This is a genomic window from Kitasatospora sp. NPDC058115 (assembly GCF_042884635.1).
GTDB lineage: Bacteria > Actinomycetota > Actinomycetes > Streptomycetales > Streptomycetaceae > Kitasatospora.
The window spans coordinates 227,966-276,211 of the sequence record NZ_JBHVTL010000007.1 but is presented as its reverse complement, the minus strand read 5'-3'; the positions used below and the strand labels follow the sequence as shown (position 1 = coordinate 276,211).

Here is a 48,246-nt window from a genome sequence, read left to right as displayed (position 1 = left end):
GGCTCCCAGTAGACGACTGGGTTGATAGGCCGGATATGGAAGCCCTGTGAGGGGTGGAGTTGACCGGTACTAATAGGCCGAGGGCTTGTCCTCAGTTGCTCGCGTCCACTGTGTTGTTCTGAAACAACGACCCCCACCTGAAAATGGTGGGCGGCCGACAGTTTCATAGTGTTTCGGTGGTCATAGCGTGAGGGAAACGCCCGGTTACATTCCGAACCCGGAAGCTAAGCCTCACAGCGCCGATGGTACTGCAGGGGGGACCCTGTGGGAGAGTAGGACGCCGCCGAACAAATTTTGAGAAGAACCCCCGCCGGTATTCCGGCGGGGGTTCTTTGCGTTGTCCGTTGACGTATCGTCGGGGCATGGACGATGGAACGGCAACAACGGGCGACGCGACCACGGTTCTCGCCTCCGACGTACTGCGGCCGGCACAGCGGGACGCGGCCCTGCGGATCCTGGCGGACGCCCAGGGCGTGGACGGCCGGGAGGCCGTGTCCGAGCAGGGGCGCCTGCGCCTGCGCTCCTCGGAGACGGCGCGGACCGGGGTGACCCACCTCCTCGAAACCATCGGCACGGACGCCGGTGCCGACGCCGTCGGCTACGGCCAGCTGGAGGTCCCCGAGAGCGGCAGCGCCCATCCGTCCGCCGAGCTCGTCGTGGCGCCGGCCGCCCGCGGCCGGGGCCACGGACGGCCGCTGGTGGACGCCGTGCTCACCGAGGCGGGGAGGGCGGGGCGGGGACACGTCGACTTCTGGGTGCACGGCGGACACCCGGCGGCCCGGCACCTGGCCGAGCGGTATGGCGCCGAGCTGGTCCGTGAGCTGCGGCAGATGCGCCGCACCGGGTCGCAGACCGAGGCCGTCCCGCTTCCGGAGGGGATCGAGCTGCGGACGTTCCGGCCCGGTGCGGACGACGCCGAGTGGCTCCGGCTGAACGCCCTCGCCTTCGCCCACCACCCGGAGCAGGGCGCCTGGACCGAGCGCGACCTGGCCGACAGGCTGGCCGAGCCCTGGTTCGACCCGGCCGGCTTCTTCCTCGCGACCCGGGACGGCAAGCCGGTCGGCTTCCACTGGACGAAGGTCCACCCGGCGACCGCGACCGGGCCCGCGCTCGGCGAGGTCTACGTGGTCGGCGTCGATCCGGCCGAGCAGGGCAGCGGTCTGGGCCGGGCGCTGACCGCGGCCGGCCTGCGCCACCTGACGGGCGGTGACGCCGCAGCCGGCGAACGCGGTCTGGAGACCGTGCTGCTCTATGTCGACGCGGACAATCCGGCGGCGGTGCGGGTGTACGAAAGGCTCGGATTCACCGTCCACGAAGTCGATTTGATGTATCGCGCCGCGGTCGAGCAGCCGAATTCCCGGTGACCGCCCTCCGGTGACCGAGGGTGACCGCGCGGATCGGGCGCCCCGGCGCCGCCTAGCGGAGAAAACGGGGCCGGGGCAACGGGCGTGCGCCTGTCGCCCCGGCCCTGACCGCCTCAGCTTTCCTCCTGGCCATGCGGTGTTTACCGTGGATTCAATTAATGCCGCGAAGATCACAGGATGAAGTCCGTAGTGTCTCGCTCGTGCAGCATCGGCCGGCACGTGTCGACCGGTTCTGTGACGACCGCGCCGGGTGGTTGGGCGTCGGTGATGGGCGAGGGCGACGGCCCGAAAAGCATTTCGCGTCCGGACGCCGTCCTGCTGGAGGAGCTGGAGCCCATGAGCATCCCCCGCCCCGTCCCTGCCCCGCTGTCCCCACCCGCGCGGATGTCCAGCGCGCTCGGGATACCGCCGGAACTGACGGTCACCGACGAGCAGGACCTGGAGGAACTGCCGCAGGGCCGTTTCCTGGACCGTGAGCGCAGCTGGCTCGCGTTCAACGAACGCGTGCTGGAGCTGGCGGAGGATCCGGGGATCCCCCTGCTGGAGCGCGCCAAGTTCCTGGCGATCTTCGCCAGCAACCTCGACGAGTTCTTCATGGTGCGCGTGGCCGGCCTGAAGCGCCGGATCGCCACCGGCGTCGCCCAGCGCAGCGCGTCCGGGCTCCAGCCGCGCGAGGTGCTGGACCTCATCTGGACCCGCTCGCGCGAGCTGATGGCCCGCCACGCCGCCGCGTTCCAGCAGGAGGTGCTGCCGGACCTCGCCGCCGAGGGGATCGAGGTGGTGCGCTGGTCCGAGCTGGCGGAGAAGGAGCAGGCGCGGCTGCACACCCTGTTCCGGCAGAAGATCTTCCCGGTGCTCACCCCGCTGGCGGTGGACCCGGCGCACCCCTTCCCCTACATATCGGGGCTCTCGCTGAACCTGGCGGTCGTCGTGCGCAACCCGGTCTCCGGGCACAAGCACTTCGCCCGGGTGAAGGTGCCGCAGTCGCTCGCGCGCTTCCTGGAGGCCTCCCCGCAGCGGTACGTGCCGCTGGAGGACGTCATGGGCGCCCACCTGGAGGAGCTCTTCCCGGGGATGGAGGTGCTCGCCCACCACGCCTTCCGGGTCACCCGCAACGAGGACCTGGAGGTGGAGGAGGACGACACCGAGAACATCCTCAAGGCCCTGGAGAAGGAGCTGATGCGGCGGCGCTTCGGCCCGCCGGTGCGGCTGGAGGTCGAGGAGTCGATCGACCCCTACATCCTGGACCTGCTGGTGCGGGAGCTGAACATCACCGAGGCGGAGGTCTTCCCGCTGCCCGGCCCGCTGGACCTCACCGGACTGTTCGGCATCGCCGGGCTGGACCGGCCGGAGCTGAAGTACCCGAAGTTCGTGGCGGGCACCGCGCGCGGCCTGACCGACGTGGAGTCGGCGTCGCAGCCCGACATCTTCGCCGCGATGCGCGAGCGGGACGTGCTGCTGCACCACCCGTACGACAGCTTCTCCACCTCGGTGCAGGCCTTCCTGGAACAGGCCGCGGCCGACCCGGACGTGCTGGCGATCAAGCAGACGCTCTACCGGACCTCCGGTGACTCGCCGATCGTCGACGCGCTGATCGACGCGGCGGAGTCCGGCAAGCAGGTGCTGGTGCTGGTCGAGATCAAGGCCCGCTTCGACGAGCAGGCCAACATCAAGTGGGCCCGCAAGCTGGAGGAGGCCGGCTGCCACGTGGTCTACGGCCTGGTCGGGCTGAAGACGCACTGCAAGCTGTCGCTGGTGGTCCGCCAGGAGGGCGACACCCTGCGCCGGTACTCGCACGTCGGCACCGGCAACTACCACCCCAAGACGGCCCGGCTGTACGAGGACCTCGGTCTGCTGACCTCGGACCCGCAGGTCGGCGCGGACCTCTCGGACCTCTTCAACCGGCTCTCCGGCTACTCGCGCCGCGAGTCCTACCGCCGGCTGCTGACCGCCCCGCGCGGACTGCGCGACGGCCTGGTGGCGCGGATCCACAACGAGATCGCCAACCACCGCGCCGGCCGCCCGGCGCACGTGAAGCTCAAGGTCAACTCGATCGTCGACGAGGCCGTGATCGACGCGCTGTACCGGGCCTCGCAGGCCGGGGTGCCGGTGGACGTGTGGGTGCGCGGCATCTGCGCGATCCGGCCGGGGGTGCCGGGGCTGAGCGAGAACGTCCGGGTGCGCAGCATCCTGGGGCGCTTCCTGGAGCATTCGCGGATCTTCGTCTTCGGCAACAACGGCGATCCGGAGGTGTGGATCGGCAGCGCCGACATGATGCACCGCAACCTGGACCGCCGGATCGAGGCGCTGCTGCGGATCACCGACCCGGCGCACCGGGCCGAGCTGTCCGGACTGCTCGACCTCGGCATGTCGGACGAGACGGAGTCCTGGCACCTCGGGGCGGACGGGTCCTGGACCCGGCACGCCCAGGACGCCGACGGCAAGCAGCTGCGGCACGTCCAGGACCTGCTCATCGACTCGCGTCAGCGTCGCCGGGCCGTCACCGCCCGATGACCGCAGGTCGCCGCCACGACCCCGCTGACGCCAGACGTGACGACGTGCGCCGCGACGCCGCGCGGCGGGCCCGCACCGGACCGACCGGTGCGGGCCACGCCGCCGGGGGACACGACGGAACGAGACTCGACGACGCGCCCGCGCGACCCACCGACGCGAGCCGCTGAGCGGCAGGGACCCGCTGAGCGGTCGGCCACCAGCCCCGGGGACGGCCCCGGGGGAACGGGGATCTACCTAGCCATGACCGATGCGCCGATGACGGACCGGGCGGCCTCCACCGCGACCGCCGGGGACATCCTCTCCAGCCATCTCACCGCCCTGGCGGGCGCGTTCCTGCGTGCTCTGCCGCTGGCGGTGGGCGAGGTCGGTGCGAGACCGGGTGCGGCGTCCGTCGTCCCCTCGGAGGGCACCGCCGACCTGCTGCGGGCGGTACGGCGGATCAACGGGCTGCTGACCACCTTCTCCGCCTCCTTCGAGCCGGTCTGGGGGCAGGAGTCGCGGACCGAGCTGGCCTGGCTGCTGAACCTGCTGGCGCTGGAGCCGGGGTACGTACGGCGCTCGGCCCGGCTGCTGGGCGCGCTGGACGGGCTGAGCGGCAGCGAGGCGGAGGGGCCGGGCATGCTGGCCGGCCACGCGGGGGCGCCGAAGGCGCGGGCACTGCTGGACCGGCAGCTGACCCTGGCCCGGACCAGGGCGCACTCCTCGGTGCTGCAGGAGCTGCGCTCGGCGCGGCTGCACGCGCTGGCGGACCGGATGACCCTGCTGGTGGCGGACGCGCCGCTGGCCCCGTCGGCGGACGGCCGGGCGGGGGCGGTGCTGGTGCCGCAGGCGGCGGCCGCGTTCGGGGCGCTGGCGGTGAGCGTCCAGCAGCTGCCGCTGCAGCGGGCGTCGACGCCGTACGGCGGGGACGGTCTGCGCCGGCTGGGGGCGGTGCCGAGCGCGCGGGGCGCCCTGGACGCGGACGCGGCGCTGGCGGCGGACGACGCCCCGTGGCACCGGACCCGGGTGCTGGTGAAGCGGGCCCGGTACGCGCTGGAGGTGTGCGGGCGGCCGTCGGCGGTGCTGGACGAGCTGGACCGGGTGCTGCTGCGGCACCAGGAGGCCTCGGAGGCGGCGGTGACGGCGGCGACGGCGGCCCGCACGCCCCGGATCACCCCGGCCACGGCGTACGTGCTGGGCGTGGTGCACGCGGACCAGCGGCTGGAGGTGGAGGCGGCGCGGTACGCCTTCGGGCGGCGGTGGCCGGAGCTGCCGCCGGGGGCGGAGGCCTGGCTGGAGCTGCCGCCGGCCGAGGGCTGGGGGTCGGCGGCGGAATCGCGGACGGTCTGAGGTGGGCGGGCGGCCGGTGCCGGAGGACGGCCGGCGTACGGGGGCGCGGCCCGTCCGGACGACGGCCGGCCGGGCGGTGTCCGGCGGGCCGGTGGTGCTGGCGGCGGGAGCGGTGCTCTGGCTGCCGGGCCGTCCGAAGAAGAGCGGACGGCTGGGGCGGCCGCGGATCGCGGTGATCCACCGGCCGAAGTACGACGACTGGAGCCTGCCGAAGGGGAAGCTGCACCAGGGCGAGGGCGTCGTCGAGGCGGCGCTGCGCGAGGTGCGGGAGGAGACGGGGTTCGGCTGCGTGCTGGGGGCGGAGCTGCCGACCCAGCACTACCTGGCGCAGGGCCGGCCGAAGGAGGTCCGGTACTGGGCGGCGGTGCCGACGGAAGGGGAGTTCCGGCCGAACCGCGAGGTGGACCGTCTGGAGTGGCTGCCGGCGGGGAAGGCGCGGGCGCGGTTGACCCGGGAGCAGGACCGGGGGCTGGTCGACGCGCTGCTGGAGCTGCTGGGTGCCCGGCCGGTGCGGTTGCGGGGCCGGGAGACGTGAAGGAACGGTGGAAGTGATCTCCCTGCGCTCTTGCCGTGACGCAACCGTTACTACCTGACGTAGTTTCCTGTCATCCGTTCGAGGTTCACTCCCCGTTCACTTCCGACCGGCTGACGCGTCACCTACCCGGCCTAACTTCGGTGTCACCGGCGGGCCGAACGGGCCCCGGACCTCAGCAAAACCCGCGCTTCGCCCTGCCCGGCAGGGCTCGTGCGCCGGGCAATGCCACAGAAAGGGACACCCTGTGAAGCTCCAGCGGAACGGCCGCTCCAAGGCCCTCGCGATCGGTGCCATGGCGCTCGTCAGCTCGCTGTCGCTCGCCGCCTGCGGCTCGGACGATAACGGCAACAACGCCACGGCCCCCAGCGGTTCCGGCTCCGCGGCGGCCGCCGCGATCAACTGTGGCTCCAAGCCGACCGCGCTGGTCGCCGCGGGTTCCACCGCGCAGGGCAACGCGATCGACATCCTGAAGAACAACTTCGAGGCGGCCTGCAAGGGCGCCACCATCAACTACGGTGGCGGCGGCTCCGGCGCCGGTATCCAGCAGTTCAACCAGGGCAAGATCCAGTTCGCCGGTTCGGACTCGGCGCTGAAGCCGGCCGAGGTCGACGCCAGCAAGGCCGTCTGCACCGGTGGCCAGGGCATCAACCTGCCGCTCGTCGCGGGCCTGATCTCGATCGTCTACAACGTGGACGGCGTCGACAACCTGGTCCTGGACGGCCCGACGATCGCGAAGATCTTCGACTCGCAGATCACCAAGTGGAACGACCCGGCGATCGTCGCGCTGAACCCGAGCGCCAAGCTGCCGGACGCCGACATCCAGACCTTCCACCGCACCGACGACTCGGGCACCAACGAGAACCTGACCAAGTACCTCGCCAAGACCTCGGGCGGCGCCTGGGCCTACCCGCCCAGCAAGGCCTGGGCGGGCAAGAACGGCCAGGGCGCCAACGGTTCGGCCGGTGTCTCGGCCCAGGTGAAGCAGGTCAAGAACTCGATCAGCTACGCCGAGCTCTCCTACGCGCAGACCAACAACCTGAAGAGCGCCGCGATCAGCACCGGCGCCTCCAAGCCGGTCGAGGCCACCGCCGCCAACGCCGCCAACACCTTCGCCAAGGCGCAGATCGCCGGCACCGGCAGCGACCTGGCGCTGACCCTCGACTACGCGACCAAGGACGAGGGCTCCTACCCGCTGGTCCTGGTCACCTACGAGATCGCCTGCGACAAGGGCAACAAGGCCGACACCCTCGACACCCTGAAGGCCTTCCTGGCCTACTCCGCCAGTGACGCGGGCCAGAAGGCGATCGGCGACGGCGGCTACGTGCCGCTGCCGAAGTCGCTGACCGACAAGGTCAACACGGCCATCGGCTCGCTCGCCTGACGCAGTAGGACCTCCGCTGGGGCGGCCCCGTGAACGAGGGGGGCCGGGGCCGCCCCCGCGGTCAGTACCGACCAACGCAACACGTCCGGGGCACCGCCGCCAGGGTGCCGCCCCCTCGGGGCCGCACCACCAGACCGGAGTAGACCAATGACTTCATCCACCCCTGCCGCCCCGCGAGGCAGGGAACGCCGCCAGCGCGACAGCCGGGTCGGCGACAAGATCTTCATGAACCTGTCCCGCGGGTCGGGCATCCTGCTGCTGGTGGTCATGGCCGCCATCGCGGGCTTCCTGACCTGGCGCTCGGTCATCGCACTGAGCAAGAACGAGGGCAACTTCCTCACCACCTTCGAGTGGACGCCGGACGCCCCGACGCCGGTCTTCGGCATCGCCGTCCTCGCGTTCGGCACCATCGTCAGCGCGCTGATCGCGATGCTGATCGCCGTCCCGGTCGCCATCGGGATCGCCCTGTTCATCTCCCACTACGCGCCGCGCCGGATCGCCCAGCCGTTCGCCTACCTGGTGGACCTGCTGGCGGCCGTGCCCAGCATCATCTACGGCCTGTGGGGCGCGCTCTTCCTGGTGCCGCACCTGGGCGGCCTGAACAGCTGGCTGGACGAGTACCTCGGCTGGACGTACATCTTCGACCAGTCCCGGGCCGGCACCACCCCGCGGAACCTGTTCACCGTCGGCATCCTGCTGGCGATCATGATCCTGCCGATCATCACGGCGGTCAGCCGTGAGGTCTTCCGGCAGGCCCCGCGGATGCACGAGGAGGCGGCGCTCGCCCTCGGCGCGACCCGCTGGGAGATGATCCGCACCGCGGTGCTGCCGTTCGGCCGCCCCGGGATCATCTCGGCCTCGATGCTCGGCCTCGGCCGCGCGCTCGGCGAGACCATCGCGGTCGCCGTCGTGCTCTCCTCCAGCAACGTGCTCTCGCTGCACCTGCTCGACCCGGGCGGCGGCACCTTCGCGCAGAACATCGCGCTGAAGTTCAACGAGGCCCAGCCCTTCGGCCGGGACGCGCTGATGGCCTCCGGCCTCGTCCTGTTCGTGATCACCCTGCTGGTGAACGGTGCCGCGCGGCTGATCGTCGCCCGCCGCAAGGAGTACTCCGCATGAGCGCCGCGACCACTTCCGTTCCGGCGGACGCCCGTCCGGTGAGCCGCCTGCTGACGGCCAACCGGCTGCCCACGTGGGCCCCGGGCGCCGTCGCCGCCGGCTCGATCGTCCTCGGCTGCGGCATCGGCCTGGTCGGAGACCTGAAGAGCAAGCTCCAGTGGGGCCTGATCGCCGCGATCCTCTTCGTGGTCATCAGCTACGTGCTCTCGGCCCAGGTCGAGGGCCGGCGCCAGGCCAAGGACCGCCTCGCCACCTCGCTGGTCTGGGTGGCCTTCATCCTGGCGGTCGTCCCGCTGCTCTCGCTGACCGTCTACACCATCCAGCAGGGTGCCAGTGTGGTGGACGGCAACTTCCTGACCCACTCCATGATGGGCGTGCGTTCAGCGGGCCCCGGCGGCGGCATCTACCACGCGCTGATCGGCACCCTGGAGCAGGTCGGCCTGGCCACCCTGATGGCTGCCCCGATCGGTCTGCTGACCGCCGTCTACCTGGTCGAGTACGGCCGCGGCACGCTCGCCAAGGCGGTCACCTTCTTCGTCGACGTCATGACGGGTGTCCCGTCGATCGTCGCCGGTCTGTTCATCCTGTCCTTGTGGAACATCGCCCTCGGCTTCAACTACTCCGGCTTCTCGGGCAGCCTCGCGCTGGCGATCCTGATGATGCCGGTCGTGGTCCGCTCCACCGAGGAGATGCTCAAGCTCGTCCCGAACGAGCTGCGCGAGGCGTCGTACGCGCTCGGCGTGCCGAAGTGGAAGACCATCCTGCGGATCGTCCTCCCCACCGCCATCGGCGGCATCACCACCGGTGTAATGCTCGCGGTCGCCCGCATCACGGGTGAGACCGCCCCGGTGATGATGCTGGTCTTCGGTGCCGCCTACATCAACACCAACCCGTTCGACGGACCGCAGCAGTCCCTGCCGATGTACATCTGGCAGCAGTACGCCGTGGTGAACAACGACTACGGCTACGCCCGTGCCTGGGGTGCCGCGCTGGTGCTGATCGCCTTCGTGATGGGGCTCAACCTCATCGCCCGGGGCATCGCCCGGTGGCGCTCGCCCAAGGCCGGACACTGAGCGACCGACTGACGTACGACGAAGACTGAGAGAAGACGAACGATCATGGCCAAGCGCATCGACGTCAGCGGACTGTCCGCCTACTACGGCTCCACCAAGGCCATCGAGGACATCTCGATGTCCGTCGAACCCCGCTCGGTGACGGCCTTCATCGGCCCCTCCGGCTGCGGCAAGTCCACCTTCCTGCGGACCCTCAACCGGATGCACGAGGTGATTCCCGGCGCCCGCGTCGAGGGCAAGGTGCTCCTGGACGACGAGAACCTGTACGGCGCCAGCGTCGACCCGGTCGCCGTCCGCCGCTCGGTCGGCATGGTCTTCCAGCGCCCGAACCCGTTCCCGACCATGTCGATCTACGACAACGTGGTCGCCGGGCTGAAGCTCGCGGGTGTGCGCAAGAAGTCCGTGCTGGACGGCGTGGTGGAGAAGTCGCTCAAGGGCGCCAACCTCTGGAACGAGGTCAAGGACCGGCTGAACAAGCCGGGCGCCGGCCTCTCCGGCGGCCAGCAGCAGCGTCTGTGCATCGCCCGCGCCATCGCGGTCGAGCCGGAGGTCCTGCTGATGGACGAGCCCTGCTCCGCCCTCGACCCGATCTCCACCCTCGCCATCGAGGACCTGATCGGTGAGCTGAAGTCCGAGTTCACCATCGTCATCGTGACGCACAACATGCAGCAGGCGGCCCGCGTCAGCGACCGCACCGCCTTCTTCAACCTGGCCGGCGTCGGCCAGCCGGGCAAGCTGATCGAGCTGGACGACACCCAGCGGATCTTCTCCAACCCGTCCGTGCAGGCGACCGAGGACTACATCTCCGGCCGCTTCGGGTGACCGGCCCCGCCCGGTCCGCCCGGGCGGCGCTCCACCGTCGCGAGTGACGAACACCGAGCTGCTTCGTGGTGCTGCATGGCGGTGCCGCCGCGGAGCATGAAGAAGGGCCCGCTCCCCGGATGTGGGGGCGGGCCCTGTCGCGTCCGGTGCCGTCCGTCAGCCCCAGAACAGGTGGACGAACCAGTACATCAGCGCCGCGACCACGGCGGCCGCCGGCATCGTGATGAACCAGCCGAGCACGATGTTCTTGGCGACGCCCCAGCGCACCGCGCGGATCCGCTTGGTGGCGCCGGCGCCCATGATCGCCGAGGTGATCACGTGCGTGGTGGAGATCGGCGCCTTGAAGACGAACGAGGTGATGTACATGACCGTCGAGGCGGTGGCCTCGGCGGCGAAGCCCTGCGGCGGGTCCAGCTCGATGATCTTCCGGCCCAGGGTCCGCATGATCCGCCAGCCGCCGGCGTAGGTGCCCAGCGAGAGCATGGTGGCGCAGGAGATCTTCACCCAGACCGGGATCGGGTCGCCCTGGTCCTGGTGGCCCGAGATCACCAGGGCCATCACCACGATGCCCATGGTCTTCTGCGCGTCCTGCAGACCGTGCGCGAGCGCCATCGCGGCGGCCGAGGCCGTCTGGGCGACCCGGAAGTTGCGCTTGGCCCGGTGCGGATTGGCCCGCCGGAAGAGCCAGAGGATCGCCAGCATCACCAGGAAGCCGCCGACCAGGCCGACCACCGGGGAGACGATCATCGGAATGATGATCTTGTCGATGACGCCGCTCCAGATCACCTCGGTGCCGCCGGCCAGGGCCGCGCCCACCATGCCGCCGAACAGCGCGTGCGAGGAGGAGGACGGCAGGCCGAAGTACCAGGTGACCAGGTTCCAGGCGATGGCCCCGACCAGTGCGGCGAACAGGATCGCCATGCCGCGGTCGCCGGTCGGCGTCTCGATGATGCCCTGCGAGACGGTGTGCGCCACCCCGCTGCCCAGGAAGGCGCCCGCCAGGTTCATCACCGCGGCCATCGCCAGCGCCGCCCGGGGCGTCAGCGCCCGGGTGGAGACCGAGGTGGCGATCGCGTTGGCCGAGTCGTGGAAGCCGTTGGTGTAGGTGAAGAAGAAGGCAACGCCGACGACGGCGATGAGTGCTGCCATGTCCACGGGGGTCAGGACTCCTTGACCGCGATGGTCTCCACCGTGTTGGCGACGTGCTCGAAGGCGTCCGCGGCCTGTTCGAGGACGTCCACGACCTGCTTCAGCTTGAGCACCTCGATGGCCTCGTACTGGCCGGAGAAGAGGTGGGCGAGCAGCTTGCGGTGGATCTGGTCGGCCTGGTTCTCCAGTCGGTTGACCTCGATCCAGTACTCGGTCAGGTTGGACATGCTCCGCAGGTTCGGCATCGCCTCGGCGGTCAGCTCGGCGGCGCGGGCCAGGACCTCGATCTGCTGCTCGATGCCCTTCGGCAGGGTCTGGATGTCATAGAGGACGACCAGGTCGACGGCCTCCTCCATGAAGTCCATGATGTCGTCCAGCGACGAGGCGAGGGTGTAGATGTCCTCGCGGTCGAAGGGCGTGATGAAGGACGAGTTCAGCTGGTGGAAGATCGCATGGGTGGTGTCGTCTCCGGCGTGCTCGGCGGCGCGCATGCGCTCGACGATCTCCGCGCGGGCCGACACGTCTGATCCCAGCAGTTCCAGCAGGAGCTTCGAGCCGACGACCAGGTTCTCCGCGGCGGCGGCGAACATGTCGTAGAAGCTCGTCTCCTTCGGGGTCAGGCTAAAACGCACGGAAATCTCCGATGTGCGGGGTAGGGGACTGAACGATGCTAGGTGCAACCGAGCGCCATCACGCAAACGGGGTGCTCGAAGAGGAGCCGGAACCTCCCCTTCCGTTCGGCTGCCGCAGCAGTGGATCCGGTCCGCACGACAGGTGCGGGCATGAGCCCCCAGTCTGACGGAACCTCGCCCGGATTGCCCCTGCCGTGCGGCGGGAAGAGCGGGGTGTTCCCCGGACGGGGGAACCGCGCGGGACGCGGCCGCACCGGGCCGGCCGCGCCGGAGGAACACCACGACGGCCCCGGGTGTTGGACACTGGAGGCCGACGCAGCCACCAGGCACTCAGACGAAGGCGGGCCGATGACCACCACGCAAGCGCGCACCGAGCCGGAGCAAGCGCCCGGGGCGGAACCGCACGGCGAGCACGTTGCACTCCCGAAGACGCCGGACGCCCACGCCGCCCACCCCGGGCACGGCCCGCACGGGTACAGCGCCCAGAAGGACGCGCACCTCAAGCGGCTGCGCCGGATCGAGGGCCAGATCCGCGGCCTGCAGCGCATGGTCGACGAGGACGTCTACTGCATCGACGTGCTCACCCAGGTCTCCGCCAGCACCAAGGCCCTGCAGTCCTTCGCGCTCTCGCTGCTGGAGGAGCACCTGCGGCACTGCGTCGCGGCCGCCGCCGAGGAGGGCGGCACCGAGCTGGACGCCAAGGTCGCCGAGGCCACCGCGGCGATCGGCCGGCTGCTGCGCAGCTGACCGCGCCGGGTCGCCCCGGCGCACACCCGGACCCTCGCTAACCCTCCCGGTCCCGCAGCTCCGGTGGATCCTGCGGGCCCGGCGTCGGCCCGGCGGCCGGACCGCCGTCGGGCCGGTCGAGCAGCACCTCGTCGATCCGTTCGGTCGGCAGCCGGTCACCGCTGCTGGCCGTGGCGGCGATCATCAGCTCACCGGCCAGCTCGATCTCGTCGAGGGCCGCGTCCTCGTGGCCGCCGCTGCGGCCGTCCGTGGACGACATCACCTGCACCACCCCTTCAGCGCCTCGCCAGCCCGGGCGGCAGCCACCCGACGTCCAGCCTAGGCACTTCGGGGCCCGTCCACATGGCACGGACGGGCCATCTCCGCGCCGCCGAAACGGGTGGGCCCGGAGGCTCCCGGCCCCACCCGGAGCGGCGGCCTCCCCTCGCAGCCGCACCCGCGGCGCCCGCCCCGGGCCCCCGGACGCGCTACTTCGGGCTCTCGGTGGGCTTCATCGCGAAGATGTCCGCGGCCGGCGGCTCGGCCGCCTCCACCGGCGCGCCGAAGTCGCTCAGCGTGGTCGTCGAGACCACCTTCACCTGGTCCTTCGCCTCCTTGGAGCCGGCCACCCCGGCGAAGGTGAAGACCTCGACCACCTTGTGCAGCCGGCCCTGCTCGTCCAGCCAGACGTCGTAGGGGACCTCCTTCACGGTGAAGGTCTGCGCGCCCATCCGCAGGCCGTCCCCGCCGCGCCCGCCGGTGGCTTCGGCCGCCTTCGCGAGGTCCAGGGTGCCGCGGAAGTGCTTGAGCGCCACCCCGTCGAGCGTCTCGCTGCCGACCAGCTCGGCCTTCTGGGCGCCGCGCAGCGCCCCCGCGGCGGAGGACGGATCGGTGGCGCCGCCGCTGACCAGGTTGCCGTCCGGCAGCTGGCGGACGTCCAGCTTGACCCACTTGCCCTCCGGCACCTTGGCGCCGCTGTTCTGCAGGTAGACCGTGCCGGGCAGGAGCACCTCGACGATCTTGCCGGTGGTCGCGGCGCCCGGCGGCACCTGGACCTCCAGCCGGCCGATCCGCTTGGTGTAGTCGTAACCGCCGGTGCCGGTGAAGACGGCCTTCTTCTCGGCGGACTCGGTCACCAGCTCGGTGGCGGCGTGCGCGGTGCCGGACCGGCCGGTGATGTCGGCGGCGGCGCGGACCGCGGTCAGCGGGTCGGCCGCGAGCCGGTCGGCGGAGACCTGGTCGGGGGCGCCGTCCGCCGGCGGCGCGGCCGCGGCACCCGCGCCGTCGCCGCCGACGGCGCCGTCCGGGGTGCAGCCGGCCAGGGCGGCCGCCCCGGCCAGTACGGCGGCGAGCAGGGCGGCACCCGCCATCGGACGCGCCCGCCGCTCGCTGCGGCCGCCCGTCCGACCGGTGCGCTGCTGGTCGGTCATCTTCATCCTCGCGACAACCCCCTCGGGCCCGACTGCCCCGCCGGCCACCGTCAGCGGGTGGGCAGAGCTCTTTCCGGGCAAACGAGTTGAGGCCCGGGGAGTTACGCGGTGACCCGCGTGTCACGGGCGTCGCGCGCCGGGCCCCCGGCGCGTTACCGTGAAGCACGTGCACAGTGAGCTGCCGGCCGTTCCCGGCACCACCCGGATGCCCGAGCACCGCATCGCGATCAGCGAACGCGGTTCCTTCTGCTTCGCGACCTGCAGCTGCGGCTGGTACTCCCCGGCCCGGCGCTCGCGCGACCTGGCCCGGCGGGAGGCGGACGACCACCTCGCCGCCGAGGCGGACCCGGGGTAGGCCCGGCCGGCGGCCGTCGCGCTCACGCGGCGAGGTCGGACTCCGGCGGCTGCTCCTCGGTGCGGACCGCCCTCCGGGCCCCGCCGCGCCGGCCCCGTGCGCCCGGACGGCCCCCGCCCCGCTCGGCGCCCCGTCCGGCGCGGATCAGCGGGGCCACCGGCGTGCGCGCGAGCGCGTGGCAGAACGGGACGAGCACGGCCATCGCGATCGGCGCCAGCAGCAGCACCACGGCGGTGGCGAGCGCGAAGCCGCCGATCACGTCGGTCGGGTAGTGGACGCCCATGTACATCCGGCAGAAGCCCTGCAGCAGGGCCAGGCCGCCGGCGATCCACCCGAGCCTGCGGTTCACCAGGAACAGCGCCACCGCGATGCCCATCGACATCGTGGAGTGGTCGCTGACGAAGGAGTGCGTGCCGGCCTTGCCCTCGACCAGCACCTCCAGGCCGGAGTGGTCCACGAAGGGCCTGGGGCGGTCCACGATCGCCGAGATCGGCAGGTTGGCCAGCTCGGCGATGGCGACCGAGAGCGGGGCCCAGAGCAGCCCGGCGACGGCCACCGGGGCGTCCGGGCGCCGCCGGGCCCGCCACCAGCCCACCAGGCCCAGCAGGGCGAGGCCGATCAGGATGCCGTACTCGCCGATCCAGGAGACCAGGTGGTCCACCGAGTCCGGGGCGTGTCTGGCCAGACCGTTGACGGCGTAGAGCAGGTCGAGGTCGGGGTTGGTCGTGTCGGCAAGCGGCGTCGACACGCCGCACCTCCTTCCGGGTCCGCTGCATCTGGTCATCGCGCCCTGGCCCGTCCGTCGCCGCCCCGGTCGGGGCGGTTGACGGGGAACCACCGGACACAACGTCATCACCGGTGGACAGCGTTCCACGGAAACACGCAGTTATGGAAACTTGACTCAGCGTCCACACCGCGCGCACACCCGGCGGGCGGGTGGGGCTCAGTCCTTTGCGGGGGTTTGACCTGGACCTGCCGCCCCGGCGCCGGCCGCGACGGCCGCGGCCGCCGTGGCGGAGCCGGGCCGGCCGGCCGGGGCGGCCTGGGCCGCCGCCTGCGCGGCCGGGGCGGGCGGGTTCGGGGCCGGGGTCTGGGTCGGGGTCTGGGCCGGGGCCGGATCGCCGGGGCGGCCCGGGGCGATCACGGTGCCCTCGTCGTTGCGGTCCGGCAGGGCCTGGGCGCCGTCCGAGGTGACCCGGGTGGCGCCGATGTACTCCCGGGTGTCGATCTTGTCGTAGCGGATCACCGCGTTGGTGTGCGGCGCGTTGATCATGTACCCGCCGCCCACGTAGATGCCCACGTGGTGGATGCTCCGCGGGTCGGTCAGGTCGGTCGCCCAGAACACCAGGTCGCCCGGGCGCAGCTGGTCGCGCGACGGGTGCGGCCCGGCGTACCACTGGTCGTTGGCGACCCGGGGCAGCTTGATGCCCACGCTGTCGAACGCGGCCTTGGTGAGCCCGGAGCAGTCGAACCGCCCGTTCTGCCACGCCTTTCCGTCGCCGCCCCACAGGTACGGGGTGCCGAGCTTGGTCTGGGCGAAGTAGATCGCGCCCGCCGACTGCGCCGAGACCTCCACCGGGGCGGCCGGGTCGGCCGGCGCGGCGAAGCTGCGGGCCGTCGCCAGGATGTTCCGCACGTACCCCTGGGTCTCCCGGTACGGCGGCACGCCCTGGTACCTGGACACCGCGCCCGGCCCCGCGTTGTACGCCGCCAGCATGTTGGACTGGCGGTCGCCCGGGACCTTGGCGACGTCCCTGGCGAGCGCGCAGTCGAAGGTGGCGGCGGAGGCGATGGCGTCCAGCGGGTCCCAGGGGTCCCGCCGGCCGTCGTTGTTGCCGTCGGTCCCGTACGACGCCCAGGTGCCCGGCATGAACTGCGCCAGCCCCTCCGCCCCGACCCCGGAACGGGCCCGCGGGTCGAAACCGCTTTCCTGGTACAACTGCGCCGCGAGCAACGGGGGGGAGAGATCGGGGCAGAGCCGCCCCCACTGTTCGATCGGCCCCTGGAAGGCGGCCGGAACGGTTCCCGGGGAGAGCCCCGCGGCATTGCCCTGCTGCTGTGGCGTCCCGCTCGCCGCATACGTCCCGAGGGTCACCAGGCCGACGAAGCCGGCGAGGACAACTCCCGCGGCAGCGGCGGCGATACCGCCTTTCCGGAGTACCATCAGCACCATCCCGACGAATCGTCAGTCGAAGTGTCCCGGAAGGCGTTGCTCACCGCAATCATCAGAGATACAAAGAGTGAGCGCTATCCTTCGTACGGTGGACATCCTCGCGTACGTGTCCGATGCCTCACGACCAATCCGCGAGAAGTAGCCAAGTCGACATCAGATCTGGCCAAGAATAGGTACCGACCCTTCGCGCGGGCGGGGTCTGGGCCCTTGAATTTGCCTGATCGGGCGGTGAGATGGAAATGAACCAGAGCAGCGTGCAGAGCATCGCGATCGGCCACCTGGCCGAGGACCCTCCAAAGAAGCCGAACATCGACACCATCATCGGCGGGATCGCCCCGGACTGGGGCCCGTTCGCGAGCCTCGGGTCGGAGGCCCGGGTGATGGTCGAGGTCGTCATGGCGGTGGCCATCCTGGCCTGCCTCGGCCTCGCCGTCTGGGGTGCGGCCAAGCAGCGGATCGGCGCCACCGCGATGCGCGACAGCTTCGGCGCCGAACAGGGCAAGGGGCTGATCATCGCCGGGCTGACCGGCGTGTTCATCATTGGATCACTCGGCACTCTGTTCACCATTGTGTACGGCATGGCGATCTGACGATCAGGCAGATCGGACAGTCCGGGCGGATCCCGGTCGATCGGGGCTGATCCGGCGGTTCGGGCCCTTCCGGCCCTTCGGGTTCTTCGGACCCTTCGGACCGTCGCGAGGCGGGCGGAGGGCGGCGCGCCGTCCGTGCCCACCGACCTGTCCGATCGTCTGACCGTCCGACCGCCTGTCCGGGCATCCGTGCATGCCTGGAGCCCCGCCGGGAATCCATCCACCACCCCTTCCCTCCGCGCCCGCCCACGGCCGGAGGGGCCCCCGGAGCCGCCAGCCGGCTCCCCGCACCAGGAGGGCCGCCGTGCCGTTGTCCGACGACCAGCCGCACACCCGTACGCGGCTGCCGGTCGGCGAACAGCCCTCCTCCCAGCCGAGCCAGCGTCAGTCCCACCCCGTGCGAACGGCACTGACGGTCCTGCTGGTCGTCGCGCTGCTCGTGCTGGCGATCTCGATCGCCAACCGGGGCCGTCCCGACCCCGGTAGCGCCAAGCCCGGCGGCTCCGCCGACCGGGCCGCCGCCACCCCCGCCTCCGGCGCCGGCCCCGCCCCCAGCGGCGACCAGCCCGTCACCACCACCGTCAACGGCATCGCCACCGGCTTCCCGCACACCGACCAGGGCGCCCAGTCCGCCGCGTCCAACTACGCGGTCGCCATCGGCTCCGCCGACATGTTCCGCACCGACACCCGCCACACCATCATCACCACCATCGCCGACCCCACCGCCGCCCCCACCCTCCAGTCCCGCCTGGACCAGGGGTTCTCGCCGGAGATGGCGGCCAAGTTCGGAGTGGACGCGCAGGGGCGCGCCCCGAAGGGGATGACCTTCGTCAGCCGGACCGTGCCAGTGGGGACGAAGAGCAGCGCCTACACGGCCGAGAGCGTGAAGGTGGCGGTCTGGTGCACGGGGCTCTTCGGGATCGCGGGTGAGCGCTCGGTCCGGCCCGTCTCGGAGGAGTGGTTCACACTCACTCTCAGCCTGCGGTGGGTGGGCGACGACTGGAAACTCACCGACTACAGCCGGGTGTCGGGCCCGGCACCTGTACCACCGGACCAGCAGGCCGCGACCGCTGAGGAGATCACAGGTGCCGTCGAGCAGTTCGGAGGCTTCCGCTATGCGCGCTGAACGTGACCGGAGGATTCCGCGCACGCTCGCGAGGCTCTCCGGAGGTTCGGCCCTGGGCCTGCTGACGGTCGTTCTGACAGCTCAGCAGGCTCTCGCCGAACCTTCGCCCACAGCGACCCCGAGTCCGACCCCCAGCACCCCGAATTCGAACTGCCCGGGGATCCCCCTTCCCGGTAGCGACGTCTACTGCGCTCCCGGTGGTGGCGGGGCGTCGCTGCCCGGGAGTGGGACGGTGGGGACGGTGACGGATCCGCTGGGGTCGTTGGCGAAGGGGTGTGCGCAGGCGGCGGCGTGGGTGGTGCGGAAGTTGTCGGGGGCGATCGACGGGACGACGGAGGTGGACTTCACCAATGCGTCGTTCCTGCAGCAGTACGCGGTGGTGTTCGCCGCGTCGACGATCATCACCCTGGTGCTGTGGCTGCTCGCCGTGACCAAGCGGGCGGTGCGCGGGGCGCCGCTGGCGACGGCGATCTCGGAGGCGATCGGGTTCCTGTGGCTGACGGTGATCGCGTCGGCGTTCACGCCGTTGATCCTGTACACGGTGGTGAGCGCGACCGACGGGCTGACCAAGGCGGTCGCGGTGGGGACGAAGTCGGACACCGGGACGTACCTGGGCGGGTTCGCGGACACCCTGGAGAAGGGTGACATCGGCGGCGGGCCGCTGATCCTGATCATCACCTCGCTGGTGGCCGTGCTGGCGGCGGCGGTGCTCTGGATCGAGCTGCTGATCCGGGCGGCGATGCTGTACGTGGGTGCGCTGCTGGGGACGGCGGTGTACGCGGGGCTGGTGGACAAGCAGTTGTGGAAGCACGTGCGCCGCTGGGCGGGGGTGATGGTGGCGGTGGACCTGGCGAAGCCGATCATCGTGATCATCCTCGGGCTGGCCGGTGCGGTGTCGGCCGGGGCGGGGGCGAGCGACGACTTCGCCCGGGTGCTGTCGGGGCTGGCGATCCTCTTCCTGTCGATCTTCGCCAGCGCCGCGGTGTACCGGTTCGTCCCGGGCTTCGGCGACGAGATCATGAGCATGCGCAGTGCCCGGGCGAGCGCGGTGTCGGCCGGATCGGCGATGATCAACGGGACCGCGAACTTCATGCGGCAGGGCATCAGCACGCACGGCGACCGCGGCCCGCAGCCGGGTGGGGCCGGGGGCGGGTCGGGTTCGGGCGGCGGTTCGGTCGCCCCGGGCATCGCCGCCCACGCGGCGCGCACGCCCGCGCCGCCGCAGCAGGCCGGGCCGCCGGCGCAGTCCTCGGCCCGCGACAGCAATCCAGCGAAGGGAGGGTGACGGGTAAGTGAGCAGCGAACCGCTCGGCCAGTACGGCGCCCAGTACGCCCAGCCGTATGTGCACCAGCGCCGTACCTACCTGATCGGCAAGGCCCGCCCGAACGCGCCGATCGGCCGGAACCGGGAGTCCGGCGAGATCGTGCTGATCATCTTCGGGGCCTTCCTCGGCATGGTCTGGGGCCTGATGATGCCGATCCTGCCGTTGCGCATCGCGGGTCTGGTCGGCCTGCCCGCGCTGGCGATCGCGGCGGTGTACGTGCCGTACCGGCGCCGGACGTTCTACAAGTGGGTGGAGATCAACCGCACCTACCGCCGGACGGTCCGCAGCGGCCGGGCGGTGTGGAAGTCGGACGCGATGGACGCCGGGACGCGGCTGGACGGCCGCGAGGTGGAGATCGGGCCGCCGCCCGGGGTGGGGCGGCTGCGCTGGCTGTCGGCGCCGTTCGGGCCGGACGAGGTCGGGGTGCTGATGCACCTGGAGCGGCGCACGGTGACGGCGGCGATCGAGATCGAGGGCCCGGGTGTCGGGCTGCGCGACTCGGAGGACCAGGAGGCGCTGGTCGACCGGTTCGGGACGCTGCTGAAGCACGTCGCGAACGGGGACGGCTTCGTGACCCGGCTGCAGATCCTGGCCCGCACCCTGCCGGCCGACCCGGACGCGCACGCCAAGGACGTGGAGCGGCGCGGCGACCCGGGCGCGCCGAACTGGCTGAAGGACTCGTACGACCAGCTGCAGTCGATGGTGTCGACCTCGTCGGAGCAGCACCGGGCGTACCTGGTGGCGTGCATGCACTACACCCGGGACCTCGCCGCCGAGGCGCACGCGATGGGCCGCACCGCGACCGGGCGCCGGGCCCGGGACGACGAGGGGCTGGCCGCGGTGATGGCCCGCGAGCTGACCGACATCTGCGCGCGGCTGGCCGAGGCGGACATCCGGGTGCGCCAGCCGCTGGGCCAGGCCCGGCTCTCCTCGCTGCTGCACTCGATGTACGACCCGGACCACCCGATCGACCACATCCAGGCGATGTCGAAGCGCAACGCCTGGCCGGCCGAGCTGGACGCCACCCACGCGCAGTACCTGGAGGCGAAGACCCGCGAGTCGGCGACCCGGGAGCCGTGGTGCCACGCGACCGCGTGGATCAAGGAGTGGCCGCTGACCCCGGTCGGCGTCAACTTCCTGGCGCCGCTGCTGGTGCACACCCCGGACGTGATCCGGACGGTGGCGGTGACGATGGACCTGGAGCCCACCGACGTCGCCATCGAGCGGATGCTCACCGAGAAGACCAACGACGAGGCGGAAGCCAGCCGCGCCGCCAAGATGAACCGCACCGTCGACCCGCGCGACCTGGCCCACAGCGGCCGGGTGGACCAGCGCGGTGACGACCTGGCGTCCGGCGCGGCCGGCGTCAACCTGGTCGGCTACATCACGGTCTCCTCGCGCAACCCCGACGCGCTGGCCCGGGACAAGCGGACGATCCGCGCCTCGGCGGGCAAGAGCTACCTGAAGCTGGAGTGGTGCGACCGCGAGCACCACCGCGCGTTCGTCAACACCCTGCCGTTCGCCACCGGTATCCGCCGCTGAGCGGGTACCGGGCGAGCGACTGATCTGGAGGCCCCCGTATGGCGATCGGCAACCTCACCGACGCGTTCACCAGCCTGATGTTCGGCAAGGTGGAGACCACCCGGCTGCCGGTGCGCACGTCCACCGGTCAGGCGCAGGCGGTCTACCTGCCGACCGCCGCGCCGGGGCTCGGCGACTCCGGGGTGATCATCGGACGGGAGGTGTACAGCGGGAAGGGGTACGTCTACGACCCGTTCCAGCTGTACGGCCAGCAGCTGCCGGCCCCGCACTGGCTGGTGCTGGGGGAGTCCGGCAACGGCAAGTCGGCGCTGGAGAAGACGTACGTGCTGCGCCAGCTGCGGTTCCGGGACCGGCAGGTGGTGGTGCTGGACGCGCAGGGCGAGGACGGGGTCGGCGAGTGGAACCTGATCGCCGACGCGCTGGGCATAAAGTCGATCCGGCTGGACCCGATGGCGGCCCGGGACGGCGGGGTGAAGCTCAATCCGCTGGACCCGGCGATCACCCAGACCGGGCAGCTGTCGCTGCTGCGCACCATCGTCGAGGTGGCGATGGGGCGCGGTCTGGAGGAGCGGGCCGGCTTCGCGCTGAAGGCCGCGCACGCGCACGTGGTGGCGACGGTCCGGGACCGTCAGCCGGTGCTGGACGACATCATCGACACCCTGCGCAACCCCGAGCTGTCGTCGGTGGAGTCGCTGGGCGTGGCGGTGGACGAGGTCCAGTCCTGGGGCCTGGACGTCGCGCTGGTGCTGGACCGGCTGGTCGACGGTGACCTGCGGGGCATGTTCGACGGGTCGACCACCGAGGGCATCGACCTGGACGCGCCGCTGATCGTCTTCGACCTGTCGCACATCGACCGCAACTCGATCGCGATGCCGATCCTGATGGCGATCGTCGGGGTCTGGCTGGAACACACCTGGATCAGGCCGGACCGCAAGAAGCGGATCTTCCTGGTCGAGGAGGCCTGGCACATCATCAACAGCCCCTTCGTGGCCCAGCTGTTCCAGCGGTTGCTGAAGTTCGGCCGCCGGCTGGGCCTGTCCTTCGTCGCCGTGGTGCACCACCTGTCGGACGTGGTGGACGGGGCCGCGGCCAAGGAGGCCTCGGCGATCCTGAAGATGGCCTCCACCCGGACCATCTACATGCAGAAGGCCGAGGAGGCGAGAGCCACCGGCCGGGTGCTCGGCCTGCCGCGCTGGGCGGTGGAGATCATCCCCACACTTTCGCCGGGCATCGCGGTCTGGGACGTCAACGGCAACGTCCAGGTGGTGAAGCACATCATCACCGAGGCGGAGCGTCCGCTGGTCTACACCGACCGCGCGATGACCGAGGACGCGGTGGCCGAACGGGTGCGTGCCGATCGGCAGTTGGCGGCCGAGCCGGGCGTCTGAGAGCGGGCCCGGCGGACCGGCCGGCGTTCGCGCGGGCGGCCGCGCCGGCGGGCGGCCCGGCGGGGAAAGTCCGACGACGATTCGTCAGCAGGTAACCCTGTCGTTACGTCCGGGGGCCTGACAGCTACGCGCGTTGACCCTAGGCTGCACTCGCGCAACGACACTCGTCTCGCGCGCCCGGGCCTGTCCACAGCTGGGCGCTCTCACAGGTGCAGGGGACCCCCTACATGCTCTCCGTCAGAACCCGACGGTCGGCGCTGGCCGTCGTCGCCGCGGCCGGCCTCGTCGGCACGGTGGCCATGCCGTCCGCGGCCCAGGCCGCGACCGCCAAGAAGCCGAAGACCGTCAACCTCCAGTTGCTGGCCATCAACGACCTGCACGGCAACCTGGAGCCCCCGGCCGGCTCGTCCGGCACCATCCGGGAGATCGACCCGGCCACCGGCCAGCCGGTCAACACCCCGGCCGGCGGCGTGGAGTACCTCGCCACCGCGCTGCGCCAGGCCCGCATCCCCGCCGACGACTCGATCACCGTCGCCGCCGGCGACCTGATCGGCGCCTCCCCGCTGACCTCGGCGCTCTTCCACGACGAGCCCACCATCGAGGCGCTGGACAAGCTCGGCCTGGACGTCACCTCGGTCGGCAACCACGAGTTCGACGAGGGTTCCGCCGAGCTGCTCCGGCTCCAGAACGGCGGCTGCCACCCGACCGACGGGTGCTACGAGGAGGGGCGCACGTTCAAGGGCGCCAACTTCAACTACCTGTCGGCGAACGTCACCGGCGAGAAGAGCGGCAAGCCGCTGCTCGCCCCGTACTGGGTGACCAAGTCCCAGGGCGTCAAGATCGGCTTCATCGGCGTCACCCTGGAGGGCACGCCGAACATCGTCACCGCCGAGGGCGTCAAGGGCCTGAAGTTCGCGGACGAGGTCGCCACGATCAACAAGTACGCCGCCGAGCTGAAGGCCAAGGGCGTCAACTCGATCGTCGCGCTGATCCACGAGGGCGGCCTGCCGGCCAGCAGCACCTACAACTACGACTGCGGCGCGGCCGGCCAGGGCATCTCCGGCCCGATCGTCGACATCGCCAAGAACATCGACCCGGCGGTCGGCGCCATCGTCACCGGCCACACCCACAACGCGTACGCCTGCACCATCCCGGACCCGCAGGGCGTGCCGCGCTCGGTGACCAGCGCCGCCTCCTTCGGCCGGCTGTACACCGAGATCGACCTGAAGCTCGACAAGACCACCGGCACCATCGTGCGCCCGTCGGTCAAGGCCGAGAACCACATCGTGCGCCGGACGGTCGAGAAGGCCCCGGACATGACCCAGCTGATCGACCGCTACTCCAAGCTGGCCGCGCCGATCGCCAACCGTCCGGTCGGCTACATCGCCTCGGACATCAACGGCCGCGGCAACAACGACCCGGAGAAGCCGCTCGGCGACGTCATCGCCGACGCCCAGCAGGCGGGCCTGGCGCCCGCCGACAAGGGCGGCGCGCAGGTCGCCTTCATGAACCCCGGCGGCATCCGCTCCGACCTCGTCTACCGGGCGACCGGCGCCGAGGGCGACGGCGTGGTGACCTACGGCGAGGCGTTCGCCGTCCAGCCGTTCACCAACATGATGCAGGTCAAGACGCTGACCGGGACCCAGCTGGTCCAGCTGCTGCAGCAGCAGGTCAGCGGCTCCAACGAGGCCTCGCCGAAGATCCTCCAGCCGTCCAAGGGCCTCACCTACACCCTGGACATGCGCAACAAGGGCGCGGACCGGGTCGTCGTCGACTCGATCCGGCTCAACGGCGCGCCGATCGACCCGGCCGCCTCGTACCGGGTCGCGGCCAATGAGTTCCTGGCCGGCGGCGGCGACGGCTTCCCGGCCTTCGCGGCCGGTACCGACAAGCTCGTCGGCGCCTCCGACCTGGACGTCTTCGCCGCCTACCTCGGCGCCAACAGCTCGGCCGCCGCGCCGCTGAAGGCTCCGGCGCAGGACCGGATCAAGGTCATCGCCGCGGGGACCACCACCGGCTGAGCCGGGGGTCGCCGGCTCCGGGCCGGCCGGGAGGGGGCGGGGCGCTGTCGGGGCGCCCCGCCCCCTTCCGTCGCCTCAGGCCGGTGCGGGGCCGCCGGGCAGCCGGACGGTGGCGAGGGCGCCGGGGCCGCCGTCCGGGGCAGGGCCGAGCGACACCTCGCCGCCGGCCTCCCGCACGCTCTGCGCGACGATCGACAACCCCAGGCCCGAGCCCGGGAGCTGGCGCGAGGACGGCGAGCGCCAGAAGCGGTCGAAGACGTACGGGAGCTCCTCCGGCGGGATGCCGGGGCCGTGGTCGCGGACGGTCAGCACACCGCGGTCGAGCCGGACCTCGATGGTGCCGCCGGGCGGGCTGTACTTCACCGCGTTGTCCAGCAGGTTGATCACCGCGCGTTCCAGGGCGGCCGCGTCGGCGTGCACGTACCAGGGCGCGGCGGAGGTCTCGAAGACCAGCCCCGGGCCGCGCAACTCGGCGCGCTCCACGGCCCGTTCGGCGATCTCGTGCAGGGCGACCACGGCGAGCGTGCGGACCGGCGCGGGGGAGTCCGGGCGGGAGAGCTGGAGCAGGTCGCCGATCAGCACGGTGAGCTCCTGCATCTGGGCCTTCATGTTCCCGAGCAGCTTGGTGCGGGTGGCGGGCGGCAGCGGGCGGCCGGTGTCGTCGCTGCGGATCAGCAGGTCGACGTTGGTGCGCAGGGAGGTGAGCGGGGTGCGCAGCTCGTGCCCGGCGTCGGCGATCAGCCGGGTCTGCCGCTCGCGGGAGTTGGCGAGGGCGGTGCTCATGGAGTTGAACGACGTGGAGAGCCGGGCGATCTCGTCCTCGCCCTGGACGGGGATGGTGGTGCCGACCTCCTCGGTGCGGGCGATGTGCTCGACGGCGTCGGTGAGTTGGTCGACGGGCTTGAGCGCGGAGCGGGCGACCAGCCGGCCGGCGACGGCGGCGAGCACGATGCCGCCGAGGGCGACCCCGCCGAGGACGAAGGCGAGCCGGTTCAGGGACTCCTCGGCCGCTCCGGTCGGCGTGGCGACCATGACCACGACCGAGTTGTGGCCGGGCACGCGGAGCAGGGACAGGCGGACCATGGCCGGATCGCCGTTGGTGTACGCCCCCTCACGGACGACCGCCTGGTCCGGCTGGAGGGAGAGCGCCGTCCTGGCGTCGCCGGGCTGGATCGCGATGGCCTGGGTGGCACCGAGCGGCAGCGAGACGCACCCCTGGTCGATCCAGAGGAACTGGGTGTCCCGGGGCGCGGGACCGCCGCCCTGGGGAGGTTCCGGGACACTGCTCCGCTGGGCCTGTTCGAGGGCGGCCTCGGGGGTCCGCGGGCAGGCGGACTGGAGGGTCGCCACCCGGGGTTGCGGGATGTGCTCCAGGTCGTTGCGGATCTGGCCGTAGAGCTGCTTCTCCACGATGAACCAGCACGCGAGCGCCGACAGCGCGATCGCCACCGCCACCGCCGCCGCCGTGAGGAAGGTGAGCCGGGTGCGCAGGGAGCGGGCGCGGTACCAGGTGGTGAGGCGGCCGCGGCGCGGGATGCGGGGCGGGGCGAGCGGGGGTGGCGGGACGGCCGGGTTCACGCCGCGGTGCCGGTGGCCGGGCGGAGCGCGTAGCCGACTCCGCGGACGGTCTGGATGAGCCGGGGCAGGCCGCCCTGCTCGGTCTTGCGGCGCAGGTACATCACGTACACGTCCAGCGAGTTGGACGAGGGCTCGAAGTCGAAGCCCCAGACCGCCTTGAGGATCTGCTCGCGGGTGAGCACCTGGCGCGGGTGGGCGAGGAACATCTCCAGCAGCATGAACTCGGTGCGGGTCAGGTCGACCGGCCGGCCGGCCCGGGTGACCTCGCGGGTGGCGGTGTTCATCCGCAGGTCGCCGAAGGCGAGGACGTCGGTCTCCTCCTCGACGGCGGCCGCCCGGGCGGCGGCCTCGGTGGCGAGCGCGTTGCGCCGCAGCAGGGCGCGCACCCGGGCGAGCAGCTCGTCGAGTTCGAAGGGCTTGGCGAGGTAGTCGTCGGCGCCGACGTCGAGGCCGGTGACCCGGTCGCCGACGGCGTCCCGGGCGGTGAGCATCAGCACCGGGACGGTGTCGCCGCGCGAGCGCATCCGGCGGACGGCGGTGAGGCCGTCCATCCGGGGCATCATGATGTCGAGCAGGACGAGGTCCGGCCGGTCGCGTTCGACGGTTTCGAGGGCCTCGTAGCCGTCGGTGGCGGTGGTGACCTCGTAGCCCTCGAAGGCGAGGCTGCTCTCCAGGGCGTCCCGGAGCGCGGGTTCGTCGTCGACCACGAGGAGCCGGGCGGTGGTCTGCTGACCGGGCTCGGCGGGGGTGCGGTCGTCGGCGGACGGGGTCATCGGCGGTCGCCTTTCTGGTGGCGGGAGGGCCTGCTCGGGTCAATTGTCGGACGTGCTCAGACGTTCTGGCCGGACTCCAGCTTCGGCAGCACCTGCTTGATGTCGTCGATCGGGATGGCGAAGCCGAGGCCGACGCTGCCGGCCCCGCTGCCGCCGGCCGTGGCGCTGGAGCCGTTCGGCGCGTACATGGCCGAGTTGATGCCGATGACCTGCCCCTCGGCGTTGATCAGCGGGCCGCCGGAGTTGCCGGGGTTGAGCGCGGCATCGGTCTGGAAGGCCTGGTAGGTGGCGGTCTCGCCGCCGCTCTGCGGGGCGGTGCCGCGCAGTCCGGGCAGCTGGGGGAAGCCGAAGCCGCCGTTGCCGCTGGTGGTGCCCTCGTCGAGCTGGACGGTGACCTCGCGGTGCTCGGCGCTGATGATGCCGGAGGTGACGGTCCCGGTGAGGCCCTCGGGGTTGCCGATGGCCACGACGGGGTCGCCGACCACGACGCCGGAGGAGTCGCCGAGGACGGCGGGGGTGAGGTTTCCGGCACCGCTCGCGGTGATCACGGCGGCGTCCAGGCCCTTGTCGGTGCCGGTGAGGTCGGCCCGGGCGGTGGAGCCGTCGTGGAAGGTGACGGTGATCCGGCCGCCGTCGGCCGCGCCGGAGACCACGTGGTAGTTGGTGAGGATCCGCCCGTTGCCGGTCAGCACCACGCCGGTGCCGGTGGCGGTGCCGTTCGCGCTCTGCACGGTGATCTGGACGACGCTGGGCGAGACGGCGGCCGCGACGGCGGCGACGTCGGCGCTGCCGTCGGAGCGGGCGGCGACCGGGCTGGCGAGGGTGCCGGTGCGGCCCTCGGAGCCGTGCTCCCGGGCGGCGACGACACCGCCGGTGACGCCGCCGAGGACGGCGGCGATCGCGGCGACGGCGGTGACCAGGGCGAGCCGTCCGCGCAGCAGGCCGCGCCGGGCGCGGTGGCCGGGGCCGCCGGGGGCGGACGGGGCGGGCACCTCGGCCGCCCCGGGCGGGAACGGCGGGGCCGGGGGAGGGGGCGGGGTGCCGGCGGCGGGGTGGGCGGGGCTCCCGTACCCGGCGCCGTCGTGCACGGGACCGCCGTACCCGGTGCCGTCGTGCGTGGAGCTGTCGAGGACGGTGCCCGGGATGACCCGGGGCCGCGGGTACCCGTGGGGGCCGTCGTACTGCTCGCCGTCGGTGCGGGGCTGCCACTGCTGGTGATCGCTCATGACGACCAACGTCCGCCCGCTGGATGAGAATCCGGTGAGAGCCCGCTCAGAAGGCTCCGAGAAGCCCGTTGACTTCTCATAAAGCCTGGTCGGGCTAGGGTCTGTCTCTTGGATTTTGTCGGATCAGGCCGCGGCGTCTGGGTGCGTGCATCGCAAGGCGGAGGAGGGAGCCACTGCGGTGGGGGCACCTCCCGGCCGCCAGGCTGGGGGCCATTGGCGACCGACGACAACGCGGCGAGGTGCGTGCCCAGACGTCGCGGACCCGGCAAGGATCCAAGAGACAGACCCTAGGCGTCGGCGCGCTCCGGCGAGCAGCCGCAGGAACGCCGTACGACCAGGCGCGACGGGAAGGTGCGGACCCGTTCGGTGTCCGAGCCGGGCACCATCAGCGAGTCGTCCAGCACCAGGTCCACCGCCGCCCGGGCCATCGCGTCGCGGTCGGAGGCGACGGTGGTCAGCGGCGGGTCGGCGAGCGCGGCCTCCGGCACGTCGTCGAAGCCGGCCACCGCGAGGTCCTCCGGCACCCGCAGGCCCAGCTCGCGGGCGGCCCGCAGCACGCCGATCGCCTGGTCGTCGGTGGAGCAGAAGATCGCCGGCGGGCGGTCCTCGGAGCGCAGCACGCCGAGCGCGACGTCGTAGGCGCCGTAGCGGTGGAAGGGCGCGTCGATGAGGTGCGGTTCGGTGGGCAGGCCGTGCGCGTCCATGGCCCGCTGCCAGCCCTCGACGTGGTCGATGACGGGGTCGCCGGGGGCGGGGGACTCCACCGGGCTGCCGAAGCAGGCCACGTACGGGTGCCCGTGCACCTCCAGCAGGTGGCGGACGATCGTCTCGGCGCCGGCCACGTCGTCGGTGACCACCGCGACGTCGTCGATCGCCTCGGGGCGGCGGTGCAGCAGCACCACCTTCGCGCCCTCCATGGCGGCGAACTCCTCGGCGGCCCGCTGCGAGGGGCCCTGGCTGACCAGGATCAGGCCGGAGACCCGCATGCCGAGGAAGGCGCGGACGTAGTGGACCTCGCGGTCGTCGACGTAGTCGGAGTTGCCGATCAGCACGAGCTTGCCGCGCTCGGAGGCGGCCCGCTCCACGGCGTGCGCCATCTCGGCGAAGAACGGCTGGCGGGCGTCCGGGACGACCATGCCGATCAGGTTGGTGCGGCGGGAGGCCATCGCCTGCGCGACGCTGTTCGGCCGGTAGCCGAGCTGCTCGATCGCGGCGAGCACCTTCTCCCGGGTGGCGGGCGCGACCGGGCGCGGTCCGTTGTTGATCACGTAGCTGACGACGGCGGTCGAGGTACCAGCCAGTCGGGCTACATCGTCGCGCGTCACTTTGGCCACGGGGGGAGTCTACGCGTGTGGCGTGCGGCCGGGCAGCGGGGGACCCGCGCCGGGCGGGTGCGGCGCGCGCCCGGCCCCGGGCGGGGCGGGACGAATCCGGACAGGCCGGGCGCCCCGTCGACGACGGGACCGCCCGGCCGGCCGGTCAGGCCTCCAGGGCGGCCGCGGAGCGCCGGGTGGACTGCTCGGTCCGCTCGGTCCGCTCGCCCTTGTCCCCCTTCTCGGGGACGACGAAGCGGTAGCCGACGTTGCGCACGGTGCCGATCAGGCCCTCGTGCTCGACGCCGAGCTTGGCGCGCAGCCGGCGGACGTGCACGTCGACCGTCCGGGTGCCGCCGAAGTAGTCGTAGCCCCAGACCTCCTGCAGCAGCTGCGCCCGGGTGAAGACCCGGCCGGGATGCTGGGCGAGGTACTTGAGCAGCTCGAACTCCTTGAAGGTGAGGTCGAGCACCCGGCCCTTGAGCCTGGCGGAGTAGGTGGCCTCGTCGACCGAGAGGTCGCCGCTGCGGATCTCGCCCGGGCTGTCGTCGGTGGTCACCTGGAGCCGGCCGAGGGCGAGCCGCAGCCGGGCCTCGACCTCGGCGGGGCCGGCGGTGTCGAGCAGGACGTCGTCGATGCCCCAGTCGGCGGTGACGGCGGCCAGGCCGCCCTCGGTCACCACCAGGATCAGCGGGCAGCCGATGCCGGTGGAGCGCAGCAACTGGCAGAGGCTGCGGATCTGCGGCAGGTCGCGCCTGCCGTCCACCAGGATGACGTCTGCGCTGGGGGTGTCGACCAGGGCGGCGCCCTCGGCGGGGGCCACCCGGACGTTGTGCAGCAGCAGGCCGAGCGCGGGCAGGACCTCCGCGGAGGGTTGCAGCGCGTTGGTGAGGAGGAGCAGAGAACTCATACCCGGTAGTCCCCTTTCCGGGTCGTCGCGGTCGCGTTCCGGCTGCCGCCACAGCCGGATGGCGCACGTGCTGGTGAGGGGGAGGAGACGGAGGTCCGGGGGGACGCGGGGGACACGGCGGCGCGCGCGGCCGGACGGGGCACGTCCCGGGCGTCCCGCGACCCCCGGTGCACCGTTTCTGCCCTGCTCATCCGCGAACCTTCCGGTCCTGGCCCGTCCCGGGCGGCGGCCCGGAGCCGGGGTTGTCCGACGCCCCGGCCCGGTCGCGGCACGTCGTTGTGCCGTGTGTGGCGGGGGCGGTCCCTGCGGCACGCCGGGGGTGGGCCGACGATTCGCACGGACGTCCGTACTGGCGTCCTGAAAGCACAAAAGGACCCGGGGGCGACTCTGCCCGGATCCCTCGGGGATCGAGGATAACCGACCGGTCCCCCGCGCCGGGAGGTCCCGAGCCCGGTGGTCCGGCCTTTCCGGGCGCGCCCCGGGTGAGCCCCGCCACAGCTTCGCGACGGCGCCGCCGGGCGTCGGGCCAGGGCGATTGCCGCTCGCACGGGCGAACACGACATCATGGGGGACACATCGGCGGCACCGTGCGCGTACCCCTTTCGGGCGAGGCGCGGGCGCCCCGGTGGTGGACCCGGCCGGGACACCCGGGCCCGGGCGAGGACGACGAGAAGGGGTTGCCATGGGCGCGACCACCGGGCACGACCCGGCGGCCGCCGTTCGGGTGAGCGGGACGATCCGCTACTGGGCGGCGGCGAAGTCGGAGGCCGGGCTGGCCGAGGAGACGTACCTGGCGGCGACCCTGGCCGAGGCGCTGGCAGGGGCTGCGGAGCGGCACGCGGACCGGCCGAAGCTGGTCCGGCTGCTCGGCCACTGCTCCTACCTGGTGGACGGCTCGCCGGTGGGCGGCCGTGACCACGCGACCGTGGCCCTCTCCGAGGGCGGCACGGTCGAGGTCCTTCCTCCGTTCGCGGGCGGGTGAGCGGCGTGACGGGCACGAACGCGACCCCCGAGGGGCAGCAGCCCCAGTCCCAGCAGCCGTACCAGCCCCAGCAGCCGTACCAGCCGCAGTACCCGTACGGGCCGCCGCAGCCGCAGCAGCAGGCGCCGCAGGGCTACCAGCCCCAGCCCCAGCCCGGGCAGGCGCCCTACCCGTACGCCCCGCCGCAGGCGTACGCGCCGGATCCTTATGCGCAGCAGGGGCACGCGGCGCAGCCGCACGCCCCCGGCGCGGGCCCCGCGCCGTACGGTCAGCAGCCCCAGGGCCAGCAGTCCTACGGCCAGCAGCCCTACGGCCAGCAGCCCTACGCGCAGCCTTCCTACGGACAGCCGTCCCACGGCCGGCCGCCGTACGGGGCCGGGCCGGGCGCGGACGACGCCGCGACGGCGCTGCTCCCGCCGGTGCCGCCGCTGGACGACGCGGCGGCGACCACGCTGCTCCCGCCCGTTCCGCCGCTGGACGACGCCGCGACGGCGCTGCTCCCCCCGGTGACGGAGTCGGGCCCGGTGCCGTCGGCCGCACCGGGGCAGCCGTCGGCCGGGGGACCGGCGCGGCCCTACACCGAGCCGCGACGCGGCCGTTCGCACCGCCGGACGGAGGCACCGGCCCCCGCCCCCGCGCCCGTCCAGGCTCCTCCGGTCCAGGCCCAGGTCCCGCCGTCGGCTCCCGCCCCGGACCACGGGCAGGGCCTGGACCAGCCGACCATGACGCTGAAGCGCCCGGAGCCCCCGGCCCCGGTGCTGACCGACCCGGCCGCCGCCCGCGCCGCACGGGCCGCCCGGGCCGCGCAGGGCGGCCACGGCGCGTCCGCGCGTCCGGCCGCGCCGTTCCCCGGCCCGGCCCCGTCGCTCGGCACCCAGCCGTTCCCGGCCCCGGCCCCGGCCCCGGCCCCGGCCCAGAGCCCGGCTCCGGTCACGGCTCCGTCCCCGGCGGCCCCGCCCGTCCGGACCGGTTCGCCGATCAACGACCCGGGCCTCCAGCCGGCCCTGATCACCGCCGGCGCCGCCGCCCTGCTGGCCGGGGGCGCGGCGCTCGGCCAGGTGGCGCTCGCGCTGGTGCTCGTCCTGCTCCAGGGCCTGACGGCGGCCGGCTGGTTCCGGCTGAACGGCATGTGGCCGGCCCGCCAGGGCATCGCGCTGGCGGCGCTGTCCGGCGTGGTGGCCGACGTCTCGGTGCTGCTGGCCGACGAGGACGGTGGCACGGCCGCCGTGGTGGGCACGCTCGGCGGGTTCTTCCTGCTGGTCCTGGTGCTCCAGACGTTCCGGCCCGCCGATCCCAAGGAACGGTTCTACGCGCTCACCGTGCTCGGCTCCGCCACCGTGGTGACGGTGCTCTGCACCGCGCTGCTGCTGGCCGACTGGGTGCCGGCGGCGGTCGGCGCGGTCGCGCTGGCGACCCTGCTGGCCGCCGCGCCGCTGCCCGGCCCGCGCTGGTCGGGCCCGCTGCTGGGCCTGCTCGCGGCGGTCGGCCTGGGCTTCGCGGTCGGCGCTCCGCCGTTCCTGGGCCTGGCGGCCGGGCTCGGCGCGCTGATCGGGCGCCGGGTGGCCGGGTACGACTTCCCGTCCCGGTTCGTGCACATGACGGCGGGCGTGGCGCTGCCGCTCGCGGTCGCCGCGCCGCTGGTGTGGATCGCCACCGCGCTGCTCGGCTGACGGCCGTGCCGTCCCGCCCCGGAACCATGCTCCGGGGCGGGACGTCGTACGGTCGTGCGGGAGCGGCCGCACCGGAACGGCCCGGTCCGCCGGAGCGGGGGCGGGCGACAGCGACCGGCGACGACGGGGGAGAGCGATGCGCGGCTGGCTGAAGGCGACGATCGGCGTGGTGGTGCTCTCGGGAGCGCTGGTGGGCGCCGACCGGATCGCGGTCGGTGTCGCCGAGGACGAGGCGGCCGAGCAGATCCTGAAGAGCGGCCGGATGAGCGGCAAGCCGGACGTCTCGATCGAGGGCTTCCCGTTCCTCACCCAGGTCGTCTCGCGGAAGCTGGACGACGTGCGGATCTCCTCGGACGGGCTGACCGTCGGCGAGGGCAAGGACAAGGTGGCCCTGCACGCGTTCCAGGCCGAGCTGTCCGGGGTCGAGGTGAGCGGCAACATGAGCAGCGCCACCGTGGACCGGGGGAGCGGCTCCGGGCTGATCACCTACGCGGACCTCTCCCGGCTGCTGCCGCCGGCCTCGGAGCTGGTGCCGAACGCGGGCCGGCTCTCGCTGGGCACGGGCACCCGGCTGAGCCTCTCCTACGGCGGTCCGGGCAAGGTCAAGGCCTCGTTGGGGCCGTTCCCGGTCGGCGAGGCCGCGGTGCACAGCCAGGGCAACACCGTCACGGTGGACGGCTTCGAGCTGAGCGCGATGGCCTCCCTGCTGGCCGGGGTGTCCGACCGGGCCATCGACCCGATCAGCTTCACCCTCTCCGAGCTGCCCGCCGGGCTGGATCTGTCCTCGGTCACGCCGCAGGAGGAGGGTTTCCGGCTGGGCTTCGACGGCAAGGACGTCAAGCTGATCGGCTGACCGCCGCCGCGGCTCTCCCCCCGTTCCCCCGTTCCGCTCCGCGAGACGCGCTGTCCAGCGCCGGCCGCGGAGCGGTGGCGTACCCGCCGCCGGGCCGGGCCCGGGGCACCCGCCGTCCCGGCTCCGGCCGGTTCCGGTCGCCCAAGAACAGGTCAAATCCCATGATGCGAGCCATTCGGTCTCGCTATTCGATACGCTGATGACAGCGGGCGTCCGGTGTCCCTAGCATCGTCCGCATGAAGCGACAGACGGATCTCACCAAGCGGCGGGCGGTAGACCTGTGCCGCGTGGCCGCCTGTCTGTGTCGAATGCGTTAACTCGGCGTCCAGGCAGGGCAGTTGCCCCCGCCGCCGATTTCTTCCGGCGATCGCCGACGGCCCCTCGGCCGGGCTTCGCCGCCGTACTTCTCCACGCACCGCCCGGTCGCGCCGTACACCGCCGTCAGTCCCACTATTCGGACATGAATTCGGACCGGTGGCCGACGGGCGACCAGCACCACCGCTGAGCAGCAGCACCCGAAGCAGCGAGCACCTTCCGCCAACCGCCCCCGGATGGAGAACATCACCATGAGCCGCAGCGACGTCCTGGTCGACGCCGACTGGGTCCAGGCCCACCTGGACGACCCGAAGGTCGTCATCGTCGAGGTCGACGAGGACACCTCCGCCTACGAGAAGAACCACATCCGCAACGCGGTCCGGATCGACTGGAAGACCGACCTCCAGGACCCGGTCCGCCGCGACTTCATCGACCAGGCCGGCTTCGAGGCGCTGCTCAGCGCCAAGGGCATCGCCAACGACGACATCGTCGTCCTCTACGGCGGCAACAACAACTGGTTCGCCTCCTACGCCTACTGGTACTTCAAGCTGTACGGCCACGGCGACGTCCGCCTGCTCGACGGCGGCCGCAAGAAGTGGGAGCTGGACTCCCGCGACCTGGTCGTCGAGGTGCCGCAGCGCGCCGCCACCGCGTACAAGGCGCAGGCCGCCGACTCCTCGATCCGGGCCTTCCGCGACGACGTGATCGCCGCCATCGGCAACCTCAACCTGGTCGACGTCCGCTCGCCCGACGAGTTCTCCGGCAAGCTGCTCGCCCCGGCCCACCTCCCGCAGGAGCAGTCGCAGCGCCCCGGCCACGTGCCGAGCGCGCGCAACATCCCGTGGGCCAAGAACGCCAACGACGACGGCACCTTCAAGAGCGACGACGAGCTCAAGGCCCTCTACGAGGCCGAGGGCGTCGACCTGGCGAAGGACACCATCGCCTACTGCCGCATCGGCGAGCGCTCCGCGCTGACCTGGTTCGTGCTGCACGAGCTGCTCGGCCAGGAGAACGTGAAGAACTACGACGGTTCCTGGACCGAGTACGGCAGCCTCGTCGGCGTGCCGATCGAGCTCGGCAACTGAGCCTCCGGCTCCACCCGTAAGGCAGAAGGGAAACAAGACAATGTGCGGTGCGAAGGCCGGCGGCCCGGACCTGGCAGGAGTTGACGTGGCGAACGAGACGATCATCCAGGGTTCGGTGACCCGCGACGGCGAGCCGGTCAACGGCTACGTGCGACTGCTCGACGAGAACAACGAGTTCACGGCCGAGGTGCCCACCTCGGCGACCGGCCAGTTCCGGTTCTTCGCCCGCCCGGGCAAGTGGACCCTGCGCGCGCTCATCCCGGGCCAGACCGTGGACCGCCAGGTGGTCGCCTCCCAGGGCAACCTGACCGAGGTCGCCATCGCCGTCTGACCGGCGACGGAACAGCATGACCGGGGGCCCCTGCCGAGCGGGGGCCCCCGGGCATACCGTGGAAGGGTGCAGACCCGCCGGCGCCGCCGCTACTACTACGCCATGATGGGCGTCTGCCTGGGCCTCTTCGTGCTGGCCTGGGGAGCGGTGCGGTTCGTCTCCGTGCCGGCGGCCGTGGCGCTGTGCGTGGTCGCGATGGTCATCCCGCCGGCGGCGGCGGTGTTCGCCAACCGGCGCGACCCCGAGGACGACTGGTGGGACGACCCGCGCTGGGAGGACCCCAAGTGGGACGACCCCGGCCACGACCGGGACCGCCCCGACCACGAACCCCGTCAGTAGACGAGCGCCTGCACGTCGTCGGCCATGATCTCGCTGACGAAGACCTGCGCGCCCGCGATCCGGACGCCTTCGAGGGTGTCCTGCTGCTCGATCCCGCGCCGCGCCGCGCACTGGGTGCACAGCGTGAGCGTGCCGCCGGCCAGCACCGACTCCAGCAGGTCCGGCAGCGGCGCCGCGTGCGGCAGCTCGAACTCCGCCGCCCGCCCGGGCAGGGCGAACCAGGCCGACTCGCCGGTCAGCCAGAGCGAGACCTCGATGCCGCTGGCGACGGCCACCGCCGCCACCGTGAACGCCTGCGAGCACCGCTCGGGGGCGTCAGCCCCGGCGGTCACCTTGATGACGAGCTTCTTCTTCTGGGCCATGCCGACACCCTAGATCGCCGACGTGGTGGGGCTCACCGAGACCCTCCCCCACCCGCCGGATAGAGTGAGCGGCAGCAAAATCCACCACACTGTCGCCGCAATGGGAGCCCCCCGTGTCCGGTCTGGAAATCTTCTTCGACGGTCTGCTGGCCCTCATGGCCGTGCTGATCACCTGGTTCGCCATCTTCTCGGTGATGAAGCTCTACCAGGGCCAGCGCTGAGCGCCACTGCCGTACGGTTGAAGTACTCCCGCACCGACGACAGCGACCAGGAACATGATCGAGATCCCCTCTGACCTCCACAAGGACGTCGTCCCGCTCGCCTTCCTCCTCGGCACCTGGGAGGGCGCGGGCGTCTACGCCCCTCTGCCGGGTGAGGGGGGCCCCGGCGCCGAGAAGTGCAACTTCGGCCAGGAGATCGTCATCCGCCACGACGGACGGCCCTTCCTGGAGTTCCGCTCCCGCACCTGGGTGCTGAACAGCGAGGGCGAGAAGGTCCGCCCGCTGGAGAACGAGCACGCCTTCTGGCGGATCACCAGCAACCAGCACGGCACCAGCGGCGCCCGCGGGGTCGAGATCTCGTCCGTCCGTGACGACGGCACGGTGGAGATCTGGTACGGCGAGCTGGCCGACGGCAAGCCCCAGATCGACGTCTCCACCGACGCGGTGGCCCGGATCGAGGGCTCCCCGGAGTACTCGGGCGGCAAGCGGCTCTACGGCTTCGTCAACGAGGAGCTGCTCTGGGTGGGCGAGAAGGCCGCCCCGAACGTGCCGCTGCGCCCGTACATGTCCGCCCAGCTGAAGAAGGTGCTCTCGCCGGCCCAGCTGATCAAGGACATCAACGACCTGCCGGACGACGGCATCGCCTTCTTCAAGTAGGCGTGCCCGCCCGCGAGTCGCGCACACGGTAGGGACCGGCCCGGGGCCGGTCCCTACACTTGCTCCAGGACCCCCGACGTTTGGCAGGGACAGGACCGTGGCGGACACCGGCACCACCGACTGGCAGCTCTCCGGCGACTGGAAGGCCGACCTGCGCGAGCGCGGGTACCGGCTCACCCCGCAGCGGCAGCTCGTGCTGGAGGCGGTCGACGCGCTCGACCACGCCACCCCGGACGACATCCTCTGCCACGTCCGGCAGACCGCCAGCGGCGTCAACATCTCCACCGTCTACCGGACCCTGGAGCTGCTGGAGGAGCTGGGCCTGGTCTCGCACGCCCACCTCGGGCACGGCGCCCCGACCTACCACCTGGCCGGCCGCCACCACCATCTGCACCTGGTCTGCCGGGACTGCGAGAAGGTCACCGAGACCGGTACCGAGATCGCCCAGCCGCTGATCGACAGCCTCCGCGACCAGCACGGCTTCGACACCGACCTCAAGCATTTCGCCATCTTCGGCCGCTGCTCCGACTGCACCGCCGAGCGCGCCGCGGGGCGGTCGTAAGCTTGCCGGTATGACCGGTCTGAAGAGTCCGCTGCTTGCCCTGCCCGGAGCCGTCCCCGCCGAGGGGACCGACGAGGGCGTCGCCGCCCACTACGGCGACCTCTTCCGCGAGCAACGGAACCTCTCCCGGGGGACCGGCTTCGTGGACCTCTCGCACCGCGGCGTGATCACCGTCACCGGCGCGGACCGGCTGAGCTGGCTCCACCTGCTGATCACCCAGCACGTCAGCGCGCTGCCGCCGCAGCAGGCCACCGACGCGCTGGTGCTCACCGCCAACGGGCACGTCGAGCACGCCCTCTACCTGGTCGACGACGGCACCACCACCTGGGCGCACGTCGAGCCGGGCACCCAGGAGGCGCTGGTCGGCTACCTGGAGAGCATGAAGTTCATGTACCGGGTCGAGGTGGCCGACGCGACCGCCGACCACGCGGTGGTCCACCTGCCGGCCGGCTCCACGGCCTCCGCCGAGGGCGCCGTCGCCGTCCGCGAACTGTCCTACGGGCGGGACCTCTTCCTGCCGCGCGCCGAGCTGGCGGAGCGGACCGCGGGCTACGGCCCGGCGGCCGGCGTCTGGGCGTACGAGGCGCTGCGGATCGAGGGCCACCGGCCGCGGCTCGGCTTCGAGACCGACCACCGCACCATCCCGCACGAGGTGGACTGGCTGAACACCGCCGTCCACCTGCAGAAGGGCTGCTACCGGGGGCAGGAGACGGTGGCCCGGGTGCACAACCTGGGACGGCCCCCGCGCCGGCTGGTCTTCCTGCACCTGGACGGCACCGAGGAGGTGCTGCCCCCGCACGGGACGGAGGTGCGGCTCGCCTCCGACCCGCAGGGGCGGGCGCTCGGCTTCGTCACCTCCTCGGCGCGCCACCACGAGCTGGGGCCGATCGCGCTGGCCATCGTGAAGCGCAACGTCCCGGTGGACGCGGTGCTGCTGGCCGGCACGGTGCCGGGGACGCAGGACGTGATCGTTCCCCAGTAGGGGAGTCAGACCTCGACGATGACGGTGAACGGGCCGTCGTTCACCAGGGCGACCTTCATGTCCGCGCCGAAGCGGCCGGTCCCGACCTCGGCGCCGAGCGCGCGCAGCTGGGCGACCACCTCGTCCACCAGCGGCTCGGCGACCGGCCCGGGCGCGGCGGCGTTCCAGGTGGGGCGGCGGCCCTTGCGGGCGTCGCCGTAGAGCGTGAACTGGCTGATCACCAGCAGCGGCGCGCCGATGTCCGAGCAGGACCGTTCGACCCCGTCGCTGCCCGCCGGCAGCAGCCGCAGCGTCCACAGCTTGCGGGCCAGCTGGGCCGCCTTGGCGGGGGTGTCGTCGTGGGTGGCGCCGATCAGGACGCAGAGCCCGGGCTCCTCGATCGCGCCGACGGTCTCGCCGTCCACCGTCACCCTGGCCTCGGTCACTCGCTGCACCACTGCTCGCATGCGGCCATTCTGCCGGAGCCGGTGGGGGCGTGAGCACGCCCCCGGGGGCGCTCCGGGCAGGGGTGCGCGCCGGGTAGCGTGCGCCTGCGCGCACCATGGCGGCGTTCTCCCTGCGAAAAGCTTCGGTCGTATCAGCCACCCCTCTTCGCCAGGGGGCCGTTCGGGTGCACGGGCGGTGCGGCGGCGCCGGGCGGGGTGGCACGCTGGGGGACCGTACGAGGACGGGTCCGCCGCTCCGCCGCACCAGGCGGGGCCGGCTCGGCGCGTCCGAGGTCCGGGGCGCCGAGGTCCGCCGCGCCGGGCCCGGTTCGGCCGGGCGGCCGAGCCGGTAGGTCAGGCGTTCTGGCCGTGTCGCCCCGGTGGGTGGCCACGGCCGGGGGCGGGAACCTTCGCAGGCGTCCGGGCGTGCCTCCGGACGGGAACGCGCCGTCGGCGCGGGCGGCGGTTGACGGGCCGGACCGGCGGCAGGCGACGGGGCGCCGCGAGCGGGTGGGATCGGGACGACGGCAGGTGGTTGGTTGATGGACGCGATCAGCACGGCGCAGGACCGGCACGGGCGGCTGCCCGAGGGGCCCGGGGCCGGCCCCGAGCCGGACCTCGGACGCTTGGGCCTGGACCAACTGCGGACGCTGCGCCGGGAGACCCTGGAGCAGGAGGCCGACCTCTCCTACCTGCGGAGGCTGCTGCACGGCCGGATGGACATCCTGCTGGCCGAGCTGGACCGCCGGCCCGGTGCCGGGGCGGCCCGGCCGGCGGACGCGGCGGAGCCGGCCGGCGCGGCCCTGCTGGAGCGGCTGCCGGCCATCCTGACGGACGCGCCGTCCAGCGTCCGCCGCTCGGCCCGGCACGTCACGCTGGGGCCGCCGCGCGGGCAGCAGTCCCAGCTGGAGGCGGACGCGTTGATGGGCGACGTCCAGCTGGCCGACCTCGCCGCGCACCCGGCCGAGGAACTGCTGGCGGCGCTGGAGCGGCTGCGGGCGCACGAGCGGGAGGTGTCCGGCCGGCGGCAGCGGCTGCTGCGGACGGCGGACGGCTGCAACGCCGAAATCACCCGCAGGTACCGTGATGGGGAAGCACGGGTCGACGACCTGCTCGCAGGCGGCCCGCTCTGACAGGTGCGAGGGCCGCCGGGGGCGGGGGACGGGCCCGGCTCGCCCCCCGGTTCACCCTCACCTCCGGAAGGCTTTCGCCATGTCCAATTCCGCCGCCCTGCCCGTGCTCGCCGAAGTCGTCCGCTCGGGTTTCGTCGAGGGCCGGCACCACGGCTCGCTGGTGCTGCTGGCCGCCGACGGCTCGGTCGACTTCGCGCTGGGCGCGCCGGACGCGCCGGTCTTCCCGCGCTCCTGCGCCAAGCCCTTCCAGGCCGTGGCCACGCTGCGGGCCGGGCTGGCGATCGAGGGGGAGCTGCTGGCGCTGGCGGCCTCCAGCCACTCTGCGGAATCGTTTCACCTTGACGGCGTGCGACGGATCCTCGCCGGTGCGGGGCTGGACGAGTCCGCCCTGCGCACCCCGGCCGACCTCCCCCTCGACGACCTGGAGGCGGAACTGCACCTGCGCTGGGGCGGCGACCGCGAGCCGATCCTGATGGACTGCTCCGGCAAGCACGCCGGCTGGCTGGCCGCCTCGGTGGCCAACGGCTGGCCCACCGACAGCTACCTCGACCCGGAGCACCCGATCCAGCGGCTGGCCCGCGAGGCCCTGGAGGAGGCCGTCGGCGGCCCCGCCGCGCACGCCGGGGTGGACGGCTGCGGCGCACCGCTGCTGGCCGTCGGCCTGACCGGCCTGGCCCGCGCCTACCGCGCCCTGGTGCTGGCCGAGCCCGGCACCCCGCAGCGCCGGGTCGCCGACGCGATGCGGGCGCACCCCGAGTACGTGGCCGGCACCCGCCGGGCCGACACCCGGCTGATGCGGGCGGTGCCCGGCGCGCTGGCCAAGATGGGTGCGGAGGCCGTCCAGGTGGTGGCCCTGCCGGACGGGCGGGCGCTCGCCTTCAAGATCGATGACGGCGCCGAGCGGGCCCGCGGCCCGGTGCTGGCCGCCGCGCTGCGCCGCCTCGGGGTGAGCACCGGGGACGCGACGCTGGAGCGGATCGCCGCCTCGCCGCTGTTCGGCGGCGGCGTGCGGGTCGGCGAGGTCCGCGCGGCGTTCTAGCCGCCCGGCGACCCCCTCCGACTCCCTGCGACTCCCTCCGACTCCCTCCGACTCCTTCCGAATGCGGAGCGGCGGCCCCCGGTGCACGGTGGACCGGGGGCCGTCGCACAGCTGAGGAGTCCGCCATGAGCGAGCACGTGTACCGGGTGACCGAGATCGTCGGGTCCTCGACCGAGAGCATCGACGCCGCGATCCGCAACGGCATCGAGCGGGCCTCCCGGACGCTGCGCCACCTCGACTGGTTCGAGGTCTCGCAGATCCGGGGCCACCTCGCCGAGGGCCGGATCGAGCACTACCAGGTGTGCATGAAGGTCGGCTTCCGGCTGGACGACGAGGGCTGAGTCACCCGCGCTCCGGCAGCACCAGCGGCAGTCCCGTGCGCGGATGCGGCAGCACCTCGACCGGGTGCCCGTACACCTCGCTGAGCAGCGGCGCGCGCAGCACGTCGGCCACCGGCCCGTCGGCGACCGTCGCGCCGTCGGTCAGCAGCACCACCCGGTCCGCGTAGGCCGCCGCGAGCGACAGGTCGTGCAGGACGACGACCACGCCGTCCCCGGCGGCGGCCCGGGCGCGGGCCAGCCGCAGCACCAGTTCCTGGTGGCGCAGGTCGAGCGCGGCGGTGGGTTCGTCGAGCAGCAGCAGGGCGGTGCGCTGGGCGAGCACCCGGGCCAGGGCCACCCGGGCCCGTTCGCCGCCGGAGAGGGCGGTGAACGGGCGCCCGGCGAAGGCGGCGGCCTCGGTCGCGGCCATCGCCTCGGCGATCACCCGCTCGTCCTCGGCGGCGGCCGCCGTCCCGGCCCAGGGCGCGCGGCCCATCCGGACCACCTCGTCGGCGGGGAACGGGAAGGACAGCGCGGCCGCCTGCGGCAGCAGCGCGCGGCGCCGGGCGAGGTCGGCGGGCCGGTAGCCGGCCAGCGGGCGGCCGTCCAGCCGGACCTCGCCGGCCGTCGGCACCAGGTCGCCGGCCAGCACGGACAGCAGGGTGGACTTGCCGGCGCCGTTCGGCCCGAGCAGGGCGACCACCTCGCCGGCGGTGACCCGGACGTCCGCGCCGGCCAGCAGGTCGCGCCCGCCGACGGTCAGCCGGACGGCCTCGGCGGTGAGCAGTTCGGCGCCCGGGGCGGGCCGGCCGGGCACCTCGGGGCGGCCGCGCAGCGTACGGAGCCTCATGCCCAGCCTCCCTGCTTGGTCCTGGTGCGGCGCAGCAGCCAGAAGAAGAACGGGCTGCCGATCAGCGCGGTGAGCACCCCGAGCGGGAGCTCGGCCGGTTCGGCCAGGGTGCGCGCGGCGAGGTCGGCGGCGACCAGGACGAGCGCGCCGCCGAGCGCGGAGGCGGGCAGCAGGAAGCGGTGGCCGGGGCCGGCGACCATCCGCAGCAGGTGCGGGACGACCAGGCCGACGAAGCCGATGATGCCGCTGACCGCGACGGCGGCGGCGGTGAGCAGGGCGACCACGGTGATCAGCACCAGCCGCATCCGCTCGACGTCCACGCCGAGGTGGCGGGCGGGCCGTTCGCCGAGCGCCAGGAGGTCCAGCGAGCGGGCCCAGCGGGGTGCGACGGCGAGGCCGACGAGCGCGAACGGCAGGACGGCGAGCACCTTGCCCCAGGTGGCCTGGGCGAGCGAACCGAGCTGCCAGAAGGTGACCTGGCTGATCGCCGCGGAGTCGGCGGTGAACAGGAACAGGCCGATCAGCGCGCCGCAGAAGGCGTTCACCGCGACACCGGTGAGGATCAGCGTGACCACCTCGGTCCGGCCGCCGGAGCGGGACATCGCGTAGACGGCGAAGACCGTCAGCAGGCCGGTGGCGAAGGCGGCGACGGTCACCGTCCAGGTGCCGAACGCGTCCAGGCCGAGCACGATGCAGCCGACCGCGCCGACCGCGCCGCCGGAGGAGACGCCGATGACGGCCGGTTCGGCGAGCGGGTTGCCGAACACGCCCTGCATCAGCGCGCCGGCGCACCCGAGCGAGGCACCGACCAGCAGGGCCAGCACCACCCGGGGGAGCCGGACGTTCCAGAGCACCGACTCGGGGACGCGGTCGAGCGCGTGGCCGCCGAGGCCGATCCGGTGGGCGACCGAGGCGAGGATGTCGCCGAGCGGGATGCGGTAGGCGCCGGTGCCGGCCGCGAGCAGGGCGAAGAGCAGCAGGGCGGCGGCGAGGCCGACGGTCAGCAGGGTGGTGCGGCCGGCCACGGGGAGGCTCTCGCCGGTGACGGTGGCGGTCACCGGGCGGTCCTCGGGTAGAGCTGTTCGGCGATCTCGCCGATCACCTGCGGGGTGCGCGGGCCGTAGCTGAGCAACTGGCCGTCCTCGACGGAGACGATCCGGCGGTCGAGCCCGGCCGGGGTCTGGGCGACGCCGGGCAGCTTGAGCAGGCCGTCGACGCCGCCGACGGAGTCGAGTCCCTTGCTCATCACCAGGATCGCGTCGGGGGCGGCCTTGACCAGGGCCTCGCTGGTGAGCGGGGTGAAGTCGCCGCCGAGCCCGGCGGCGGTGCCGGCGTCCTCGCCGCCGACCGCCTCGATCAGCGAGCCGGCGCCGGAGGCCGGGCCGCCGAGCAGGTAGACCGAGGCGCTGCCGCGCAGGTAGAGGAAGGCGACCTTGGGGCGGCGCTCGACGGCGGGCAGCGCGGCCCTGGCCTCGGCGATCCGCTGCTCGGTGCGCTCCTTCAGCTGCCGTCCGGCGTCGGGGACTCCGAGGGCGGCGGCGACGGTGTCGATGCGCGGGCCGACGTCCTCCAGCCGCTTGGCGTCGTCCAGGACGAGCAGCGGGACGCCCGCCGCGCGGATCTGGGCGATCGCCTCGGCCGGGCCGGTGGAGCGGTCGGCGAGCACGACGGTGGGGTGCAGGGAGAGCACGCCCTCGGCGGAGACGTCGTGGGCCTGGGTGATCACGGGCAGGGCGGCGGCCTGCTCGAAGGTGGTGGAGACGTCCCGGGCGACCACCCCGGGGCCGAGGCCGAGGCTGAAGACGATCTCGGCCAGGCTGCCGTTGAGCGGGATGATCCGCTCGGCGCTGGTGACGGTGACCGTCCGGCCGTCGGCGGAGGCCGCGGTGGCGGGCAGCTGGGGGGCCGGGGCGTCGGGCAGCGGTTCGACGGCGTCCGGGGCGCGCGAGCCGGTCCCGGTGGCCTCGCCGGTGGTGCCGGTGACGGAGCCGCAGGCGGTCAGGGCGAGCAGCAGACCGAGGAGCAGCAGCAGGATCGCGGGGCCGCGGGCGGCCCGATGTCGGGTGGTACTGCTGCTCAACGTCGTTCCCTTCGTCGGGAGTTGTCGCCGCCGGTGAGTGGGGTGCGGGGGTGCCCGGCGGGGCTCTTGACTCATATATTAGGTTAGCCTTACCTAAACCTCGCAAGGGGGTCGGTCGTGTGCCGACCCCGCTTTCCCCTGTCGCGCCGAGGAGTGATCCGCGTGCCTCTGCCCCATCGGCTCCGCCGTCCGGCCGCCGTCCTGGTGGCCGTCCTGGCGGCCCTGTTGACGGTCGCCCTGCTGCCCGGCCGGGCGGTGGCGGCCGAGGGGAGGGTGTCCGGCGGGCGGCTCGACTGGGGGATCAAGCAGTCCTTCCTGACGTACGTCACCGGGCCCATCGCCAAGGGGAGTTGGTCGCTCACCGGCGGCGCGGCCACGGTCGCCGGCAGCGGCTTCCGGTTCCACTCCGCCGCCGGCACCTACGACCCGGCGAGCGGCGCGCTGAGCGCCGCGTTCTCCGGCGGGGTCCGGTTCACCGGGCACCAGGAGGACGGCGCCAACGCGCTGGACCTGAGCATCGGGAAGCTCACCTTCCGGGCCGCCGCGGGCGGCGCGGCCGGGCTCTACGCGGACGTCACCAGCAAGTCCCGGGAGACCGGGCAGGTCAGCAGCGCGAGCCAGGCCAAACTGGCGGACCTCTCGCTGTCCGGCGTCGACCTGCGCGGCGCGGCCGGGACCCTGACGCTCAGCAACGTCCCGGCGACGCTGACGGACGCGGGGGCCAAGGCGTTCGCCGGGTTCTACCCGGCCGGGACGGCGCTCGACCCGGTCAGCCTGTCGGTCAACCTCCCGGCTTCGCAGCCGACCCAGGCCGCGCCGACCACCCCGGCGGCCCCCGCCGCCGCGCCGACCGCCGCGCCGACCGCCGCGCCGACCGCGACGCCGAGCGCCGCCCCGTCGCCGGCCGCCCCGGCCGCTCCCGCGACCCCGGCCGACACCCCGGCCCCGACCGACACCCCGGCTCCGACGAGTGCTCCGGCCGCCGCCGTCACCGAGTTCGGCAACGGCGCGCTCGACTGGGGCGTGCGCCGGACCTTCCGCGACTACGTCACCGGTGCGATCGCCCAGGGCCGCTGGGAGCCGTCCGGCGGCGCGGCGGACGGCGGCGCGTTCTTCCGCTGGACGCCCGCCAAGGGCAGCTACGACCCGGCGAGCGGCGCGGTGACGGCGGCCTTCTCCGGCAGCGTCCGCTTCACCGGCCTGAAGAGCGGTGACGCCTACGGCCTGGACCTCACCCTGTCCGCCCCGGGCATCACCGTCGCCGACGGGAAGGGCGTGCTGACTGCCGACGTCTCCGGCCGCACACCGGACGGCGCCGCGCAGCAGCTCACCGGCGTCGAGCTGGCGACCTTCGACCCGGCCGGGCTCAAGGCCGAGGGCGGACTGCTGAAGGCCGTCGAGCTTCCGCTCACGCTCACCGAGCCGGGTGGCAGGGCTTTCGGCGGCCTGTACCCGGCGGGCACCGCGATGGACCCGCTGAGCTTCGCCGTCGCCCTCGACCCGGCCGCCGCCCTCCCGCCGCTGCCGGACATCGGCAGCGCCCCGGCCGTCGCGCCGAGCCCGTCCGCCACGCCGGTCGCGGCCACGGTCGACGGCGGGGGCTCGGACGGTGTGCCGACGACGGCCGTGGTGGCCGGCGGCCTGCTCGCCGTCGCGCTGGCCGCGGCCGGTGGGGTGGTTCTCTTCCGCCGCCGTCGCGCCTGACCCCCCTCCCCACCTCCTTCCCCCGTTCATCGATCGGAGTTCCCCCATGTCCCGCAACCGCACCCGGCTGGCCGCCCTGGCCGCCGTCACCGCCGGCCTCGGCCTGACCGCTTTCGGCGCCCCGGCCCTGGCCTTCGGCGCCGGCGCGCCGAGCAGCGTCACGTACGACACCGGCGCGCTGGACTGGGGAGTGAAGGCCAGCTTCCGCAACTACATCGAGAGCCCGGCCTCCCAGGGCGGCGCGATCGAGCTGACCGGCGGCGCGACCCGCAACGCCGACGGAACCTTCCACTTCGGCCTGGTGAGCGCCACGTACGACCTCACCACCCACGCGCTCAGCTCCTCCTTCACCGGCGGCGTGCACTTCACGGCCCACCACGGGGCGCTGGACGTGGCACTCAGCGACCTGAAGATCACCACGTCGGGGACGGCCGGCACGCTCACGGCCGACACCGCCTCCAAGGAGTCGATGGGCGCGGCGGAGGTCACCAAGCGGGACGATGTGCCGCTGGTGACGTTCACCGTCGGCCGGGACACCACGACGGGCGTGCCGACGGCCGCGAAGCTGACGGAGGAGGGCGCGAAGGCGTTCGCGGGCTTCTACCAGGCCGGCGCGGACATGGACCCGCTGGCGCTGCTGCTCCAGCAGAGCCCGGCCACCCCGTCCCCGACGGCGACGCCGACCGCCACGGCTACGCCTACGGCCACTCCGACGGCGACGGCGACGGCGACGGCGACGGCGACTCCGACCCCGACCGCCGAGCCGTCCACCACGGCCACCGCCTCCCCGTCGGCCACCGCGACCGCCGAGCCCACGGCCACCGCCACCGCTTCGCCGTCCGCCACGCAGACCCCGACGGCCACCTCTTCGCCGTCCGCGACCTCGTCCCCGTCCGCCACCGGTACCCCGTCCGCCACCGGTACCCCGTCCACCGCGCCGAGCGGCAACGGTGAACTCGCGGTCGTCAACGGCACGCTGGACTGGTCGGTCAAGGAGAGCTTCCGCAAGTACCTGCAGAGTCCGGTGGCCAACGGCAAGGTCGAGTTCGGCGGCGGCGCGGCCGACTACCGCTTCGCCGGGGCGAACGGCAGCTACAACACCAAGAGCCACACCCTGTCGGCGGGCTTCGCCGGCTCGGTGCGCTTCCTCGGCCACCCGGCCGCCGGTGGCGGGTACCAGCTCGACACCGCGCTCTCGAAGCTCGGCCTGAGCATCTCCAAGGACGGCGCCTACCTGACGGCCGACGTCAACGCCAAGTCCCTGGACGGGAAGACGACGTCGCTGTCCGGCGCGCGGATCGCCAAGCTGGACGTGTCGAAGGCGAACCTCACCCCGGTGAACGGTGTCGTCACGCTGAATGCGGTTCCGGCCACCCTGACCGCCGAGGGCGTCCCGGCCTTCGTCAACTACAAGGAGGGCGACGCTCTCGACCCGGTCACCGTTTCGCTGGCCTTCGACAAGAACGCCCAGCTGCCCACCACCCAGCCGAGCAGCGGAGGTGCGGCGGGCGGCACCACCACCGGTACGACCGGTTCCACCGGTACCGGCACCGGATCCGGGACCGTCGGCGGCGCCTCCCTGACCACCACCGGCGGCGCGACGATCGGCGGCACCGGAGTGCTGGCCTCCACCGGCTCCTCCACCCCGGTGGCCCCGCTGCTGGCCACCGCCGGCGGCCTGCTGCTGCTCGGCGGCGGCGCCACCGCCCTGGCCCGCCACCGCAAGTCCGCTGAGGTCTGATGCGGAGGTCTGTGGAGTAGGAAGTCGGCGGATCCGACTTCCTACTCCGGCACGCTGGACAACGTCATCCGGTGGCCCTCGCTCGATCAGAGCGAGGGCCACTGTGGTTTCGCAAGGACAAGGCCGGCGCCACATTAAGCGCCAACACGAGGAGGGGGGGACACCAGGGGGTGGAATTAAAACGTTTTTTTGTGCAGGTGG

At 73.0% G+C, this 48,246-nt stretch carries 47 protein-coding genes, 2 rRNA genes and 1 pseudogene; 33 read left to right on the top strand and 17 right to left on the bottom strand.

Going from position 1 to position 48,246, the window contains the following annotated elements:
• From ACFVVL_RS10490 to pstB, 10 genes are all read left to right on the top strand, one after another.
• Positions 1–93 (top strand): 23S ribosomal RNA (locus ACFVVL_RS10490); the annotation flags it as partial.
• 79 nt (positions 94–172) lie between these two features.
• A 5S ribosomal RNA gene (gene rrf / locus ACFVVL_RS10485) occupies positions 173–289 on the top strand.
• A 73-nt stretch (positions 290–362) separates the two neighbouring features.
• Complete coding sequence (mshD, locus tag ACFVVL_RS10480; protein ID WP_387673174.1) at positions 363–1,364, top strand: mycothiol synthase; 1,002 nt, start codon at positions 363–365, stop codon at positions 1,362–1,364.
• 336 nt (positions 1,365–1,700) lie between these two features.
• Positions 1,701–3,878 (top strand): RNA degradosome polyphosphate kinase, encoded by a 2,178-nt coding sequence (locus ACFVVL_RS10475; RefSeq protein WP_380294039.1) that lies wholly within the window; start codon positions 1,701–1,703, stop codon positions 3,876–3,878.
• A 240-nt stretch (positions 3,879–4,118) separates the two neighbouring features.
• Positions 4,119–5,207, top strand: coding sequence for a CHAD domain-containing protein (locus tag ACFVVL_RS10470; protein ID WP_380294035.1), 1,089 nt, complete (start codon positions 4,119–4,121; stop codon positions 5,205–5,207).
• A gap of 16 nt (positions 5,208–5,223) precedes the next feature.
• A complete protein-coding gene (locus tag ACFVVL_RS10465) occupies positions 5,224–5,742 on the top strand; it encodes an NUDIX hydrolase (protein ID WP_387673170.1) in 519 nt (172 codons plus the stop codon).
• Between the two features lie 244 nt (positions 5,743–5,986).
• Entirely contained in the window at positions 5,987–7,123 is a 1,137-nt protein-coding gene (gene pstS, locus ACFVVL_RS10460) for a phosphate ABC transporter substrate-binding protein PstS (protein WP_380294031.1), read from the top strand.
• A gap of 147 nt (positions 7,124–7,270) precedes the next feature.
• Positions 7,271–8,242, top strand: coding sequence for a phosphate ABC transporter permease subunit PstC (gene pstC, locus ACFVVL_RS10455; protein ID WP_380294029.1), 972 nt, complete (start codon positions 7,271–7,273; stop codon positions 8,240–8,242).
• Entirely contained in the window at positions 8,239–9,315 is a 1,077-nt protein-coding gene (gene pstA, locus ACFVVL_RS10450; RefSeq protein ID WP_380294027.1) for a phosphate ABC transporter permease PstA, read from the top strand. The genes pstC and pstA overlap by 4 nt, the downstream gene beginning before the upstream one ends.
• Positions 9,316–9,360: 45 nt before the next feature.
• Entirely contained in the window at positions 9,361–10,137 is a 777-nt protein-coding gene (gene pstB, locus ACFVVL_RS10445) for a phosphate ABC transporter ATP-binding protein PstB (RefSeq protein WP_380294025.1), read from the top strand.
• Between the two features lie 156 nt (positions 10,138–10,293).
• Here pstB and ACFVVL_RS10440 read toward each other — a convergent pair whose 3' ends face one another.
• Both ACFVVL_RS10440 and ACFVVL_RS10435 read right to left on the bottom strand, forming a co-directional pair.
• Entirely contained in the window at positions 10,294–11,292 is a 999-nt protein-coding gene (locus ACFVVL_RS10440; RefSeq protein ID WP_380294023.1) for an anion permease, read from the bottom strand.
• A gap of 5 nt (positions 11,293–11,297) precedes the next feature.
• A complete protein-coding gene (locus tag ACFVVL_RS10435; protein WP_350553137.1) occupies positions 11,298–11,918 on the bottom strand; it encodes a DUF47 family protein in 621 nt (206 codons plus the stop codon).
• Between the two features lie 348 nt (positions 11,919–12,266).
• On the opposite strand from ACFVVL_RS10435, the gene ACFVVL_RS10430 reads away from it, so the two are divergent.
• Complete coding sequence (locus tag ACFVVL_RS10430; protein WP_387673163.1) at positions 12,267–12,665, top strand: metal-sensitive transcriptional regulator; 399 nt, start codon at positions 12,267–12,269, stop codon at positions 12,663–12,665.
• A gap of 37 nt (positions 12,666–12,702) precedes the next feature.
• Here ACFVVL_RS10430 and ACFVVL_RS10425 read toward each other — a convergent pair whose 3' ends face one another.
• On the bottom strand, positions 12,703–12,924 hold the full coding sequence (locus tag ACFVVL_RS10425; RefSeq protein WP_380294019.1) for a hypothetical protein: 222 nt from the start codon (positions 12,922–12,924) through the stop codon (positions 12,703–12,705).
• 208 nt (positions 12,925–13,132) lie between these two features.
• Positions 13,133–14,074, bottom strand: coding sequence for a hypothetical protein (locus ACFVVL_RS10420; RefSeq protein ID WP_380294017.1), 942 nt, complete (start codon positions 14,072–14,074; stop codon positions 13,133–13,135).
• 166 nt (positions 14,075–14,240) lie between these two features.
• Between ACFVVL_RS10420 and ACFVVL_RS10415 the strand changes: the two genes are divergently transcribed.
• On the top strand, positions 14,241–14,429 hold the full coding sequence (locus tag ACFVVL_RS10415; RefSeq protein WP_387673159.1) for a hypothetical protein: 189 nt from the start codon (positions 14,241–14,243) through the stop codon (positions 14,427–14,429).
• A gap of 22 nt (positions 14,430–14,451) precedes the next feature.
• Here ACFVVL_RS10415 and ACFVVL_RS10410 read toward each other — a convergent pair whose 3' ends face one another.
• Both ACFVVL_RS10410 and ACFVVL_RS10405 read right to left on the bottom strand, forming a co-directional pair.
• On the bottom strand, positions 14,452–15,177 hold the full coding sequence (locus tag ACFVVL_RS10410) for a phosphatase PAP2 family protein (protein WP_380294013.1): 726 nt from the start codon (positions 15,175–15,177) through the stop codon (positions 14,452–14,454).
• Between the two features lie 408 nt (positions 15,178–15,585).
• Positions 15,586–16,593: pseudogene (locus ACFVVL_RS10405) on the bottom strand (NlpC/P60 family protein); the annotation flags it as partial.
• A 248-nt stretch (positions 16,594–16,841) separates the two neighbouring features.
• On the opposite strand from ACFVVL_RS10405, the gene ACFVVL_RS10400 reads away from it, so the two are divergent.
• On the top strand, positions 16,842–17,192 hold the full coding sequence (locus ACFVVL_RS10400) for a hypothetical protein (protein WP_355357364.1): 351 nt from the start codon (positions 16,842–16,844) through the stop codon (positions 17,190–17,192).
• 304 nt (positions 17,193–17,496) lie between these two features.
• Positions 17,497–18,318 carry a hypothetical protein gene (locus tag ACFVVL_RS10395; protein WP_387673155.1) on the top strand — a complete coding sequence of 274 codons (822 nt, stop codon included), beginning with the start codon at positions 17,497–17,499 and terminating at the stop codon, positions 18,316–18,318.
• A gap of 183 nt (positions 18,319–18,501) precedes the next feature.
• Here ACFVVL_RS10395 and ACFVVL_RS10390 read toward each other — a convergent pair whose 3' ends face one another.
• Positions 18,502–18,666, bottom strand: coding sequence for a hypothetical protein (locus ACFVVL_RS10390; protein WP_387673152.1), 165 nt, complete (start codon positions 18,664–18,666; stop codon positions 18,502–18,504).
• On the opposite strand from ACFVVL_RS10390, the gene ACFVVL_RS10385 reads away from it, so the two are divergent.
• From ACFVVL_RS10385 to ACFVVL_RS10370, 4 genes are all read left to right on the top strand, one after another.
• Positions 18,656–19,603: a hypothetical protein gene (locus tag ACFVVL_RS10385; RefSeq protein ID WP_387673149.1), complete on the top strand. Its 948-nt coding sequence runs from the start codon at positions 18,656–18,658 to the stop codon at positions 19,601–19,603. The two genes, ACFVVL_RS10390 and ACFVVL_RS10385, sit on opposite strands and share 11 nt — an antisense overlap.
• A 7-nt stretch (positions 19,604–19,610) precedes the next feature.
• Positions 19,611–21,185 (top strand): SCO6880 family protein, encoded by a 1,575-nt coding sequence (locus tag ACFVVL_RS10380; protein WP_380294004.1) that lies wholly within the window; start codon positions 19,611–19,613, stop codon positions 21,183–21,185.
• 38 nt (positions 21,186–21,223) lie between these two features.
• Entirely contained in the window at positions 21,224–22,573 is a 1,350-nt protein-coding gene (locus ACFVVL_RS10375; protein ID WP_380294002.1) for an ATP-binding protein, read from the top strand.
• A gap of 227 nt (positions 22,574–22,800) precedes the next feature.
• On the top strand, positions 22,801–24,594 hold the full coding sequence (locus ACFVVL_RS10370) for a bifunctional metallophosphatase/5'-nucleotidase (protein ID WP_387673145.1): 1,794 nt from the start codon (positions 22,801–22,803) through the stop codon (positions 24,592–24,594).
• Between the two features lie 75 nt (positions 24,595–24,669).
• On the opposite strand, the gene ACFVVL_RS10365 is transcribed toward ACFVVL_RS10370, so the two are convergent.
• The 5 genes from ACFVVL_RS10365 to ACFVVL_RS10345 all read right to left on the bottom strand — a co-directional run bounded on the left by ACFVVL_RS10365 (position 24,670) and on the right by ACFVVL_RS10345 (position 30,394).
• A complete protein-coding gene (locus ACFVVL_RS10365) occupies positions 24,670–26,172 on the bottom strand; it encodes a sensor histidine kinase (protein ID WP_380293998.1) in 1,503 nt (500 codons plus the stop codon).
• Entirely contained in the window at positions 26,169–26,945 is a 777-nt protein-coding gene (locus ACFVVL_RS10360; protein WP_387673141.1) for a response regulator transcription factor, read from the bottom strand. Before ACFVVL_RS10360 ends, ACFVVL_RS10365 begins: the two co-directional genes overlap by 4 nt.
• Positions 26,946–27,001: 56 nt before the next feature.
• The gene (locus tag ACFVVL_RS10355) at positions 27,002–28,171 is read right to left on the bottom strand and encodes a S1C family serine protease (RefSeq protein WP_387673138.1); all 1,170 of its coding nucleotides are present in this window, start codon (positions 28,169–28,171) and stop codon (positions 27,002–27,004) included.
• A gap of 287 nt (positions 28,172–28,458) precedes the next feature.
• The gene (locus ACFVVL_RS10350; protein ID WP_387673135.1) at positions 28,459–29,505 is read right to left on the bottom strand and encodes a LacI family DNA-binding transcriptional regulator; all 1,047 of its coding nucleotides are present in this window, start codon (positions 29,503–29,505) and stop codon (positions 28,459–28,461) included.
• Positions 29,506–29,650: 145 nt separating this feature from the next.
• Positions 29,651–30,394, bottom strand: coding sequence for a response regulator transcription factor (locus tag ACFVVL_RS10345; protein WP_380293990.1), 744 nt, complete (start codon positions 30,392–30,394; stop codon positions 29,651–29,653).
• Positions 30,395–31,076: 682 nt separating this feature from the next.
• Here ACFVVL_RS10345 and ACFVVL_RS10340 point away from each other — a divergent pair.
• From ACFVVL_RS10340 to ACFVVL_RS10310, 7 genes are all read left to right on the top strand, one after another.
• Positions 31,077–31,376: a MoaD/ThiS family protein gene (locus ACFVVL_RS10340; protein WP_387673131.1), complete on the top strand. Its 300-nt coding sequence runs from the start codon at positions 31,077–31,079 to the stop codon at positions 31,374–31,376.
• Between the two features lie 5 nt (positions 31,377–31,381).
• Positions 31,382–33,046 (top strand): hypothetical protein, encoded by a 1,665-nt coding sequence (locus tag ACFVVL_RS10335; protein ID WP_387673128.1) that lies wholly within the window; start codon positions 31,382–31,384, stop codon positions 33,044–33,046.
• A 136-nt stretch (positions 33,047–33,182) separates the two neighbouring features.
• Positions 33,183–33,899: a DUF2993 domain-containing protein gene (locus tag ACFVVL_RS10330; RefSeq protein WP_380296468.1), complete on the top strand. Its 717-nt coding sequence runs from the start codon at positions 33,183–33,185 to the stop codon at positions 33,897–33,899.
• A gap of 236 nt (positions 33,900–34,135) precedes the next feature.
• Positions 34,136–34,216, top strand: a complete 81-nt coding sequence (locus tag ACFVVL_RS10325; protein WP_350517234.1) for an Ms5788A family Cys-rich leader peptide — start codon at positions 34,136–34,138, stop codon at positions 34,214–34,216.
• Between the two features lie 249 nt (positions 34,217–34,465).
• Complete coding sequence (locus tag ACFVVL_RS10320) at positions 34,466–35,299, top strand: sulfurtransferase (RefSeq protein ID WP_380296467.1); 834 nt, start codon at positions 34,466–34,468, stop codon at positions 35,297–35,299.
• A gap of 40 nt (positions 35,300–35,339) precedes the next feature.
• Entirely contained in the window at positions 35,340–35,630 is a 291-nt protein-coding gene (locus ACFVVL_RS10315; RefSeq protein WP_344343425.1) for a DUF1416 domain-containing protein, read from the top strand.
• A 66-nt stretch (positions 35,631–35,696) separates the two neighbouring features.
• Positions 35,697–35,969: a DUF3099 domain-containing protein gene (locus ACFVVL_RS10310; RefSeq protein WP_380296466.1), complete on the top strand. Its 273-nt coding sequence runs from the start codon at positions 35,697–35,699 to the stop codon at positions 35,967–35,969.
• Here the strand turns inward: ACFVVL_RS10310 and ACFVVL_RS10305 are convergent.
• A complete protein-coding gene (locus ACFVVL_RS10305) occupies positions 35,963–36,331 on the bottom strand; it encodes a DsrE family protein (protein ID WP_380296464.1) in 369 nt (122 codons plus the stop codon). The genes ACFVVL_RS10310 and ACFVVL_RS10305 overlap by 7 nt on opposite strands.
• Before the next feature lie 275 nt (positions 36,332–36,606).
• Here ACFVVL_RS10305 and ACFVVL_RS10300 point away from each other — a divergent pair, with 275 nt between their 5' ends.
• From ACFVVL_RS10300 to ACFVVL_RS10290, 3 genes are all read left to right on the top strand, one after another.
• Positions 36,607–37,209, top strand: coding sequence for an FABP family protein (locus ACFVVL_RS10300; RefSeq protein ID WP_380296462.1), 603 nt, complete (start codon positions 36,607–36,609; stop codon positions 37,207–37,209).
• A 97-nt stretch (positions 37,210–37,306) separates the two neighbouring features.
• Entirely contained in the window at positions 37,307–37,771 is a 465-nt protein-coding gene (locus tag ACFVVL_RS10295; RefSeq protein ID WP_380296460.1) for a Fur family transcriptional regulator, read from the top strand.
• 19 nt (positions 37,772–37,790) lie between these two features.
• On the top strand, positions 37,791–38,753 hold the full coding sequence (locus ACFVVL_RS10290) for a YgfZ/GcvT domain-containing protein (protein WP_380296472.1): 963 nt from the start codon (positions 37,791–37,793) through the stop codon (positions 38,751–38,753).
• Between the two features lie 5 nt (positions 38,754–38,758).
• Here the strand turns inward: ACFVVL_RS10290 and dtd are convergent, their stop codons facing one another.
• The gene (dtd, locus tag ACFVVL_RS10285; protein WP_380296459.1) at positions 38,759–39,199 is read right to left on the bottom strand and encodes a D-aminoacyl-tRNA deacylase; all 441 of its coding nucleotides are present in this window, start codon (positions 39,197–39,199) and stop codon (positions 38,759–38,761) included.
• A gap of 521 nt (positions 39,200–39,720) precedes the next feature.
• Here dtd and ACFVVL_RS10280 point away from each other — a divergent pair.
• The 3 genes from ACFVVL_RS10280 to ACFVVL_RS10270 all read left to right on the top strand — a co-directional run bounded on the left by ACFVVL_RS10280 (position 39,721) and on the right by ACFVVL_RS10270 (position 41,691).
• Positions 39,721–40,311: an ABC transporter substrate-binding protein gene (locus ACFVVL_RS10280; protein ID WP_380296458.1), complete on the top strand. Its 591-nt coding sequence runs from the start codon at positions 39,721–39,723 to the stop codon at positions 40,309–40,311.
• Positions 40,312–40,390: 79 nt separating this feature from the next.
• Positions 40,391–41,350 (top strand): asparaginase, encoded by a 960-nt coding sequence (locus ACFVVL_RS10275; protein ID WP_387673120.1) that lies wholly within the window; start codon positions 40,391–40,393, stop codon positions 41,348–41,350.
• A gap of 125 nt (positions 41,351–41,475) precedes the next feature.
• Entirely contained in the window at positions 41,476–41,691 is a 216-nt protein-coding gene (locus tag ACFVVL_RS10270) for a dodecin (protein ID WP_380296454.1), read from the top strand.
• A 1-nt stretch (position 41,692) separates the two neighbouring features.
• Here ACFVVL_RS10270 and ACFVVL_RS10265 read toward each other — a convergent pair whose 3' ends face one another.
• From ACFVVL_RS10265 to ACFVVL_RS10255, 3 genes are read right to left on the bottom strand one after another with little or no spacing between them, the layout of a single operon-like run.
• Positions 41,693–42,520, bottom strand: coding sequence for a heme ABC transporter ATP-binding protein (locus ACFVVL_RS10265; RefSeq protein WP_387673117.1), 828 nt, complete (start codon positions 42,518–42,520; stop codon positions 41,693–41,695).
• On the bottom strand, positions 42,517–43,578 hold the full coding sequence (locus ACFVVL_RS10260) for a FecCD family ABC transporter permease (protein ID WP_387673114.1): 1,062 nt from the start codon (positions 43,576–43,578) through the stop codon (positions 42,517–42,519). Before ACFVVL_RS10260 ends, ACFVVL_RS10265 begins: the two co-directional genes overlap by 4 nt.
• Positions 43,575–44,600: a hemin ABC transporter substrate-binding protein gene (locus ACFVVL_RS10255; protein WP_387673111.1), complete on the bottom strand. Its 1,026-nt coding sequence runs from the start codon at positions 44,598–44,600 to the stop codon at positions 43,575–43,577. The genes ACFVVL_RS10260 and ACFVVL_RS10255 overlap by 4 nt, the downstream gene beginning before the upstream one ends.
• Positions 44,601–44,762: 162 nt before the next feature.
• On the opposite strand from ACFVVL_RS10255, the gene ACFVVL_RS10250 reads away from it, so the two are divergent.
• Positions 44,763–46,304, top strand: a complete 1,542-nt coding sequence (locus ACFVVL_RS10250) for an HtaA domain-containing protein (protein WP_387673108.1) — start codon at positions 44,763–44,765, stop codon at positions 46,302–46,304.
• Between the two features lie 46 nt (positions 46,305–46,350).
• The gene (locus ACFVVL_RS10245; protein ID WP_387673105.1) at positions 46,351–48,045 is read left to right on the top strand and encodes an HtaA domain-containing protein; all 1,695 of its coding nucleotides are present in this window, start codon (positions 46,351–46,353) and stop codon (positions 48,043–48,045) included.
• The last annotated feature ends 201 nt before the right edge of the window (positions 48,046–48,246 follow it).

Bases quoted from the DNA above. Each gene is read 5' to 3' on its own strand.
- ACFVVL_RS10340 (WP_387673131.1), top strand. From the start codon at position 31,077: ATGGGCGCGACCACCGGGCACGACCCGGCGGCCGCCGTTCGGGTGAGC.
- ACFVVL_RS10315 (WP_344343425.1), top strand. From the start codon at position 35,340: ATGTGCGGTGCGAAGGCCGGCGGCCCGGACCTGGCAGGAGTTGACGTG.
- ACFVVL_RS10280 (WP_380296458.1), top strand. From the start codon at position 39,721: ATGGACGCGATCAGCACGGCGCAGGACCGGCACGGGCGGCTGCCCGAG.
- ACFVVL_RS10245 (WP_387673105.1), top strand. From the start codon at position 46,351: ATGTCCCGCAACCGCACCCGGCTGGCCGCCCTGGCCGCCGTCACCGCC.
- mshD (WP_387673174.1), top strand. From the start codon at position 363: ATGGACGATGGAACGGCAACAACGGGCGACGCGACCACGGTTCTCGCC.
- ACFVVL_RS10320 (WP_380296467.1), top strand. From the start codon at position 34,466: ATGAGCCGCAGCGACGTCCTGGTCGACGCCGACTGGGTCCAGGCCCAC.
- ACFVVL_RS10420 (WP_380294017.1), bottom strand. From the start codon at position 14,074: ATGACCGACCAGCAGCGCACCGGTCGGACGGGCGGCCGCAGCGAGCGG.
- ACFVVL_RS10475 (WP_380294039.1), top strand. From the start codon at position 1,701: ATGAGCATCCCCCGCCCCGTCCCTGCCCCGCTGTCCCCACCCGCGCGG.
- pstC (WP_380294029.1), top strand. From the start codon at position 7,271: ATGACTTCATCCACCCCTGCCGCCCCGCGAGGCAGGGAACGCCGCCAG.
- ACFVVL_RS10470 (WP_380294035.1), top strand. From the start codon at position 4,119: ATGACCGATGCGCCGATGACGGACCGGGCGGCCTCCACCGCGACCGCC.
- ACFVVL_RS10330 (WP_380296468.1), top strand. From the start codon at position 33,183: ATGCGCGGCTGGCTGAAGGCGACGATCGGCGTGGTGGTGCTCTCGGGA.
- dtd (WP_380296459.1), bottom strand. From the start codon at position 39,199: ATGCGAGCAGTGGTGCAGCGAGTGACCGAGGCCAGGGTGACGGTGGAC.
- ACFVVL_RS10375 (WP_380294002.1), top strand. From the start codon at position 21,224: ATGGCGATCGGCAACCTCACCGACGCGTTCACCAGCCTGATGTTCGGC.
- ACFVVL_RS10355 (WP_387673138.1), bottom strand. From the start codon at position 28,171: ATGAGCGATCACCAGCAGTGGCAGCCCCGCACCGACGGCGAGCAGTAC.
- ACFVVL_RS10430 (WP_387673163.1), top strand. From the start codon at position 12,267: ATGACCACCACGCAAGCGCGCACCGAGCCGGAGCAAGCGCCCGGGGCG.
- ACFVVL_RS10275 (WP_387673120.1), top strand. From the start codon at position 40,391: ATGTCCAATTCCGCCGCCCTGCCCGTGCTCGCCGAAGTCGTCCGCTCG.
- ACFVVL_RS10270 (WP_380296454.1), top strand. From the start codon at position 41,476: ATGAGCGAGCACGTGTACCGGGTGACCGAGATCGTCGGGTCCTCGACC.
- ACFVVL_RS10360 (WP_387673141.1), bottom strand. From the start codon at position 26,945: ATGACCCCGTCCGCCGACGACCGCACCCCCGCCGAGCCCGGTCAGCAG.
- ACFVVL_RS10325 (WP_350517234.1), top strand. From the start codon at position 34,136: ATGAAGCGACAGACGGATCTCACCAAGCGGCGGGCGGTAGACCTGTGC.
- ACFVVL_RS10400 (WP_355357364.1), top strand. From the start codon at position 16,842: ATGAACCAGAGCAGCGTGCAGAGCATCGCGATCGGCCACCTGGCCGAG.
- ACFVVL_RS10300 (WP_380296462.1), top strand. From the start codon at position 36,607: ATGATCGAGATCCCCTCTGACCTCCACAAGGACGTCGTCCCGCTCGCC.
- pstB (WP_380294025.1), top strand. From the start codon at position 9,361: ATGGCCAAGCGCATCGACGTCAGCGGACTGTCCGCCTACTACGGCTCC.
- ACFVVL_RS10370 (WP_387673145.1), top strand. From the start codon at position 22,801: ATGCTCTCCGTCAGAACCCGACGGTCGGCGCTGGCCGTCGTCGCCGCG.
- pstA (WP_380294027.1), top strand. From the start codon at position 8,239: ATGAGCGCCGCGACCACTTCCGTTCCGGCGGACGCCCGTCCGGTGAGC.
- ACFVVL_RS10425 (WP_380294019.1), bottom strand. From the start codon at position 12,924: ATGTCGTCCACGGACGGCCGCAGCGGCGGCCACGAGGACGCGGCCCTC.
- ACFVVL_RS10305 (WP_380296464.1), bottom strand. From the start codon at position 36,331: ATGGCCCAGAAGAAGAAGCTCGTCATCAAGGTGACCGCCGGGGCTGAC.
- ACFVVL_RS10265 (WP_387673117.1), bottom strand. From the start codon at position 42,520: ATGAGGCTCCGTACGCTGCGCGGCCGCCCCGAGGTGCCCGGCCGGCCC.
- ACFVVL_RS10345 (WP_380293990.1), bottom strand. From the start codon at position 30,394: ATGAGTTCTCTGCTCCTCCTCACCAACGCGCTGCAACCCTCCGCGGAG.